This is a genomic window from Psychrobacter sp. Ps6 (assembly GCF_022129235.1).
Taxonomy (GTDB): domain Bacteria; phylum Pseudomonadota; class Gammaproteobacteria; order Pseudomonadales; family Moraxellaceae; genus Psychrobacter.
In genome coordinates this window covers 1-42,199 of sequence record NZ_JADQAI010000014.1, presented here as the reverse complement: position 1 = coordinate 42,199, position 42,199 = coordinate 1, and the positions used below count along the sequence as shown (strand labels likewise).

The following is a 42,199-nucleotide window of genomic DNA, read 5'->3' as shown; positions in this document are numbered from 1 at the left end:
AATGGTGGTACAGACACGGCCACTGAGACCATCACCGTCACACCAGTGAACGATGATCCAGTAGCGGTAGATGACGCGTACACCGTAGCCGAAGACGGTAGCGTGGTATTAACACCGCTCACGACGGGTATCGCCGACAGCGACTTGGATGGCGACACGCTCAGTATCAGCAGCATCAATGGTACCGATCTGACGCCAGGGGTGGCACAAAGCATTGTCGTACCAAACGGGGTGGTGAACATCACTGATCAAGGGGTTATCAGCTTTACGCCTGATGCCAACTTTAATGGTCAGGTTCAGTTTGACTACACCATCACTGATGGCAATGGTGGTACAGACACGGCCACTGAGACCATCACCGTCACACCAGTGAACGATGCACCTGTGGCTATGGCAACTTCAACTCGAGTCTCTGAAGAAGGTCTTGTTTCTAGAGGAGGTATTGTTGATACAATAGGAAGTGTTGACACTACGAACAATGCGACCTCAACAGGTGAGATTACATTCACTGATATTGATAACGTATCTATTGCTGACTTCAACATTGAGTTGACAGGACCAAGCGGTATCACTGTTCAGGGCAATGCGGTTACATGGACATGGAATGATGCTACAGATACTTTAACTGGCCAGGCGGTATTGGCTGCAGGTGAGCCAGCGACTGATGTGATGACGATAGAAGTCAATGATATTACAGCTAATGGCTCTGACTTTGTTGCATCTTATGATGTAACGCTATTGCACGCTATCGATCATCCAACAAACAATATTGAGGACGAGCTCGATGTGACATTCGGCGTAGTTGTCAATGATGGTAGTAATGATTCATTAACTGCTGATCTGGTAGTTACTGTTGAAGATGATCGCCCTTTGTTGGCTGAAGGACCTATCGACGTCAGCTTGAATACTGTTAGTTCGAATTTATCCATTATTTTCGATAGATCAGGTAGTATGAATACACCTGTAACGACTGGTGTTACTCGTTTAGATATTGCTAAAGCAGCGGTGATTAACTTGATTGATGGTTATGCTGAGTTTGGCGATACGATGGTACAGATATCACTATTCTCATCTACAGGTATAACCCAAAACTCATGGATGACGGTTGACGCTGCAAAAACATATATCAATAGTGTTTCGAGTGATGGAGGTGTTACCAACTACGATGCAGCTCTTAATACTGGTATTGAAGGTTTTAATAGGCCTGGTAAGCTCGTTGGAGCTCAAAATTATTCTTATTTCTTGACTGATGGTAATCCGAATGCAGCACAAGGCGGTGTCAGTTCGCTGTCGGGTACTCCCACGCAAGTTGACCCTAACGATTTCGGCATCCAATCGGTGGAAGAAGCTACTTGGACAAATTTTTTAACAGCTAACAATATTAAGTCTTATGCCTATGCATTTGGGCCAGAGATAGAAGTATCGCTTAGCAGCATATTACCCGTTGCTTACGACGGACAGCAAGGATTGGATAATAATGGCCTTGCAGATATAGTTAGAAATATAGGTGAGTTGAGCAATGTCTTACTTGATTCGCTGAGGGATCGCCAACCTGAAGTGAGCAGAGATTTAATTAGAGGAAACCTCTTATCAGACACTGTATCTGAGTACGGGTACGGAGCAGATGGTGGTAACGTATTAACTATTACTATAGATAGCACTACGTATACATATAATGCTACTGACGGCAACATGACCGTACAAGGTGATGACCGCTCCACTTATGATCAAGCAACAACGACAGTAACTATCAATACGCTTACTGGAGGTGTTATATCATTGAATTTTGAAACGGGTATTTTTGAGTACCAAGCTAGGGTTACAGATATTGGTTACCAAGAAAATATTGCCTTTTCAGTAAAAGATGACGATGGCGATATTGTGTCCGCTACACAGGTATTAAATATTACTCGTAATGCTGATAATGACTATCTAGTAGGAACTAACCAAGCTGAAACGCTAAGCGGTGGTATAGGAGATGATACCTTAATCGGTTTGAGCGGTGCAGATACTTTATTAGGTGGTGATGGGAACGATATTTTAGTATTTGATGCAGATGATGTGTTAATTGATGGTGGTCAAGGTATCGATACTTTAATTATTAATGACATAAATACTGTATCAGGTGCTAATTTAAGTAATGTGACTAATATTGAAAGTATCAATATGACCAATAACACCGCTCAAACCCTAAGCTTGGGACTGAGTGATGTGATTAGTATCACTGATAACAACAATGAGCTATTCATCAAAGGCGATAGTACAGACACGGTTAATATATCAGGTATGACCAAATCAGCTACATCTGATCAAGTTGGTTATGATTTATATCAAGATGGTGTTAATTCTGCCAAGCTATATGTACAAACTGCGATTGATGATAATGTTATCTAGCACGAAGAATGATGAAAAAAGTTCTCTTAAAATGAACTAATAGCTAAAGTCTTGTGTCGTTTAATTGTCTTAGAACAAAGCTCTGTTTAGTACAGAGCTTTGTTTTTTATTTCAGCTAAATTTTCTTATTACTATAATGATCTACACCATAAATACTGACTTGGAAAACTTGCGTTAAGCAGCCTAAATCAATGGCTGTTTAGCGAGCGAAAACTATATCTTGTGAATCTAAAAAAACAGTCTAAACCTCATCATAAATTAGATGCTGATAATATCTTGCTCGTGATTCCTTTAGAGATCAGGGATGATAGATATAGTTGTAGAATTGATGGCAACGATGATGTATTGACTCGCTATGTGTCTTACGTTCCTGACGACCTCAGTCTCATATTTTTACATGCTTTAGGCAATACTGATATAAACAAGCGTAAAATACAGCAGTTTGAGACGATTATAAAAGGATTGAACAATACGTTTGAACTTACTTGCCGCGATCCGCAGAAAATCCATTTATCGCATCTGATTAAATATGCCAATTTTCACTGGCGTCAATGGCCTGATAGCGCTATTGATGGGGCTGGTAGTTTAGTTATGCAAGGACAGCTTAAAAGCACGTCATTGCCTACAGAGTAGTTACTCACTTATAACCAGGAAGACATTCAAAATACTCAATCCGCTATTAGTTGACAACAGCTATTTGTTCAAAGCATATCATCGAATGATAGTCCTAAATCTAGTAATAGCTACCCCGCTTTTAGTAAAAACATCATTCAGCTCTTTCAAGAGAGCTTGAAAGGAACTTGGGTATCTGCCAAAGAAAAAATTAATCACCTAAAAAATGACTTCTCTCAGCCTAATGCCATACGTCTGCTCGGTTGGGTACTGTCTCTATTAGAAAGCAATCAAACCAATCTGAACTCAGTCAATAAATACGTTGGTTGTATTGGACGTGAATGGCTTATGTTGACGATGGATGAAGAATTAGAGGAATGGGGTACCAATGATTATGAAGAAATATATGAGCAAATTATCTTAAGTAAAGTCAAAGATGCTCGTAAAAAAGATGTTTTACAGAAAGACCCGATCGATGATCGAGATGATATTGAGCTTGATGATGACGATATAAAGAATGGTAAAGATAATGATTTAGTTGATCCAGTAGCTAGTCTAGCGCAGGTGCTAGACGAAAGTAACGACTCAAAAAATGAGGGTCAACAATCCACCAGCTTAGATAAGCTCAAAAACACCCAATCTTATACCTATGGGCGATTACGCACTTTTCATCGATATCAGATGGAGTATTTCGATGCTCCTGACGTGGTTTTTGCATGGGGAGAAAATAAGCAGGTCGTCAAAGCGAGTATGGTATCCCCTCGAATATACAACGCCATGCATAGCGCACTACAAGTATCTGAGTTAAACAAGAGTCAAAAGCTGTTATACCAGACGATATTGATTCTAGCGTATCGTACTGGCATGCGTATTAATGAGATTGCAGGTATAAAACTCAAGAACGTAAAAGGTAACTCGGATATTAGTGTTTTGTTGACGCCAAACCCTTATCTACGTCTAAAAAGTAGCAGTGCTAAAAGAAGATCGTATGCCTTTATTTTCAGGATCCGATGCAAATCACCCACTTATCCAGCAGAATACTAAAGATGAGATGATACATCGCTCTATTTTTATTGATGCCAGATATGATGCTGTCATTAGCTTCATAAGAGAGGTAGATAAACTTAAACCTGAGCTACGTGAAAAAGAATTGACCTATGCTGTCAAATCTGTAGACATGGACTTGGGAGATTTTAGTTACGCAGCCTGACGATAAAAGTCAAACCACACCTGTCTTGGCGTTTTATAGCCCAAATCCTTTTGGATTCTAGTTTCACTGCGAGCATAGCTCTTGCCTTGCGTCGCTGCAAAGCAGTCCTTTGCTGATCGCTCCTCATTATACTCAAGCTCAATATATTTAATGATGTCATTGATAGCTTCGAATCTCATTTTATAATCCTGATGATACACTAACTCATTTTTCAATATGCCCCAGAAACTCTCTATCGGAGCATTATCAAAGCAATTACCACGTCTGGACATTGAGCCCTTAAATTTATGCTTCTTAATGATCTTATGATAGTCATAACTACAGTACTGACTGCCTCTATCAGAATGCACAATCAGCCTTTGGTTGGGTCGTTTATTCTTGATGGCCATATTAAGTGAACGGCAAACTAAATCTGCTGTCATACGCTTGTGGATAGCATAGCCGACCAGCTCTTTAGTGTAGAGGTCTTCAACACCTGCTAAGTATAGCCAACCCTCATCTGTCCATATGTAAGTGATGTCACTAACCCAAGCTTCGTTAGGACGACTGGTATCAAATTTTTGATCGAGCAGGTTTGGATAGATAAACTTTTTATGGTTTGAGTTGGTGGTAACTTTAAAACGCTTGTGACGACGGCAAACAATGCCGTATTCTTCTTTAATGCGTCTTACCATGTATTGACTGATATGATGGCCTTGCTCTGTAAGATGAGCATGCAATCGCTCACAGCCATAGCGCTGCTTAGTTTCATCGTGAGCCACGCGAACCCGCAGCTCACACTGGTTGCGGTGGATCTGCTGATTACTAACACCACGATTTATCCAGTTATAATAGCTTGATGGCTTGACATCTAATACGTGACACATACAGGTGATGCTAAATATCTTCTGGTTATCCTTGATAAAGACGTACTTCATCAACTGTCACTGCGGGCATAACCCTACGTCTTGCGTCACTAAAACAGTCTACTAGACTGTTTCTTAACGTTCCTCATTGACGAAGTACGCCGTGGCCTTTTTTAGAATATCTCGCTCTTCCTGAGCAACTTTGAGATCACGTTTAAGACGTTTATTCTCTTCTAGTATAGCTATGAGCTCAGGATCATATTCTTTAGTACCAATCAGCTGGCCTTTATCAGCTTTGTTTTGCCAGTTAGATAATGTCTGCATGGCGATGCCAAGCTGCTTTGCAGTCGCTGAAACATTGCCATTATTATCTGCTATCTTTTTAACGGCTTCAGCTTTGAATGCTCCACTATAGGTTCTGATTTTCTTAGTCATGATAAACTCCTCATTGAGTCGTTAGTTTACCAAGTTTGGGTCTACAGTTTTTTCAGCATAGCTCATCTATGAAGAAGATGAAGTTTGTGAGGAAGGGGGTTCAAAAGAAAGTTAGAATGCTTGCTAAGATTGTTGTTCGAAGTGTCTTGAAAATCATCAAGCTTAGCGCTGATAAATATTCTACTTGTCCCAATTTTTTCAAATATTAGGTGGTGGTCATCACTGTTTAAACGACAATTCATCTTAGGTGTTATAAAACCAAAATGCATTTCAGAAAAATTAGACCTCTAAGAAACACGTTTTTTGCTGAATTGAGGTTGGGTTCAAAAATTAGCATAGGGCCAAATTTACTAGGTTAGGTGTCATGATGATTTTTGAACCAAAAATAGCTAGGTTGTGGTCAGATACGCATACGCAGTTTTAGGGCAGGGCACGGTTTGGGCACCGCACCGAAAATGAGCTTTTTGATTGAGTAGTTAGACTTAACTATATTCAAAAAGATATTTCGATAAATCTTCTACAAACCCCGAAAATTAGACAAAAAAAAGCCTCACTGTTAAGTGAGGCTTTTTAAGTATTTGGAGCGGGAAAAGAGATTCGAACTCTCGACCCCAACCTTGGCAAGGTTATGCTCTACCACTGAGCTATTCCCGCTAATTATCAATTAACTATCGTCAGTTGATGAAGGCGTATTATACGCAGTTTTTTTTATGTGTCAACACCTATGACAAAAAAAGTTAAAGTTATTAAAATAGGCATGTCTTCTATCTACAAATGTATGTTATAACGGTTCATTATAATATGTATTCCAAAAGCTTTGCATACATAAATAAGCTGGGATGCACATTATGATTTAATCATATTCACAATTATCAACACTTACGAAGATAAGTTATAAGGATAAAAAATGAGTCAACAGTATACCATCGCTGATTATTTGTTTGATCGTGTCGCAGAAGCGGGTGCCTCTGAGATATTCGGCGTACCGGGCGATTTTAACTTAACCTTTTTGGACAATGTCTTGGCCTCTGATAAGCTGCGCTGGGTGGGCAATACCAATGAGCTAAATGCTGGCTATGCGGCCGATGGTTATGCACGCGAGCGTGGGTTTGCTGCTATGGTGACGACCTTTGGTGTAGGCGAACTATCAGCGATTAATGCAACGGCAGGTTCTTTTGCCGAGTACGCGCCTGTATTGCATATCGTAGGTGCACCAAGTACAGCTTTGCAAGATTCAAAACGCCGTATTCATCATTCGCTTGGCGATGGCGTATTTAATCATTTTATTAAGATGGTTGAGCCCGTGACGGTAGCACGAGCGCAGCTTACTCCTGAAAACGCCGCCTCAGAAATTGATAGAGTCATTCGCTTGATTCTCAAAAAGCATCGTCCAGGTTATCTGCTGCTCTCACCAGACGTTGCGCGTCAGCCTATTTATCCGCCAACGACCAAGCTGGTTGATAGCCAAGAAGACATCACCAGTCAAGCGGCACTAGCAGATTTCAAGCAAGCGCTAACAGAGTTTTTGCCAAACAAAACCACGACGCTCATGGCAGATTTGATGGTGCATCGTTTGGGGTTGCAGTCACAGCTCAAAGCACTGATTGCCGATACAGACATTCCTTATACCACGCTATCGTGGGGAAAAACGCTGCTTGATGAAAATAGCGAGCGCTGGGCAGGCACTTATGCAGGTGTGGCTTCGCGTCCCATTGTCAAAGACGCGGTAGAAAACTGCGAATGTCTGATCAAAGTAGGGGTGCAATATACTGACACTACTACCGCAGGGTTTAGCCAAGATATCAATGAAGATGTGGTCGTAGATTTACATTATGAGCGTGCTTCTATCAGTGGTAAGAATTTTGCACCGATTGCGCTAAAAGATGCGTTGCAAGCCCTGCATGAAGTGATGACCTCTGGCATTAATATCGTACCAAAACCTTTCTGTGAAGAAATTAAGCCGCACGAACAAAAAGGTAAAGACAGTGAGGCTATCCGCCAAGATGACCTATGGCATATCATTGCTGATTGCTTAGATCGTAATAACCTAGTGTTCTCTGAGCAAGGAACAGCATACTTTGGCATCAGTGATGTGCGTCTGCCAGAAGGCGTGACCTCATATGGGCAACCGATGTGGGGCTCAATTGGCTATACATTACCAGCCAGCTTAGGCGCTGCGATTGCCTCACCAGATAAGCGCAGTGTTTTATTGATTGGTGATGGTTCAGCACTGCTTACTATCCAAGAATTGGCGGTCATGATTCAAGAGCGTATTAATCCAGTCATCGTCCTAATCAATAACGATGGTTATACGGTGGAGCGCGCCATTCATGGCGAAAATCAATACTACAACGATATTCCTAAATGCGATTGGCAGATCATGCCAAAAGCGTTTGGCGCCACCGAAGCAAACAGTGTATTGCTCAAAGCAGAAACAGCAGGCGAGCTAAAAGCGGCTTTAAACAAAGCTGCCGCGACTACCGATAAGCTAGTAATGATAGAGGTCATCGCCGACAAGCATGATATCCCGCCACTGTTGGCCGATATCAGTGCCGCGCTGAAGCCAAAAGGTGATTAAGTAATACACTTACAGCATTCATAATTAGTGTTGATAACCCCATTTAACATCATTGTTAGATGGGGTTTTTTCATGTGCTTCTGTGATAACTATCAACTAAGCCAATATTTCTCTTATGTCCGTTCATAGACTTTAGTATGATGGCAGATTGGGTTGTGTTCCGCCCGTCATACTCAATAGGAGAGTGATCCATCATGATCTGGCTAAAAATGCTCATTGGCGCTTTGATGGTATTGGCAATTCAATTATTTGCACAAACGCGATTTTTTTATCTGGCGGCGCTTGCACCTCTTTTCCCCACGTTTACGCTCATCAGTCACTTCATTGTTGGTACTGAGCGCAGTCCTACTGATTTAAGGGTTGCCTTGATATTTAGTATGCTGGGCGTTATACCACATTTGATTTATACCTTGGTGGTATTTTTTAGCATCAGTTATATGAGCTTATATAAAGCACTGTTGTTAGGCGTTGTCGCTTGGCTGATTGCAGCGGCAATTTTGGTATTAGCATGGCAGTATATTCAGACGTAGAGTTTTATGATAGAGAGCACTCTGTGAGAATAGGTGTGCTCGATAAGATAGAGGAGGTGTAGATAGGCAAGCAGAAGGCTCATGATCTAGGGCTGTCTAGCAGTGATGTTTGCTCACAGTGGGATAACGCAAATATTTTGGCAATCGATTACTATTACGCGTCACCACATATTAATATAACAATGATAAAAACAGGGCTTTAAAAAATGGATACCTTGAATATCCTATACCTCGTAGGGGCAGTACTTATTTTCGCTAGTATTATGGCGAGTACATTATCAGCGCGTTTGGGTGTGCCCTTGCTATTGCTGTTTTTGATCGTCGGTATGTTGGCAGGCGAGCAGGGTATCTTGGGTATTGAGTTTTCTCAATATGGGCTGGCCAATTTTGTGGGTCAAGCCGCGCTGGCTTGTATCCTATTAGATGGTGGTTTACGCACGTCTTTTAAGTCGTTTCGGGTCGGTTTAAAACCTGCGATTACTTTGGCTACTTGGGGCGTGTTGGTCACGGTACTGGTGCTCGGGGTATTCGTTACTTGGTTGCTCGATGTCGACTGGCGTTTTGGCCTGTTGATGGCTGCGATTGTGGGCTCAACCGATGCGGCCGCTGTATTCTCTCTACTACGTAATGGCGGGGTCAAGCTCAACGACCGCGTCCAAGCCACGCTTGAATTAGAATCTGGTGCCAACGATCCCTTAGCCATTTTATTAGTAACGGGTTTGATTGCCCTAAACGTCGACCCTGCTGGTCAGACAGCATTTGGCTTTTTGGTATTACTGTTCCAACAGCTCAGTTTTGGATTAGGGATGGGCTTACTCTTTGGTTATTTGCTATCTCGGCTGTTGCCCAAGATACATCTGGCAGAGGGCATGTACGCCATTTTGATACTTTCCGCTGGCTTAGCCGTATTTGCTGCAACCAATTTGGTTGGCGGTAGTGGGTTTTTGGCGGTGTATCTGACAGGGGTGCTGATAGGTAATCATAAAGTACGATCAACCGAGCATGTCATGCGCGTGATGGACAGCTTCGCTTGGCTGTCGCAAGCAGTATTGTTTGTGGTATTGGGTCTACTGGTCACCCCATCAAATGTCCTTAATGTCTGGTATTATTCGGTGGCGATAGCGTTCTTTATGATCTTTGTTGCCCGTCCTATCGCGGTCTATACCAGCGTCAAACCATTTAAATTTAAAGACCGAGAGATTGGGTTTATCTCTTGGGTTGGTTTGCGCGGTGCCGTGCCTATTACCCTTGCCATTTTGCCCGTCATGGCGGGGATAGATAACGCCTTTATGCTGTTTGATATTGCATTTGGCGTTGTGGTATTGTCGTTGATACTGCAAGGCACGACCATTCCTACCATGGCAAACTTATTCAAGGTACGTATTCCGACCAATAAAGATCCTAAAGAAGAACATGAGGTTTGGGTGTCAGATAAAGCGAGCATTACTTTGTATGAGTTTGAGGCGCAATCAGGTGCATTTGCTATTGGCCGTCATCCTATGGGAATCTCAAAAGGCATTAGCCCTGATGAAATCAGCGTATTTGCGTTGGTACGGGGACAACAAATTGTCGTCGTCGATGAGAGTACGAAAATAAAATTTGGTGATAGCGTCTGGTACGCCATGCGAGGTAATTATGCCAGTAAAATTGCCAAAATTTTTAATGATACAACGTTAGATCGTAAGGCTATCGATGATTTTTATGGTGAATGGCTGCTGTCACCCAGTGTCAAACTTGGAGATTTGCCATTTTTTTCAGAAGCCATGGTCGCCAAACCTTTGGTAAAAACGCTGAAAACGACCGAAGCAGACAGTACCAAAGATATGTGGGAGCAGACGGTCGCTGAGTATGTGACCTCACATTTAGGTACCGCACCCGTTTCAGGCGATACAGTTGTGGTGAACGATGAGTGGTCACTGGTTATCAAAGAAGTAGGCGAAAAAGGTAAGCTTAGAAGCATTGGTCTCAAGCATCAACAACCGTCCGTAGCAGTGCAGTGATATTCGTATTTTCTTTATAGTAAGTTCATCATCTTATTTAAAAAGTCGGCCGCTTGTTTAGGTTGATTTTCTCGATATGCCCAGTGATGCTCGACGTCGTAGCTTGCTTCATTGGGTAGGAGTATTTTCATCAATCCCATACCCTCGTAACGTCTCGCCAAATCACGCGGTAAGTACCCCACATGGTGGCCGGCAAGGATAAGCTGCGCAGTTGCCTCCATGTGATAAGTGGTGGCACTTAGGGTTTTTGGTCGGATATGATTGATATGATGCTCGACCACATAGCCCCTTTTTATCCACGGATAATTCTGCTCTAAATCCTCAAAAGTCAATCCTTCTGAGTTATAAAATAGCTTATGCTCGCGTCCGCAGCAGACTACTTGCTTTTCAACAAATGCTGGCTTAAAAGTGAGTAATGGCGGAAAGCTACCAAAATAACCCACACCAATGTCACTCTCGTTGCTAACGAGCTTTTCTAGCATGCTCTCAGGGCTTTGTACATCGATAGAAAAGTGTATTAAAGGGTTTTCTCGGTAGCTGCTAGCAAGACGTTGTCTAAGCGCATCGTAAAAAAACTTGGGCATCTGATCAATCAAGCAAAGCCTAATATGCCCGCCGTGTACTGAGTCTAATTGCTTAATATAGTGCAGCTGATGTTGAAAACTCGCGACCGATTCGGTAAAGCCCAGACATGCCTCATAGACAGCCGCGCCATCCTCTGTCAGCTTAAAACCTGCTCGACCGCGATGGCAGAGTGTCATGCCCAAGCGGTCTTCTAAGTGAGTCAAATGTCCACTAATCACCGAGGTCGTGACATTCAAACGTGACTGAGCAGCAGTCACGCCTTGACACTCCACGATAGCCATAAAGCTACGTAACGTTTTTATGTCTATTTTTATCAGCTCATCTAATATCATACCCGGTCCCTTACTTTCGCAATAACGTGCTATCGCAACAAATTACTGTATCAATTAAACCTACTTTATCAAGCAGTAGTGTTTCTCTTAAACTTCTGGTAATAACTGATAAAACGAGTTTACTACGAAAAATCAGAAGTTTACTTCTAAATTTTACCATGGTTCCTTCCCTTATATTTATGTATTGTCAATTGTATGTAGCAAATTGTGTATATAAATCAAATAGGGAATTAATTTATGACATTCAATCAACCATTAAGTGGCAATGATATGCCAAGATTTGGCGGTTTCGCTTCTATGATGCGTCTGCCAACGCAAGCCGATGCTGAAGGGTTAGATGTGGCGTTCGTTGGCGTACCTTTAGATATTGGTGCATCCAACCGTAGCGGTGCCAGATTGGGGCCTAGACAAATTCGTGATGAGTCAAGAATGATTCGTCCTTACAACGTGGCGACGCGTGCCGCGCCATTTGAGTCATTGCAAGTCGCTGATATCGGCGATGTACCCATCAATACGTTTAACCTGCTAAAAAGCGTCGATATCATCGAAAAATTCTATACCGATAAAATCGTCAAACATGGCGCAATTCCTTTAACGTTGGGCGGCGACCATACCATCGCACTGCCTATCCTGCGGGCACTCGCCAAAAAACATGGCCCTGTCGGTATGGTGCACATCGATGCTCACGCTGATATCAACGATGATATGTTTGGCGAAAAAATCGCCCATGGCACACCGTTCCGCCGCGCTGTCGAAGAGAACCTCATCGATGGTAATCGCGTGGTGCAGATTGGTCTGCGGGGTACAGGCTATAGCGCCGAAGAATTTGATTGGTCAACCCAGCAAGGGTTTCGCGTGGTACCGGCAGAAGAGTGCTGGTATAAGTCGCTGACGCCGCTCATGGCAGAAGTACGCGAAAAGCTAGGCGATGGCCCTGTTTATCTAAGTTTCGATATTGATGGAATTGACCCTGCATTTGCGCCTGGTACGGGGACGGCTGAGATCGGTGGTCTGACATCCACTCAAGGTATCGAAATCATTCGCGGCATGCGCGGTCTTGATGTGGTCGGTGGTGACTTGGTTGAAGTATCACCACCATATGATCCATTTGGCAACACCTCTGTACTGGCTGCGAACTTACTGTTTGAGATGCTATGTATCTTACCAGGCGTACGCTATGACGATAAGGTCAAAGCGGTTTACTAATCTCAGCCAATTATTGGCTAGGGTTGGCGCATAGAGCAGTTATCCCAATGCGGTATATCAGGGATAGCAGCCTGATGAGATGGTGACCAGTGTATTGAGTTGCTGGTATGAATATAATTCGGTTAAGGAAGACCCCAATGAGTAAATCCTCTTCATTTTTTGGTCAAGACACGCTCTCTCCAAATGAGGTTGGGCATAGTCTAGGTTCGATTGGTACATTTGCGCTTTGGTTCGGTGCCAATATCGTGGTGACGACTATCTTAACAGGCATGTTACTCGTACCTGATTTACGGTTTACTACGGCTATCACCACCGTGCTTATTGGCTCATTAATCGGGGCAATTCCGCTGCTATTGGTTGGTCTAATGGGGCAGCGCACAGGTTTGCCTTCGATGGCACTGACGCGCCGTGCTTATGGCCCAGTTGGTAGTCAGTTGATTTCGTTAGTGAATATGGGTGTGCTGATTGCATGGAGTTGTATTCAAGCGCTGCTGGCTGGTATGAGTCTTGATTACGCGATTGAAGCTACTACAGGCTATAGCAACCTGCCGCTGTTTGTGATTTTGTGCGAGACCGTTGTGGTTCTTATCGTGTTACGTGGTCACCTCGGTATTGAGCTTGTCGAACGTTGGGCCGCATTGGCAATGGCGGCGCTTACCGTTATAGTCCTCTATCAGCTAAACCAACATTACGATGTTTCAACACTGTTTGAGATGCCCGTTGAGTCGCGTAATGGTATTACTTTAGGTATCGCCTTTGATATCGTCATTGCTACTGCGTTTTCGTGGATGTCTTCGGCTGCTGATTACAATCGCAATTGCAAATCGCCAAAAGTTGCCATATGGGGCACTTATTTTGGTTACATTGTGGCAGCCATCGTTGCCATGGGTTTAGGTGCGACTATCTCAGGGCTCTCTATCATGTACGGGCTGGAGCAGACTTATGATCCGACGCGTCTGCTTGCTGACTTTGGTTTTGGTTTGCCAGCTGCCTTGGTTATTTTCTTCTCGGTCATGACCACCAATGTCATGGCAGTCTATAGCGCAACGCTATCTTGTATGAACATCAAACCTAATATGAGCTTTTGGAAACCTGCTCTTATCATTGGTCTGGTCACTATTTTTGGCGCGCTAATTCCGGGTATCTTAGATCAGTTTCAAAATTTCCTACTGATCGTAGGCGCGCTATTTATCCCCGCATTCTCCGTTATGATTGTCGATTATTACCTTGTTAGTAAAGAAGGCTATACCGCAAAACTGCTTGATGCGACGCATCAATTGGGACGTCCTACTGCAAAGATTGCGATTGCAGCTTACGTGATTGGCGCAGCTCTAGCAGCTTACTGGACTCTGATCGCGCCGCCGTCGTTCGGTGCATCATTACCCGTATTTATCATCACGGGCGGTCTCTACTGGTTAGGTGCGACGGTGTTTACCCGTCAGAGTGATGCTGTCACTCCAGCTCAAGAGGAGCCATCGTTATGAAACTGATGATCGCTCAAACCAATCCTTTATGGGCTGAACCAGTCGCCAACCTAGAGGCGTTAGAGTCGCTCTGCCGTCTCGCAGCAGAAGCAAAAGTAGATCTGATTGCACTGCCGGAGTTGGCTTTCACAGGCTACAACATATTTGAGCGCCTTGATGATTTAGCGGAAGCGATCGATGGCCCCATTGTCACTGAGGTGGCGAGACTTGCTAGTCAGTACAATTTACATGTGTTATTTGGGCTTGCTGAACGCCGATCCCATGGTGAGCTGAGTAACGTTGCCATATTAATAGATGACAACGGCAAGCATCTTGCGACTTATGATAAGCGTTACTTATGGGATCGCGAACATCAGTTTTTTACAGCAGGTAAAAAGTCCTGCATCGTCGATACGCGATTTGGCAAATTGGGTTTGATGATTTGTTATGACAATGAGTTCCCAGAAGTGGCAAGGGAGCTGGCGCAAGCAGGGGCACAAATCATCCTGTCACCGACGGCCAATATGCTACCAAATTCAGAGCGTCAGGTGCTCCAAATACGCGCTCGCGCCATGGACAATCAATGCTTTGTCGCTTGTATCAATCGTTCGGGTGAGGAAGATAATCTTCAGTACTGTGGCAATAGCATCGTTGCTGGCCCCGATGGTGAGGTACTCGGCAGACTTGGTGTAGCGGCTGGCACGATGATCGTTGATATCGATCTTGCCCGTATTGATGAAAGCCGTACGCACCAAGATTATCTCAAAGATTTACAAATTTCTGATGGAGCTGACTTATGAGCGAACAATTATTAGCGCGTATCAAGCCAAAGAACTGGTATCGCACTACCGCGCATAGCGATGGTATTACGCTCATTGATGAGCCGTGGATCAAGCCGTTTTTTCGCTGCAATCTGTGGCACGTGCGCGGCAGCCAGCGCGATTTATTAGTCGATTTCGGATTAGGGGCAGTACCGCTGCGTCGTCACGTGGCTCTGCTTGCTGATCGCGATATCGTTGGCGTTGCCAGTCATACCCATTTTGATCACATTGGCGCTGCGAGCGAGTTTGACTGCTGTCACGTCCATTCTGCTGAAGCCCATATTCTCGCTGAACCAGACAATGCTCGTACGTTGGCAGATATGTTCGTCAATGATGAGATGTTTGACGCGCTACCGCCCGAGCCTTACGCTCATTGCGGCTACAAAATCGCAGCACCTGCCAAAATTATGCCATTAGAAGATGGTGACATGATTGACTTGGGTAATCGTCAATTTGAAGTGATTCATACGCCAGGCCACTCACCAGGCGGCATTGCCTTGTGGGAAGCTGCTAGCGAAACGCTGATCTCGGGCGATCTTATCTATGACGGTCCATTGATCGAAGATACATGGCATAGTGACATGACTGACTATGCTAAGAGTATGCGCCGTCTCAATGCGTTGCCTGTACGTGTCGTCCATGGCGGTCATTTCCCCAGTTTTTCAGGCGAGCGTCTGCACGTGATAATTGATGACTGGTTACGCCATCATAATTTGTGATTGATCGCATTTAGCTAGAATCTAAAAAAAATGGCTATTCAACATAAATAGCTACTAAAAAAATAACGACGCTAAATAAAATACCTAACCCAACACTGATTAAAATTTTTAGGATGATTACCCCATGACCCAATTGACCCAAACGCCTTCTATATCATTTGATGCCTCGCCTCTGACCTGTGGTGAGTTGCTCGTCCAGTGGCTAGAATACTATGGAGTAGAGACGGTTTTTGGCATACCGGGGGTCCATACCGTAGAGCTATATCGCGGTCTACCCAATACTAGTATTCGCCATGTGACTCCGCGTCATGAGCAAGGCGCTGGGTTCATGGCTGATGGCTATTATCGTGCCTCTGGCAAGATCGGTGTGTGCTTCATCATCACAGGCCCTGGTATGACCAATATCATGACAGCGATGGCGCAGGCATTGGCTGACTCGATACCGATGTTAGTAATCTCTAGCGTCAATAAAATCAAAGATACGGGAAGTAGAGAGGGGCACTTGCATGAGCTGCATGATCAGCAAGGCATGGTCAGTAAGGTGGCGCTCGCAAGCAAAACCATCTGGCAGCCTGAGTCATTACCCAAAGTTATCGCAGAAGCGTTCGCCTTATTTAATGGTGCGCGTCCAGGGCCAGTTCATATTCAGCTGCCGATTGATGTCATCACCGCTGATGCCAGCCATGTTTCCAAACCACCTAACTTAAAAGATATGGCTAATAGCCAAGCTGACAAGAACAGCTTAATCCCACCACAAGTGATGAGACCACTGCCAAACCCTGCGCAGTTGGATCTGATTATCGAGTCATTAAAAACCGCAAAAAACCCAGTGCTGCTTTACGGCGGTGGCTGTGTCGATGTCGATCACGATGCGCAAAAACTGGCAGAGCTGATCGATGCGCCCACGTTTTTGACCATCAATGCCAAAGGGCTACTACCACCTGCTCATCCGTTGAGTTTGGGTAGTAATCAGTCGTTAGATGCAGGCCGAGCCGTAATTACAGAGGCAGATTGGGTGCTCGCCATTGGTACGGAGCTTGGCGAGACCGATTACGATGTGTTCTTTAATGGCGAGTTCAAAATCAATGGCACACTGGTGCGTATCGACTGCGATGCCCAGCAGTTACAGCGTCCGTTTCGAGCAGATATCGCGGTATTGTCTGACGCGCAGATGGCTATCAGTGGTCTATGCAGGCGTTTAGAAGGTCAGGTATTAAACGGGCAGGCATTTGATCATCAGGCATTGTCACGAGTGAACGAGGCAAAACAAGCTCTTTTAAAGGATATAACCCCAGACTTTGCGGGCCAAAATGCCTTGCTAAAACTGATTCGAGATGAAGTGGAAGGCGTCATCTTTGTTGGTGACTCAACGCAGCCTGTCTATAGTGGCAACCTTGGCTTTGAAGCATTGGCGACGCGTAAATGGTTCAACTCCTCAACAGGCTTTGGCACGCTAGGTTATGGTTTGCCTGCTGCTATTGGTGCCATGATTGGCTCGAACTTGCCTGTTGTTAGCTTAATTGGGGATGGTGGTATTCAATTTACCATAGCTGAGCTTATTTGTGCCGCCGAGCTTGAACTGCCATTGATTGTACTGCTGTGGAACAACCAAGGTTATGGCGAGATTCGTCGTTATATGGAAGAGGGCGGTCTGCCACTGATCGGCGTCAATATTAAAACGCCAAACTTTGAACCATTAGCCGCAGGGTTTGGGGCAGGGTATCGCAGAATTACGGATAAGCAGCAATTGCTAGAGGCGCTAAAAACAGACACGACAGGCAAGCAACCGATCATTTATGAGATTGATGAAGCGGATGACTTTCTCAAAGAGATGGGTGAGACGGTTACCTATTTTAGTTAACGGTACTCATAAACAATGCTCAAAGGACTATAAACGCGGGTCGCTCAAGGAAAAATGTCCATTAGAGCAAACCTCGCGATTGGTCAGATAAAAAACGGAAAAACTGGCGATCACCACCCATTAAGGAGAAGGTAAATGACGAATGCTATTGATAAATCGCAGCAGCCGATTTTAGGAAACGATGTCGATCCAAACACACCGCAGGCAGGGCAGTGGCGAGCGTCAATGTGGAAGTTTCTGCTATTTTCAGCATTGGGTATTGCGCTATTTATCATACCGTTTCAGTGGGATGGTAAGGTCACCATTTTATTGGGCGTATTGACTGATACGTTACAAGCAATATTGGGTGGTTTTGTGGTCTATATCACCATGGCGATCGTGACTATTTCCTGTCTTGGGGCACTAGCAGTCAAGGTGTTAAAACCCAATTTGGCTGAAGGCTCACTGATAAAGAATCTCTTTGATGTTGATTGGTTTTGGCTCACCACGCGTTTGTTAGGTATGGTGTTTGTTTGGATGATTTATCTGCAAGTCGGCCCTGAGTTTATTATTAATCGCAATACGGGCGGCGTCATTTTTGAAGATTTGATCCCCATTCTGATTCCGTTGTTTTTCTTTGCTATTTTATCGCTGCCATTTTTGACAGACTTTGGCCTCATGGAGTTTTTGGGCACATTAGCCAGTAAGATATTTGTCAAGCTGTTCAAACTGCCAGGACGCTCTGCCGTTGATGCGATGTCTTCTTGGTTTGGAGCCGCGTCTATCGGTTTGCTAGTCACCATGCAGCAGTATGACAAGAGTTTCTACAGTCAGCGTGAAGCAGCCATCATTGCCACCACCTTTTCAGTGACTTCCATTGCCTTTACCTATGTGGTTGCCAAAACCATTGGTGTGGACAATAACTTTGTCTATTTTTATCTGACCATTGCGCTGACTGGATTTATCGCTGCGATCATCATGCCGCGTATACCGCCACTGTCAATGAAGCCTGACACCTATCACTCAGGCAAAAGCATGCTAGACGAAGGTATTCCTGCTGGGTATACCACTTACCAATGGGCGGTCAATCGCGCCGTCACTCGCGCACACTCTATGCCAAGCTTGGGTTATGTGTTCAAACGTAGCGTGGGTAATTTGTTTGATATTTACTTTGGACTGATTCCAGTTGTCTTTGCCATCGGTACGATTGGCTTGGGCTTAGCAGAGTACACGCCTGTCTTTAATTGGCTCGCGACACCACTTGTGCCATTGCTTGAATGGTTACAGATTCCAGAGGCGGCAAAGGCTGCACCTGCCATGATTATGGGCTTTGCAGATATGTACTTGCCAGCGCTGGTCGGTAAAAGCATCGAGAGTGAAATGACACGCTTCATCGTGGGTGCCGCCTCAATTACTCAGATTATCTATATGTCTGAAGTCGGTGCGCTGATTTTGAAATCAAACATCAAACTTAATATATTAGAGCTGTTTGGGATTTTTATACTTCGTACGCTTATCAGTTTGGTGGTGATTACGTCAGTCGCGCATCTGCTTTATTAGCCATACGTTTGATATCAACAAAGCATATAACGTAAAAAAATAATGGGTTTTTCTGTCGTCAGATAAACCGATTATTTCATCAATTACGTTGTGCGTGCTATGCAAATAAATAAAATTTTATCAAAAAATATAAGGCAATTAACCATGGTGGAATTGACGAACGCTACAAGCTTAACCAGAAAAGGCGCAACACAAACGGCTCAAAGTGAAGTCGTATTAAATGCTGCCTATATCAATGGCGACTGGATTGAGATTGAAGCGCCTGAGACTGACTCTGATAACGCAAGTTTTGATCATACAAATAATCATGCCCTATATGACCCCAACTCAGGAGAGATAATTGCAACGACGCGCTTGTGTACCAGTGCTCATGTAGACATGGCGGTCAGAGCTGCCTCTGAGGCTTATAGCAGCTGGTCGCAGACTGATGTTAGCGAGCGCGCCCGTTATCTAAGCGCGATTGCAGCGTCTATGGAGCAGCAATTCGATAAGTTGGTTGGCCTGTCTGTGTTAAATAATGGTAAGCCAATTGAGGAAGCAAAGATAGATGTGGGAGACGCTATCGCTTGCTATCGTTATTATGCTAATTTGATAAGCGATCAAGCAACGTGGTCTGAGGTGTCCACGCTTGAGTCAGGTATACGCTTGCTAAAGACCTATGCGCCTGTTGGTGTTTGTGCGTTGATTACGCCTTGGAACTTTCCGATGGTGACGACGGCTTGGAAGCTAGCACCTGCGTTAGCGGCAGGTTGTACCGTGCTATTAAAACCGTCTGAGGTAACATTATTACCAGAGTTAATGCTCGGCAATATATTGTCTGAGATAGGATTGCCAAAAGGCGTGGTGAATATTTTGCCGGGTGCTGCCGAGGTAGGTGCTGTTATGACCAGTCATCCGCTGATTGATAAAGTCTCTTTTACCGGTAGTAATGTGGTCGGTGAAAAGGTCATGAGTCAAGCGGCTAAAAGCGTTAAAGACATCAGCCTAGAGCTGGGCGGCAAATCTGCCATCGTGGTATGTGCAGATGCCGATATCGACCATGCTTGTGACTTGATCATCGCCGGCATATTCACCAATGCTGGCCAAATATGCTCGGCAACTTCACGGCTAATTGTCCATCAAAGTATTGCCGAACCACTATTTGCGACCTTAAAAGCAAAAACGACAAGTCTAAAAATTGGTGATGGCTTTGATGCTGATACACAAATGGGTCCACTGGTCAGCGCGCAGCAACTAGGCCAAGTCAAAAATTACTTTGATATCGCCACGACCGAACAGCTCACATGCTTAACGGGTGGCGAGGTAATTGACGGTGCAGGTTACTTTGTATCGCCAACCATTTATACAGACGTGCCAACAACCAGCCAATTATGGATGGAAGAAGTATTTGCCCCGGTGTTGGTCAGTATAACTTTTACCGACAATGCAGAGGCCATTCGCTTAGCTAACGACAGCAAGTTTGCCTTAGCAGCAACCATTGTGAGCGCTGATGAAACAGCAGCACTTGAGATGGCACTGCAAATTCAAGCAGGTCACCTTTGGATTAACGAGCAGCAAATTGTATTGCCAGAAGCAGGCTGGGGCGGATTCAAGCAAAGCGGTATCGGACGCGAGCTGGGCGTCGATGGCTTATCCGCTTATCAAAAGAGTAAGCATGTACTGCTGGCTGATTAAATGCTTGCAGTTTTATCAGCTGTTTTAGAACCTCGTACCTAGCTGTTAATATCGTTATTGATAGTTAGCGTCATGATCGTTCTCTATTTTATGACCCAGTCTATTTTCCTGTATTCACTTTACTGAAGCGCCTATTAAGGATAAAATTGAGCAATCATTCAAATTTTATCGCCGTGCTCATTTTTATATGAGGTCACGGCTTTTTACATGGGGCATAGTATGTCACGCAGTGCACTCTATAATCGTCAAGATGCTTTGGAGCGAGCTTTACAGCTTTTTTGGCAAAAGGGCTTTCATGCCACCTCATTAAAAGACATTGAACAAGCGCTCGATATGCGTCCAGGGAGCATTTATGCCGCTTTCGGTAGTAAAGATGGCCTGTTCCAAGAGGCGCTAGAATACTACGCCCGTCTAGGACTGACCGAGCTTGAACGTGTATTAAGTCATCACCAGACACCTTTATCAGGTTTAGCTGCTTATATCAGGCAGCTGGGCGGTATTCGTGATAAAGCATTGCCAAGCCGTGCTTGTATGCTGGTCAAAAGCTTATTAGAGCTGGGCGCTCGTGAGCAGGCGGCACTAGATAAAGTTGAGATGCTACTATCAGGGATGGAGACGCGCTTTATAGAGTGCTTCAAAAAGGCGCAGCAGATAGGTGAGATAGACAGTCAACTGGATGCGGTCAGACTTGGGCGACGACTACAGGCGGAGGTCATGGGGCTGCGCGCCTTCGCACAGCGTGATGTCGAGAGCTCGACAGTACATGACCTTGCTGAAGATATGGCATCCTCTATAGAAGCACTGCGCCTCGAGCATTTAGTAAAAGCCTAGCAGTGGACTATATCTCTGTATCACTGTATCACTGTGACATCTCTAACTGCTTGAGAGTATGATAGCCGCCATGTATACGGGTAAAGATCGTAATCGCGCAAGCAGTGGCAAAGATACCAGCGAGCAGTACAAAATGCTGTGGCCAAATGCAAAAAGCGATAAATAGCGCGATGGTTTCGGTGCCTTCTGTGAGACCATTGAGATAATAAAAGCTTTTATATTTGAATTGAAGCTTATCCAGTTGAAGCTTTTCAGCGGCAATCGCGAATGCTAAAAAGCTCGAACCAGTTCCTATGAACGCTGCTAGCAATAGCGCGCCTGCAATAGCATTTTGCTCAGGATTGGCCAAAATAAACCCAAGTGGCACCGCTGCATAAAATAAAAAGTCGAGCGTAATATCCAAGTAGCCACCTGCGCTGGAGCTTTGCTGCGCATGACGTGCCAATGCGCCATCGAGACCATCAAAGAGTCGATTCACGATAATGGCTGCTAGTGCGCCATACCACAGCGCAAAGGCAATGAGTGGCAATGCTAGCATCCCAATCAAGAACCCAGTGACTGTCAGCTGATCTGCAGTGACACCGCGTTTGTGCAAGACCACAACGACAGGATTGAGTATCGGCTTGATAACAGGCGTAAGAAATTTGTCTAGCATGCGATCTGCCTTTTGTATTTCGATTTAATGTTCAAAACTATCGGTCTAAATGAATGACTTTGCCGCCTGCTGCTTCGGCATCGCTATGGTCATGTGTCACCATGATAGCAGGGAGCTTGTACGTCTGTATTTGTTCAAACACCAGCTGGCGCGTATCTTTTCTCAGCTGGGTATCAAGCTTGCTAAAGGGCTCATCAAGTAGTATGGCTTTGGGCGCGCCAAGTAAGGTTCGTAGTAGTGCCACGCGTGCTTGTTGACCACCTGATAAGCTATCAGGATGCCGATCTCCCATACCTGCTAAACCTACTTGTGCTAACGCGTGCTCTATTTTTTCGAGCCGCTGTTTCTTACCACCATTTTTATTGTCTTTTGGCATCGCAAAAGCAATATTGCCCGCCACTGTCAAATGCGAGAACAGCAGCGCATCTTGATACATCACGCCAATACCGCGCATGTGCGCTGGCAGGTGAGTGATGTCTTGATCGTTTAGCCATACCGTACCAGTTACCGTAAAATCCTTAGATAGTGACCCCGTCAGCCAGTTCAGTAAACTTGACTTGCCGCTACCAGAAGGCCCCATTACGGTAAGTATGTCGCCACCAGCGATATGCTCATCCATACTGAGTAATCGCTTGTTTTGACGAAACAACTGCAAGTCTTTTATCTGTAAAGTTGATGACATTGAGAACCCTTTATTTGCATTTTTAACGACTGGTATTTGTATGGTTGATATTTTTGGTGACCGTTTTTATTAACGATCAGACTGCTAACGAGTGCTACTTCTAAAAAATAACTTTGGCAATATCCAAGCCAGTATAAAACCAATGAGTGGCAGCACCATTTGTATGATGGCATAAACGGCACTGGTACGCCTACTGGCACCGTTCGCGAGTGTGACTGCTTCTGTCGTTATTGTGGCGATACGACCGCCGCCTACCAATAGGGTTGGTAGATACTGACCAAAGCTAATCGCCAAACCAAGTGCGATAGCAATCAAAATAGGGGCAAATAACTGCGGTAATTTGATTCGAAAGAACACCTTAATTGGTGCTGCACCTAGGCTGGCTGCCACATGGGCAAAGCGAGGATCTAGACGTCGATAGCTACTGGCAAGTGACAAAAACACATAAGGTAGGACAAATAATACATGCGCAAAGGCAACATTGAAAAATGCTGATTGGTAATTGAGCAATTGCTGCATCCACACCAAGCCAAACAAAAAAGCGATGCCTGGCACCAGTAGCGGTAAGTAAATAATCAAACTGGTCAAGTTTGATAGATGTTTCGCACGCAATTGCTCGGCTTCTAAACATAAGAGGGCAAGTACAATCGCAAACGCAGTGCTGACAAGACCGATAGTTAGGGTATTAAAAAGTGGCGTATTTATCTGTGCAAAGGCACTATTAAAATGCAGCCAGACAAGTTGCTCTGGTAGCATCGCTGGGAATCGCCAATAGCCAGCGATAGACCATAATGCCAGACCGATAAGCGAGAGCAGCATAAAACCGATGACAAATACCGTAAGAGCACCAGTGATTTTCTGCCATGCCGTATCCGCATATCGGCGTTTGCCATTTATCAAAGAAGCACTGCCGCACGCTTTGATGACTTTTTCACTGCCTAACCAAAAAGCGACCAGTCCTGCCGTCAATGCTAGCTGCAATAGTGCCCCAGCAGAGGCCTTTATACGCAAGGTCAAATCCACATCATTAAACCAATTCATGATAGAGACGGAGAGCGTGGGCGGGGTGTTAGGACCGAGTATCAATGGCATCTCGACGCTCGCACTGGCATAAGCGAGCACCGCCAATATGGGCAAACGTAAAAAAGGGTATAACAGAGGCAATACCGCCTTAAAAAAAGCAGTGATCGGGTAGTAACCGAGATTGAGTGCAACTTTATATTGCTGTCGTAGCTTTTTGCCAAGCTCAGGCTGTGCTAACGCGCCCAATGCCATTAATAACAGAAATGGGAGCTCTTTTAGCGTCAAACCCAATATGATACTGATGCCATAAGGGTCATGTGGCAATATACCGTTTGGTGCCAACGCCCAGCCGCTGAGCCACGGAGAGATGAGCCGTGCAAACATCCCAGACGGCGCAATCAAAAACCCTACCGCAATGGCGGCTGCAGCATGAGGAATGACTAAGATAGGGCTTAGTAAATGCTCAATACGTTGTAGCCAGACGCTGTTAAAAAAGGCTGCCAATATCATCAGTGCGAGAATAAAAGCAAGTAGGGTGCTGATGAGTCCAGTAGCAACGCTCAAGGCGGCCATTCTAGTGAGTCCTGGCGTTTGCCAAAGCTCAATAAACCCTTGTAAGTTGAGCGTGGTTCTATCGAGCGCAGGCACCCAGCCAAAAGCAGGCAATATCACACCGATCAAACCGCCCAGTACAGGGAGTATCAGTATCATAACCAAGAGTTTTGGACTCAAAGACACAATACGTGTAAACCAGTCTGTTTGTTCAAGGACAATAGGATGGGCGCGCGCTTGCGTCTTTGCTATTTTGTCAAAACCCTGACTCATGGGCTGACCCCGTAACGCATTTGCCAACCTTGCATAATAGCATCTACCCAGCTTGGGTGCGGCTCACTCACTATGCGTGTGATGCTGTCAAAGGGCAGAGCGCTTGGGTGTGTTTGCTTACTATCAAACAGTGCTTGCTGCTCAGGACTGAGCGTCGTCTGAACCAGTACCGTTTTGTCACCCCACACGGCAGGAGTTTGCTTGTGCGCCTGCGCCTCTGGACTCATCAAAAAGTTAGCGACCAGCTGCGCGGCTTGTGGGTGGCTTGCGTTATAGGGGATAGCGACAAAGTGCGTATTACTTAAGCTACCATCACTCATCGCATAACTGCGTATGCTTTTGGGTAGATCAAACCGCTGGACGGCGGCAGGCACTTCAGGCGCTGAGAAGGTAAAGGCCAAGCTCAGCTCAGTATCATCGACCAAACGGCGCATCTGCGCCCCTGTCTGTACAAACTGCTCGCCATCACGCCACAGCGTTGGGTGAAAGTCATCTAAAAATGCCCATAGCGGATCTAGTACGAGCGCGGTATTTTGTTCAGTGGCAGGCAGGTTCAATTGTGCTTTGGTATTCTCGCCCGTGTCAGCATCGTGCTGCTCATGAAGGATGACCAAGGCATATTTTAAAAAGCTCATACCCAAAAAGTCAGGCGGCTTTGGGTAGCTAAAGCGTCCAGGATTCTGTGCTGCCCAAGTGGTGAGTTCATTGAGGGTAGTCGGCGGTGTGTTGACAGAGAGACTGTCATAATAAAAGGTTAATGATGCCTGTCCCCAAGGGGCTTCCATACCCTCAGTTGGTACACCAAAATCATAATTGACTGTCGGATTATTGTCGGGGTCAGTCAATGAAAAATTCGGCAGTTTATTTGCCCATTGCTTGAATAACAATGAGTTTTCACTCATGATGGCAAAATTAGCGCCATTGATCCATACCAAATCAACACTGCCCTGATCGTTATTGTTGGCTGCCTTTTCCGCGAGTACACGGCTGACTGCTTCACTGGTATCGCTTAATTTGACATGAACCAAGTTAATATTATATTTATCATCAACTTGCTTGGCCGCCCACTGTAGATAAGCATTGATCTGCGGGTCACCGCCCCACGCATAAAAATAAACGTCTTGGTTCTTACCTTGCGCCTCTATCTGTTGCCATGGCGATAGCGTTTGGTCACTAGTGGCATTGTTGGTTGATGCGGTACTGGCAGAAATACCAACACAAATGCCAAGCACCATCGCATAAATACTATATTGCTTAATGCGTCTTAGCATCGGTAAAGAGGAGATAGCGTCCATTCAAGCGTCCGTTGTACTGAGATATTTTAGTTAAGCTAGTAAAAAATGGCTACCAGCTTAACTTGGCTGTTTTAGGCTTGTTCTGCAAGTCAGGAGGTTATTTATCGGTAACTGCCTAACCACGACGCCATGTGTGATATTTCTCTAACCAGTCTAATACGGTTTCAGGGGCGTGGTTGCGTTTCCATTCGCCAGCAACATATTTATTACCTTCCGCCCATGTCGGATAGGTATGAATCGTACCCAGTATTTTATTCAGTCCCAAGCCATGTTTCATCGCCAGTACAAACTCGCTCATCAAATCGCCAGCATGCTCAGCTACTATCGTCACCCCTAGGATTTTGTCTTTGCCTTTAGGGGTGATGACTTTGATAAAGCCTTTGGCGGCGCTATCAGTAATCGCACGATCTAGCTCTTTAAAGTCATAACGCGTCACTTCAAAATCAATCCCTTTGTCGATAGCTTCTTGCTCGTTCAGACCCACGCGAGCGACTTCTGGATCAATAAAAGTCGTCCATGGAATCACTCGGTAATCGACTTTGAATTTCTTAAAGTGACCAAACAAGCCATTGACGGCAGCGTACCAACCTTGATGCGACGCCACGTGCGTAAACTGATAGGGCCCAACGATATCGCCGGCTGCATAAATATTAGGATATAGCGTCTCCAGATATTCATTGGTGACCACCGTACGATCTGTTTCGATGCCTAGCGCTTCAAGTCCATAACCTTCAAGACGGGCGCTACGACCGACTGCACACAGTAGCTCATCGTACTCAAGTGCTATTTCTGGTTGCAGATTTTCTTGTAGGCCTTTTTGCTGACCACTTTGATCGTCATTACTCAGCTGCTGAACGATAATGTACTTTTTGCCATCACGGTTCTCGCAGCGTAATGCTTGGTGTGATGTCAAAACCGTGACGCCGCTGGCTTCTAGTGATTTTTGGGCAAACTTAGACACTTCCTCATCTTCTTTTTTCATAAGACGCGTGCCGCGCTCGATTTGCGTGACATTTGAGCCTAAACGCGCAAATGCTTGCGCCAGCTCAGAGCCAATAGGGCCGCCCCCAAGCACGACGAGCTTTTTGGGCGTCTCGTCAAGCGTTGCAAATTTATCCCACAAAGTATCGCTGGTGACATAACCTGTCTCTTCAATACCTGGAAGTGGCGGGATAAAGGGCCGTGCGCCAGTGGCAAGCACAATCGTGCGTGCCGTGAGCGTTTGTGTGCTGCCATCATTGAGCGCCACTTCAACCGTCCAAGGATCAATCAGTTTGGCATACCCTTTTAGGACTTCAACGCCCAGATCAGTGTAGCGCTCGACACTATCGTGCGGTGCAATCTCAGCGATAACGTCGTGTACACGCGCTATGATTTTTTTAAACGAGAACTGCGGCGCGGTGTTCTCCAAACCGTAACGCTCAGCCGTGCGCATCTGCTCTGCGACTTTTGCACTTTTGATAATGGCTTTACTCGGGACACAGCCGTAGTTCAAGCAGTCGCCGCCCATCTCGCCCGCTTCGATGAGCGTGACTTTTGCTCTGACAGTCGCTGCGATGTAACTGGTGACAAGGCCGCCAGCACCTGCGCCGATGACGATCATATTGCGGTCGAATTTTTTTGGCTTGTTATAATTTTTGTAGGCGCGGCGCTTCTTAAACATATTCAACACTCCTTTTGCGATTAAGGGGAACAAGCCCAATAACGCAAACGAGACAATCAAGTCGAACGATAAAATGCCTGATAGACTCTCAACCTGTGCCAATTGTGTTCCTGCATTGACGAAGACAAACGTACCAGCGAGCATGCCGACTTGGCTGACCCAGTAGTAAGTCCACGACTTGATGGCAGTGACGCCCATCAACAGATTAATCAAAAAGAACGGAAATATCGGTACCAGTCGAAGGGTAAATAAATAGAACGCGCCTTCTTTTTTAACGCCTTTATCGATCGCTGCCAGCCGCTCAGGGAAGCGCTGCTTGATGGTGTCGCGCAGCAGGTAACGTGACGTCAAAAAAGCAAGCGTTGCGCCGATACTGGACGCAAACGACGCAATAAGTAAGCCCTGCACCAAACCAAACAGTGCTCCTGCTGCCAACGTCAAAATAGTTGCGCCAGGTAAGGAGAGCGCAGTGACGACCACATAGAGTAAGAAGAAACCACCGATAACCAATAATGGCGACTGGGCTTTATACGCATCAAACTGCGCCATCGACCCTTTTAATCCCTCAAGCGTCAATAATTGATTGAGATCAAAATAAAAAAAACTTGCCGCTAGGATCAATATTAATAGTATTAAGGATATTCTTTTAATCATGATTTTTCCGGCTAAGTCAGAGAGCGGAGGAGAGCTTCGAGGTTGTGGCGATATGGTTGAAGCACGAGTTCTTGCGTGATCGTAAATATTATATTGAGTCTAACGGTCATTTATTTCATTGAGTAGGATTATATTGTACTGAATGTTGAGTGACTGTTCAATTAAAAGCGCTATCCATCCGATAAAGTAGAATGAGAGGCACCACGCTTAAGCGTTCTCTGTCATTAACTGCCTGATAGTTTTCATAATAAATTGTCTATTAAACCGCAGATAGCAAAACCCCCTCATAGAATGGTTGCTCTATGAAGGGGTTTTGACTGAATGCTTGTCTGAGTAGTCAGACGAGTGATTACCACATCAAATCGTCTGGAATCACATAAGCGGCGTAAGGATCATCTTCTTCTGGCGTGTCTTCAGCGGTATCGTTGGATACCACTATAAACCCTTCCATTTTTGTATCGATACGATCTGCCAGTGGGCGCGGCAGTAACGCGTAGCTGTCCTCTAAGCGTGCAATTACGACATGACCTGCTACGATTTGATCGTATAGCTTTTGAGTGATTGAGATTTTTTTCACTTTGGATGCATCGACGAATTGATAGCTAACGTCACCATCCGTATCGGCTATCTGATGCTGCTTAATCATTTGAATGATGTTAGCCTTCAGCGCCTTTTCTTCTAAAGCTTGCTGTTTTTGCTGATTGAGCTTTTGGTCTTTCTCAAGCTTTTGCGCTTGAGCCTCTGCCAACGCTTTTTTGGTCTCTAAACTCTCTGAGTCGCCAATACGCTTGGCATGCTGCGTTTGCTTGCTGATTTTTTTGGCTTTTTTACTATCGACCAATCCAGCCTTTAATAGTTGAGCCTGTAGGGCATTCTTTGCCATAATTCAATCACCTAAATAACGATACGTAAGTCTTAAATACTGAATCATAAATACTAAAAGAGCTATTGTAGCAAACTTTACTAACGCTTGTGGTTAGACAATGACTAGAGTTCATCAGGGTGTTAAGACAATATTCTTGTAAACCATATAGAATCGTAGTGCTAGTACGTTTGTGATTTTACAAAAGCGTGTACATCGCTGGATGAAGCCGACCAAATTGGGTATCATCAAATTAAGGGAGCAGTTTTTATAAAAATCTCTCAAATAATAGGCATAGCTTGGTCATATATAACAAGCTGTATAGGATTAAATAACACATCTAAGGACAGATTATGACAATATCACAGCACATTCTAGCTTGTATTGACGGCTCAGCAGTGACTGAATCGGTTTGTGACTATGCAGCATGGTATGCCAGCAAACTGAACTTGCCTGTTGGGTTGCTGCATGTCAGCGACGTCCCCGCTTCAGTCAGACGTGATCTATCAGGAGCGATAGGGATAAACAGCCGCCAGTTTTTGTTAGAAGAGTTGTCCCAGCTAGATGAGCAAAGGGCGAAGGTAGTCAATAGCTATAGCAATGCCTTAGTACAAGATGCAAAAAGCCATATCCAAGGCAGCTTTGCGGATGTCAATGTGCGCATTTATCAACGTCATGGCAAATTGCTTCCTAGTATCGAGCATTTCAAAGAAGAAAATCGCGCGATCGTCATGGGCCGCCGCGGCGAAGACCACAAAAATAGCCGCATCAATATCGGCAGCCAAATCGAAACGGTAGCTCGCGCATCGGATATTCCTATACTGATTTGCTCAGAGACTTTTAAAGAGCCTAGCTCATATATGATTGCTTTTGATGGTAGTAAGACGTCTATAAAAGCGGCGTGGATGGTGTCAAAAAGCCCTTTGTTAAAAGGTTTAAAAGGTCATATTGTGATGGTCGGCAATCATAATGATGTTGCCAAGCAAAGCATGAGTGCCGCCGCTGCTAAATTAGAAGATGCAGGCTTTGTCGTTGAGGCGCATCATTTATCTGCTTCTGATGCCGTTGATGGACTGTTAACGTTTCAAGTCGACAACGATATTGACATCATGGTGGTCGGTGCTTACGGACACTCTAAATGGCAGCAGTTGTTCCTTGGTAGTACGACGACAGAGATCATCGCGAGCACATTGTCTCCCGTGATTCTGGTACGTTGATGGATACATTAATAAGTTGTTCTTGATCGCTTGTTTTTCGATAAAGTGACGCTAAATTAAGGTCGTGTGTTTTTCGCCACGTTAGCGAACAACGTACCAATCTTAATAGTTCAATTTTCAATATTCGCCATCATGATTGGTTATCGATATTTTAGATAACCAATCTATATCTCATAACGGCTCACGCGCTGACGCCACTCATTCTATCTTTGGAACCCCTTATGCGTATCAATGCAGATTTTTCACGTCGTGCCTCGCTAGCACCTGAAGACCACGGGTGGGTCAAATCACCACAGAATGGCGTGGAGCGAGTGATGCTTGACCGCATAGGAGAGGAGAAGGCGCGTGCGACCAGTCTTGTCCGTTACGCACCGAACTCTTATTTTCCGTACCATCTGCATCCGGGCGGTGAAGAAATTCTAGTATTATCAGGGACTTTTTCTGCAGACGATACCCATTATCCGGCAGGTTGGTATTTACGTAACCCACCAGCATCCGGTCATAGGCCTTATAGTGATGAAGGCACAGTTATTTTTGTCAAGCTGCGGCAGATGTCACCTGATGAGTTAAATCATGTGGCTATCGATACTCACGATGGTACCAATTGGCAGCGACAAGGTGACCGTGACGTTTGTTCTCTGTTCTCAGATGGTGTCGAGCAGGTGAGCTTGCAACGTATAGAGGCAGGCGAGTTGTTATTCAATGAGCCAATCCCTAATGGCGCAGAGCTATTAGTCATTGCAGGCGAGCTGGTAGATGATAACCGAGTCTATCAGCGTTGGGGATGGTTGCGTCTGCCTGCAGGTGAGTACGCGCAAATCATAGCAGGACGAGAGGGCGCAACGATATATCTGAAAACAGGGCATCTAAGCCAGATAATTGGTTTGGAAATAAATGAAGCTTAAATAAAACTTGTGGAAAGTGCTGTATCAACAGTCTGAGTGATCCATAAACGTAATATCTAACACATCAATCTTTCATATTTGATGTGTTAGATGCGCTATAGGCAGTATCTTGAATATAGTCAAACTTCTATAAAAGAGTGACAGCGTTAACCTCACTTGAATTATCACATATACATCTGCGCTCGGTTGCCTTGTCTCTCTTTTAATCTGAATCAACTATAGCTACTTTACGTATTGATAGTTTTATATCGATAGACCCTCTTAGACTCTTTCCTACGTGAGATTTCAAACCTTCCTTCAACACCTCATAGATAGCCTTTCTTTAAGGCAGCTCTTCTTTCATTTCATTCCAACATAGCCAGTGACTACTGAGCGAAAATATCTGAAATAAGATAGGTCTTCCTGTAGCTCATATAAGCGTCTCATTCATCCAGCACCTCATACTACTAAGTGCTATCAAGTAGTGCTGAGGACGTGTACTGAACGCTTGCCACTACATTAAATCGGTAGTAGCGACAATGCATAAACTATCAGACAAAATTTGATTAAAAATGAAGATTATTGCTGATTTATAAAGCGTTTAAGGACGTGAAGTAGGTGAGTGTTGGCTGGAATTTAGGATTTTAGTCTAATTATGTTGGTCTAATAAAGTGATATGAAATGTATATAAAAACAGTATTTTTAAGAGAAAAAATTAGATTTCACCATAGATATACGATATGAGTGTATCTCGTAGATCTTAATAATGCAAAATAAAATTTTTAATTAATGTGTATATCGGATAATTAATTATTCAATATAAATTGAAGTTACCTTTGAGTTTTAATGATTTTTAATTACTCTTAATCTATTAATATTTCAAACGTTAATAATGAAGAGGGTTAGTGATTGTATAGATGGTCTTATAGCTTTCTGTTTGCCAGAATTTGTGCTGAATACTGAAGTAATTAGACTTATATAATCATGAGAGAAGATAGGCTGAATTGGTCATATTTGTAATAATTATAGGTAATTATGGTTATACCTAATCATTTTTATATAGGTTTACACTGATATACACAGTGGTTTATTTGTATTTTGACTTAAGGGTTATGAGGTTTTATTGTAAATACATATACATGTTTTACATAAAGGAACATTTTTTACAAATTGATAAATGTATTAATGTTGACCTATAAAATAAGCATACTATTATTAGAATACAAGGTGCATAGAAAATAGTTAATTGTAAAAAGATAAAGTTTTTTTTGCCAACCTGTATTTTTATAAAAATAATTAGGAATATAGGTTAGTAAAAGAATTTTAATGAGTTGGATTCCTATCGATTGGAGGTCGATTATTATGATCAGCATAACTGCACTATTATCGGCTAGGATGGCCATTTTAGTAGGTAGCCGGACTATGGTAGCTGATCGAATATTGTCTGTCTATAATACTTATTCCCTAACAAAATTAGTCATCAGAAAAGTGATTGGTAATACTGCTTTTTACATCAAAAATTACCCGCACATCTCTCAGATAAAAACAAAATTGCAAGCCTATCTATATTTAGTAAAGCCTCGTCCAGTAAAGCCTCTTACTATTCAGCAAGTGATAGTTGATCAGCAGATGTCTTCAAGATATATGACTCATTACATCGTCCGTCCCCTCTGTCATATGGCTATTATTTTGCAAAAGCAAACATATTGCCGAATAGCCAAAAGTCACAAACTAAATTTTTTGTTAGTTTCACAAAAATATCGTTGAAGATATCTTCGGGATGTAGAGATACGTGTAAAAAAATTCAGTCACTGCGAACAAAAATGAAGGATACAAACAAATTCACTCATAATTCTAGATCGGAAATTATTTTAGAATTCATTAATCAAGGATGATGTTATGAAAACTATAACCGTTAAAGCCAATAATCAGGTCGGAACAGTTGCTGAACATACTGTGGTTACGCAGAACAATATTCCGATAGTGATACGAGCTGCTGATAAAACGAATTACGAGCTTCTTGATACAGCGTCTGGGCGTGCACCAAAAAATATTATTACCAAACGCATAGATAAAAACCTTCATATTTCATTTGAGAATAATAGTGAAAACGCTGACCTTATCATTGAAGGGTTTTATGATGATATCGATAGTGCGCTGATAGGTATGGCGGATAACGGTAATTATTACTATTACCTTCCCGATACAGGTGATGTGACAGATTATGTGACTGAATTACAGGTAGGCGAAGTGCAGGGTCAATCATTGGGCGGAGACGGATATGCAAGTCCTTGGTGGCTAGGGGCGACAGAATCTGAAGGTTTTGCAGCTCTACCATGGTTGTTGGGTTTAGCAGGCGTTGGTGTGGCGGCAGCGGCTTTCTCTAGTAGTGGTGATGATAGTGACGCCGATGCTGATGCCGACGCCGACGCTGACGCTGACGCTGACGCTGATGCTGATGCCGACGCTGATGCCGATGCCGATGCCGATGCCGATGCTGATGCCGATGCCGATGCCGATGCTGATGCCGATGCCGATGCTGATGCCGACGCTGATGCCGATGCTGATGCTGATGCTGATGCTGATGCCGATGCTGATGCCGATGCTGATGCCGATGCTGATGCCGATGCTGATGCCGACGCTGACGCTGACGCTGACGCTGACGCTGACGCTGATGCTGATGCTGATGCTGATGCTGACGCTGACGCTGATGCTGATGCTGATGCTGATGCTGACGCTGATGCTGATGCCGACGCTGATGCCGATGCCGACGCTGATGCCGACGCTGACGCTGATGCTGATGCCGATGCCGATGCCGATGCCGATGCTGATGCTGACGCTGATGCCGATGCCGATGCCCCCGTCATCAATGCAGTCACAGGCGATGACATCATCAATGCGGTTGAAGCAGGTGCTGGGTTTAACGTGACTGGCACTGGTACCGCAGGTGACATCATCACCTTAACCAATGAAGCAGGTGCTCAGATTGGCAATCCTGTGACCGTTGATGGTGATGGCAACTGGAGCGTGGCTGTGAGCCCAGCAGAGGTCACTGTCATGGGCGAAGGGGATGAAACACTAACAGCCACTGCCACGGACGCCGCTGGTAATTTACCAAGCGCCAGCAGCACGGTTGATATTGTCGTAGACACCATTGCACCGACGGCACCAACTGACGTCCCTGTGGTCACTGACAACGTTGCCAATGACGGCAGTGGCGATGAACTTACTCCAGCAGAAACCGTCACTAATGGTGGCCTGACTAACGACAACACCCCAGGCGTTGTTGTACCTGCCGAGCAAGTGGCTAATGGCACCCCGCAACTGGTGGTTGATGGCAACGTCGTACCTTCGGCCTCTACGCCTAATGGTGATGGCGGCGTGACCTTAACGCCAACCATGCCATTGACTGACGGCCCTCATACACTCAGTTACAACCTTATTGATGAGGCAGGTAACGTGAGTGAGGATTCGCCAGTTACTAACGTGACGGTTGATACTACTACTATCGTTGCTCAAGATGACTCAGCCGATATAGATTTAGGTGAGTTGCAAGCCACTAATATTCCACCAGTAACTGACAATAACGTCACCGTACTTGGTATCGCTGAAGGAAATGGAGTTGCCCAAAGAAGTAGTTTTGTGCAAAGGAGTAGTTTCGTTACAAGAAGCGATATCACCGCAAGGGATGTAGACTCAGATGGTATTCTTGGCTTTACTGTAAGTGATGGCGCGATTGGTACAGTTAGTATCGATGTCCAACAAGTAGCGCTAGTTGCAGTAGCAGATGCCGTCAATATAGAAGTCTACAATAGCAATGGCGATCGTGTTTATGTCGGTACTACTGGTGGTGAACCACTAATAGGTGATGTAGTCGGTTTAGAGGTACTAGGCATTACTGACAACGACACATTGACAGCGACTGTATCTAGTTTAGAGCCAGGAGACTATACGGTAATAGTGCGCAAAAGCGATAGTGCATTAACTACTTTAGTAGAAGATGTGGAATTGGCAGACTTAAGCGACTCAGGCATCGTTTTAGGTCCAGATAACCAAGCGGCTGTCTTAAATGCGGTAGAGGCCTCGCTAAATGCTGACACAGTTGGTTTGGGCACCACAGTGAAAGGTATTCTTACCACTGCTTTAGGTGTAACAAATGAGCTAAGCATCGATGAATTGGTGACTTTGCTTCAAGACAATACCGTATTAAACAATTTACTTGGTGGCGTAGTTGATCCAGTACTAGATGCTATTGCAGGTGCATTACTTAGCAATACTCTAACGTTGTTAGAAACAACCAATGTGACGACTATACTAACGGAATATAATTTCGATTCAAATGCAATCCTCATAGGTAATGTCATTAATCCTGATGGGTTAGCAGAAGATGAGTTGGGTGAAGATATAGTCACTGCTAATACTAAGCTGACTGATATCAATAGTGAAAATACTTTATTAGAGCCGACTTCTGAAATTGTTGACGGTCTCAACGTATTTACCATACAGGGTCAGTACGGTATTTTAATCATCAATGAGCTTGGTAACTACATTTACAGGGCCAATGGTGACTACGCATCGTCAGGTAAAACAGAAGTATTTGAATATACTATCTCTAACGGTGCAGCAGGTAACAGTGACACCGCACAACTAGTGATTAATATCAGCTCTACTGCTCCTAGTACGCCAACATCAGTGGCTACTGTCACTGATAACGTGGCCAATGATGGTAGCGGTGACGTACTGAACCCTGCAGAAATCATTGCCGATAATGGGTTCACAAATGACAATACACCAAGCCTTGAGGTTGCTGCTGGTGTGCTTAGTGACGGTGAAACACTGCAGTTAGTGATAAATGGTATCGTAGTTGATGCAGTGATCACTGAAAACGCCGACGGCAGCTATACTTTAACGCCGCAAACGCCTTTAGATGATGCTGAGTATGAGCTAAGCTACAACATCAAAGATGCTGTCGACAATGTGAGCGGTAACGCACCTGCTGTGACAGTCACAGTAGATACAACCTCACCAGCAGCTGTGGACAATCAATCCACGCTAAATGTAAATGTCACGCCTATCATCACCACGCAAACGACACAAACAAAAAATGTAGGGGGACTTCTAGATCTTAGTGTACTGTCAGATACGATAGATGTGAGTGTGCTTGGTAGCAACAGCGGGCTCACTTTTGTGGTACCCAATAACGCGACTGAGCAAGTCACCATAGACGGCTCCGGCTATGCGACCTTAAGCTTATCAGCGCTCACGGCTCTCTTAAATCTTGGAGATATTGATTTTGATCTTTTAGTATATAGAGTTGAAGATGGTAGTACCGATGCCGTGTTGGTATACGAAGAAACAGACTGGTTAATTGGATCAGGCGGTTTTTTAAGCGCTTCATGGAGTGCCGATAATTTGGTATTACCAGAGTTTGAAGGTGGTGGTACCTATTACGTGACCTTGGGTAACAGCAGTGGTCTTTTAAGCGCTAACTTGTTAAGTAATTTAACTATCAGCACAGTGTTCGATGAGGTTACCAATTATAGCCCAGTTGGAGGTGTCGATGGTTCGGTAGCGGGTAACGTTATCACTGACTTGGGGGCTGACGGTGCTGATACCGCGGCTACTGGTACTGTAGTATCAGCAGTCGATGGCTTAGCAGTGACTGACGGCACAGAAATAGTAGGTAGCTATGGCACGTTGACCATTAATTCGGATGGTAGTTACAACTATGCAGCCAATGCTACGTTTACAGGTACTTATGGTGATATAGATAGCTTTGAGTATACGATTACGGCGCCAAATGGTGAGTCATCTTCTGCAAACCTAGAGATTACGATCGACTATGATTCTGAGGGCGGGGCATCTGCAGGTCGCGTAAGTGCCAGTAGCTTCACACTTGCGGATGATGCAACTTCTATCGATATTCCTGATACTTTATTATCTGTCTCAGACGAGGGGCTTGATATTCTAAGCTTTGAGGGCGCAGATCAAGTCATTAGTCTAGCTGACATGATGCAGCCTGATATTATTGATATTATTGATATTAGTGGTATCGGCGCTAATACTTTGAACGTAGCCGCTAAAGATGTCAATTCTGCTATTTATGTTAAAGGTGATAGCGATGATACGATCAACCTAGAAGGCGATAGTTGGTCTAATCTTGCACAGACTACCTCAGCAGGTGAGACATATGATGTATGGCAATCAGGTAGTGACACCTCTACACAGATCTATATTGATACTGATATCGCCAATGTTATCTAATACTGACTAGTCGAATTCCAATTTTAAAACGCTTCCGAAATAGAGGCGTTTTTTACAATTTCTAACTAAATTTTTAAGATATAGTGAATAAATTTGAAGAATATAGTCTTAATATAAGTGCTGTATGTTTATAGTTAAAATATGACAAAATGCAAGATGCTATAGGACAATAAAACATGGACGAACATATACGCTCGACCCTCTTAATGAACCATTTAGAAAAAAATCTACCAGCCATTTATGATAACTGGGTACAAACACACCTTACGAAGCTGAATAACGAAACAGAAAGTCGTTCAAATGGTATAGTGTTGGATAATTTGGCTAATACTTTTATATTGTCGGTATCTGATAGTCATAAAAAAGCCAAAGTAGTCACTTTCGTTATTGATGATTTAATAAAACTAGACAAAATAGATTGCATTAGCAATTTCTCTAACTTTGAAAAAATACTGCCTGAGATAATCGCAAAAATTAAGAAACTATCATCTAAGTTTGATGCTCCTATTGCTTGGCTAAGGTTAGAGTGGCTCACTCAAGCTACGCTTACGAATTGGTCAAGTTTCCAAAAAAATATAAAAAAGTTCAAGCGTAACTATTACCGATCAGGCATTGCGTTTGAAGGGGTGCGTGAGCCATGGTTATTGCTCACCGAAATGGAGCTGAATGCCAATGCATGCCTTTATATGGGCAATACAGTTTCTCATGCAGGGGTTAATACTAACAACCTGAATGTGTATCTAAAAGCACGCCATGGCAGTAGCCAAATTCCAGATTTTAGCAATGATTTACCCGTTATTAGTTTTAATACGGCGGGTGTATTTATCGATCAGAATACAGGTGAGTGCCATCACCTTGATATACAGCCACGCTTTAAAGGTCACCGCAAGTTGTTGCCATTATCGGCAGATACGACTCGGCCTATTATTGAGCAGGCCGCGCATTACCTTGCAAAGCAGGTCACGCCATCAGGCAAATATGTGTATGGATACTTTCCTTGTTTTGGCCGCACGATAGATACTTATAATAGTCTGCGCCATGCCAGTAGCACTTATGCACTGATAGAAGGCTATGAAGCTTGTCATAGTTTTGACGCCTATCGTAACGATGAGGCTGAGCTTGCTTTGGCTAATATGAAAGTTAGTATTGATAATGCCATGAGCTACCTGATCGATAAGCTTATTCAGACCTATGATGACAAAGCATATGTGATTGATACTGGCGGAGAGGTTAAGTTAGGTGCAAATGCCGTTGCGATATTAGCAATCGTTAAATATCTGCAGTTCTTTAGAGACACACCAAAAGCAGATAATTATCATGCGTTGGCAGAGCAATTAGCGCTAGGCATCATCGCAATGCAACAAGACGATGGCAGCTTTGTGCATGTCTTACATAGCAAAGATTTAACGCTAAAAGCGAAAAACCGAATCATTTATTATGATGGTGAGGCGGCATTTGCAATGATGCGTTTATATGGTTTGACCAAAGATACGCGTTGGCTTGACTGTGTCACTCGTGCTTTTGATTACTTTATAGAAGCCAAGCACCATGAGGCACACGATCACTGGTTATCATACTGCTCAAATGAGTTGATCATTTACAAACCTGAAAAAAAATACTTTCAGTTTGCGGTCGATAATATTAGAGGCTATACCGATTTTATCAAAAACCGTATCACTACTTTTCCGACATTGCTTGAGCTATCTATGGCTTTTCATAAAATGCTATTAAAACTAGATGAACATCCTGAATTTTATGCTGTGTTGGCGGGTTTTGATGTTCAAGGGTTTTATCAGGCATTACATGCGCGTGCCAATTATCTTATGAATGGTTTTTTCTTTCCAGAAATGGCCATGTTTTATAAATCCCCGCAAACCATTCTGCATGGATTTTTTATCCGTCATCACTCGTTTAGAGTGCGAATTGATGATGTAGAGCATTATTTATCAGGTCTTATTGGTTACTTTGATTTTTTAAAAACGGCTAATTACCCAAAGCTAGCCGCAAAGAAGTATCAACCAACTCATAATGTAATCCACCCAGGTGACGAAGACAAAAATCAGCCAGTAGAATCAGATAGTCAGCATTTGAAACAACCTGTGTTAGCGGCCAATTCGCTCGTCCTCGCCACTAAGGGTAAGTGGCTAGTCACACCGCCAGTAGATTGGTCTGCAACAGGATTATGTGTTTGGTCACCCAGTTTTGAGTCAGGTCAGTTAATCGTGGCTCGAGGAAAAAATATGGCGGTGGGTTATTTGTCTGAAAAGTCGATTGAGTCTTTAGTGAAAAAAGGCGCTTCTGCCATTATCACTGATGACGTTATAGCATACAAAAATTCAAGTATCCCTGTGCTGTACGTGCGCGATATACGTCAAGCAACTATTGCGATTGGACGATATGCTCGGCAAGTCTTTGATGGTCAAGTGATTGGTGTTACTGGTAGTGCTGGGAAGACCACAACAGTGCATATGCTGGCACATGTACTGAATGGTTTCGGCGGTGCGAGCTACACTCAATCTAGTGCAAATCTACCAGTGGGTATTGCATGGAATTTGGCTTCTATGCCTCAGTCTATAAGTCATTGGGTACTAGAGATGGCGATTGGCTCTATGTCTGCCAATACCAATTTAGTCCGCCCTGATATAGCGCTCATTACCAATATTGCTCCTGCACATCTTGAATATCATCATAATGTTGAGACTATTGCTCTCAAAAAATCACGTATTTTTGAAGGTATGGCGCCAGGTTCTCTCGCCATTGTTTGCCGAGATATCGAACAGTATGATTTTATTGAGCGTTTGGCAACCACGTGGGGTATTCATGTCGTCAGCTATGGTGAACATGATGATGCAACAATTAAGCTACTCAGTTACCATCAAAAAGAAGCACAAGCACAGATAGCAGTTGATGGTCAGACTTATATGCTGAATCTACAGGCCCGTGGTCAGCACATGGTGCTAAATGCGATGGCTATTTTGGCCGTGGTCAACCATAACAATTTACCTATCCGTGAGGCCATTAATCGATTAGAAAATTTTAAAGCCGTGGCTGGGCGAGGGCAAGTACTTGAAACGACTTATAAAAACCGACCAATCACACTTTATGATGAAGCTTACAATGCCAACCCATTATCCATGCAGGCAGCACTCGAAACCTTTGAGCGGTTGCAGGCACCTACCCATCAAAAAGTATTGATTTTGGGTGATATGTTAGAGCTAGGTGGTGACAGTAGTAGGTACCATTTACAGTTAGCTCCTATCATTGAGAATATGAATTTCAGAGCTTTGATTTTAGTCGGTAGTCAAAGCAAAGTATTGCTTGATAAGCTTAAAAGTCTAGATATAACACTTCATCACTTTGAAAACGTACAAGCCGCAAGCTTGAAAATACATGAGTTTATTGAAGATTATGACCATGTTTTTATTAAAGCCTCTAATGGCATAAGACTCAATAAACTATTCAGAGAAGGTAAAAAACCTATTGTCTATCGGCAAGAGTTAGCAGTAGTTGAAACAAAAGATACTGCTATTCTAGAGGATTTGAATACGGACGCTGCCATACTGGTTGAGAGCTTTACATTGAAAAATAATGAGATAGCCAATCAGCGTCTTATCATAGAAAACAAGTCAGCAATACCAAAAATGATGGCATCATTGGCTAAATTAATGACCGTTATGTTGGTCTGGGATAAAGTGATGCAGGATAGAATCGATCCTGTTACAACTACGGTAGAGATACCTGTCAGTTTATTAAGGGGTAGTAGTCAGTACTATCAGTTTTATAAAAAGGGCGAAAAAATATTCTTATCAACTCTTATTAAGTCTGCTTTAATCGCAAGCTCTAACGAAGCAGCATTTGCTTTAGCATGTTGGCATTCTGGTGATGAGCAAAATTTCGTCTCACAAATGGTTCGTAAGTCACAATTTCTTGGTCTCACCAATACTCGGTGGACTAGCTGCTCAGGCCTTGAAAGAAAGGCTCATACGACAGCTCAAGACATGAGCAAGCTAGCTAAAACATTTATCAGCCAATATGGGGCGATAGCTTCTTACTGTTCTTTCAAGTATTTTGAATACAATGGTAAGAAGGTTTTTAATACCAACAAGCTTATGCACTCTCATCCGAATGTTCTAGGATTGAAGACAGGTAACTTGGTTGGTATAGGTTCGAACTTAATAAACTATTGGATAGATGGTGATGTGCATTATCTAAGTGTTGTGCTAGAGGCTGAGAGTCGAGAGGTATGCTATGGGCTGTCTGAGAAAATCATGAATAGCTTTGCTTAAATTTAGTTATTTGTATTATGTAATATAAATTTGATAACAACTGATATCTGAATATGAGGTTTAATAAAGTCACGTAATCTTAGTTAGCTTGATTGGTATTGTCATTTTGATCGTATGGGCGTTGTTTGCCAAGATTGATCAGGTTACTCGGCTAGGTGGTGTGGTTAAACCGGGCAAGGTAATTATGCAGATTCTGCCAACGAGTAGTGACTTAGTCATCGATGCTAAGATCAGTCCTGCTGATATTGCCTATG

At 44.0% G+C, this 42,199-nt stretch carries 25 protein-coding genes, 1 tRNA gene and 1 pseudogene; 18 read left to right on the top strand and 9 right to left on the bottom strand.

Going from position 1 to position 42,199, the window contains the following annotated elements; translation table 11 throughout:
* The 3 genes from I3255_RS12770 to I3255_RS12760 form a co-directional block, all read left to right on the top strand.
* Positions 1 to 2,394: Ig-like domain-containing protein (locus tag I3255_RS12770; RefSeq protein WP_238039159.1), on the top strand; the 2,394-nt coding region annotated here is incomplete at its 5' end.
* 222 nt (positions 2,395 to 2,616) lie between these two features.
* The gene (locus I3255_RS12765) at positions 2,617 to 3,027 is read left to right on the top strand and encodes a hypothetical protein (RefSeq protein WP_238039158.1); all 411 of its coding nucleotides are present in this window, start codon (positions 2,617 to 2,619) and stop codon (positions 3,025 to 3,027) included.
* A 156-nt stretch (positions 3,028 to 3,183) separates the two neighbouring features.
* Positions 3,184 to 4,050: a hypothetical protein gene (locus I3255_RS12760; protein WP_238039157.1), complete on the top strand. Its 867-nt coding sequence runs from the start codon at positions 3,184 to 3,186 to the stop codon at positions 4,048 to 4,050.
* A 153-nt stretch (positions 4,051 to 4,203) separates the two neighbouring features.
* Here I3255_RS12760 and I3255_RS12755 read toward each other — a convergent pair.
* A pseudogene (locus I3255_RS12755) lies at positions 4,204 to 5,496 on the bottom strand (IS3 family transposase).
* A gap of 579 nt (positions 5,497 to 6,075) precedes the next feature.
* A tRNA-Gly gene (locus I3255_RS12750) sits at positions 6,076 to 6,150 on the bottom strand.
* A gap of 253 nt (positions 6,151 to 6,403) precedes the next feature.
* Here I3255_RS12750 and I3255_RS12745 point away from each other — a divergent pair.
* The 3 genes from I3255_RS12745 (at position 6,404) to I3255_RS12735 (ending at position 10,604) form a co-directional block, all read left to right on the top strand.
* Positions 6,404 to 8,074, top strand: a complete 1,671-nt coding sequence (locus I3255_RS12745; protein WP_238039156.1) for a thiamine pyrophosphate-binding protein — start codon at positions 6,404 to 6,406, stop codon at positions 8,072 to 8,074.
* Positions 8,075 to 8,268: 194 nt separating this feature from the next.
* Complete coding sequence (locus I3255_RS12740) at positions 8,269 to 8,604, top strand: GlpM family protein (protein ID WP_238039155.1); 336 nt, start codon at positions 8,269 to 8,271, stop codon at positions 8,602 to 8,604.
* A gap of 206 nt (positions 8,605 to 8,810) precedes the next feature.
* A complete protein-coding gene (locus I3255_RS12735; RefSeq protein ID WP_238039154.1) occupies positions 8,811 to 10,604 on the top strand; it encodes a potassium/proton antiporter in 1,794 nt (597 codons plus the stop codon).
* Positions 10,605 to 10,618: 14 nt separating this feature from the next.
* Here I3255_RS12735 and I3255_RS12730 read toward each other — a convergent pair whose 3' ends face one another.
* The gene (locus tag I3255_RS12730) at positions 10,619 to 11,521 is read right to left on the bottom strand and encodes a LysR family transcriptional regulator (protein WP_238039153.1); all 903 of its coding nucleotides are present in this window, start codon (positions 11,519 to 11,521) and stop codon (positions 10,619 to 10,621) included.
* 237 nt (positions 11,522 to 11,758) lie between these two features.
* On the opposite strand from I3255_RS12730, the gene speB reads away from it, so the two are divergent.
* The 8 genes from speB (at position 11,759) to I3255_RS12690 (ending at position 21,635) form a co-directional block, all read left to right on the top strand.
* Positions 11,759 to 12,727: an agmatinase gene (speB, locus tag I3255_RS12725; RefSeq protein WP_101205270.1), complete on the top strand. Its 969-nt coding sequence runs from the start codon at positions 11,759 to 11,761 to the stop codon at positions 12,725 to 12,727.
* A gap of 137 nt (positions 12,728 to 12,864) precedes the next feature.
* Positions 12,865 to 14,211 carry a cytosine permease gene (locus I3255_RS12720; RefSeq protein WP_238039152.1) on the top strand — a complete coding sequence of 449 codons (1,347 nt, stop codon included), beginning with the start codon at positions 12,865 to 12,867 and terminating at the stop codon, positions 14,209 to 14,211.
* Positions 14,208 to 14,990 carry a carbon-nitrogen hydrolase family protein gene (locus I3255_RS12715; RefSeq protein ID WP_238039151.1) on the top strand — a complete coding sequence of 261 codons (783 nt, stop codon included), beginning with the start codon at positions 14,208 to 14,210 and terminating at the stop codon, positions 14,988 to 14,990. Before I3255_RS12720 ends, I3255_RS12715 begins: the two co-directional genes overlap by 4 nt.
* Positions 14,987 to 15,730 carry an MBL fold metallo-hydrolase gene (locus I3255_RS12710; protein ID WP_238039150.1) on the top strand — a complete coding sequence of 248 codons (744 nt, stop codon included), beginning with the start codon at positions 14,987 to 14,989 and terminating at the stop codon, positions 15,728 to 15,730. Before I3255_RS12715 ends, I3255_RS12710 begins: the two co-directional genes overlap by 4 nt.
* Before the next feature lie 124 nt (positions 15,731 to 15,854).
* A complete protein-coding gene (locus I3255_RS12705) occupies positions 15,855 to 17,591 on the top strand; it encodes a 5-guanidino-2-oxopentanoate decarboxylase (protein WP_238039149.1) in 1,737 nt (578 codons plus the stop codon).
* A gap of 135 nt (positions 17,592 to 17,726) precedes the next feature.
* Entirely contained in the window at positions 17,727 to 19,130 is a 1,404-nt protein-coding gene (locus tag I3255_RS12700; protein ID WP_238039148.1) for a YjiH family protein, read from the top strand.
* Positions 19,131 to 19,274: 144 nt separating this feature from the next.
* On the top strand, positions 19,275 to 20,804 hold the full coding sequence (locus I3255_RS12695) for an aldehyde dehydrogenase family protein (RefSeq protein WP_238039147.1): 1,530 nt from the start codon (positions 19,275 to 19,277) through the stop codon (positions 20,802 to 20,804).
* A 219-nt stretch (positions 20,805 to 21,023) separates the two neighbouring features.
* The gene (locus I3255_RS12690; protein WP_238039146.1) at positions 21,024 to 21,635 is read left to right on the top strand and encodes a TetR/AcrR family transcriptional regulator; all 612 of its coding nucleotides are present in this window, start codon (positions 21,024 to 21,026) and stop codon (positions 21,633 to 21,635) included.
* Positions 21,636 to 21,663: 28 nt separating this feature from the next.
* On the opposite strand, the gene I3255_RS12685 is transcribed toward I3255_RS12690, so the two are convergent.
* From I3255_RS12685 to I3255_RS12660, 6 genes are all read right to left on the bottom strand, one after another.
* Positions 21,664 to 22,290: a CDP-alcohol phosphatidyltransferase family protein gene (locus I3255_RS12685; protein WP_238039145.1), complete on the bottom strand. Its 627-nt coding sequence runs from the start codon at positions 22,288 to 22,290 to the stop codon at positions 21,664 to 21,666.
* A gap of 37 nt (positions 22,291 to 22,327) precedes the next feature.
* The gene (locus I3255_RS12680) at positions 22,328 to 22,972 is read right to left on the bottom strand and encodes an ATP-binding cassette domain-containing protein (RefSeq protein WP_238039144.1); all 645 of its coding nucleotides are present in this window, start codon (positions 22,970 to 22,972) and stop codon (positions 22,328 to 22,330) included.
* Positions 22,973 to 23,056: 84 nt separating this feature from the next.
* Positions 23,057 to 24,820 carry an ABC transporter permease subunit gene (locus I3255_RS12675; protein ID WP_238039143.1) on the bottom strand — a complete coding sequence of 588 codons (1,764 nt, stop codon included), beginning with the start codon at positions 24,818 to 24,820 and terminating at the stop codon, positions 23,057 to 23,059.
* On the bottom strand, positions 24,817 to 26,115 hold the full coding sequence (locus I3255_RS12670; protein ID WP_238039142.1) for an ABC transporter substrate-binding protein: 1,299 nt from the start codon (positions 26,113 to 26,115) through the stop codon (positions 24,817 to 24,819). The genes I3255_RS12675 and I3255_RS12670 overlap by 4 nt, the downstream gene beginning before the upstream one ends.
* A gap of 115 nt (positions 26,116 to 26,230) precedes the next feature.
* Positions 26,231 to 28,432, bottom strand: coding sequence for a bifunctional TVP38/TMEM64 family protein/FAD-dependent oxidoreductase (locus I3255_RS12665; RefSeq protein ID WP_238039141.1), 2,202 nt, complete (start codon positions 28,430 to 28,432; stop codon positions 26,231 to 26,233).
* A gap of 349 nt (positions 28,433 to 28,781) precedes the next feature.
* Complete coding sequence (locus I3255_RS12660; RefSeq protein WP_238039140.1) at positions 28,782 to 29,315, bottom strand: DUF2058 domain-containing protein; 534 nt, start codon at positions 29,313 to 29,315, stop codon at positions 28,782 to 28,784.
* A 332-nt stretch (positions 29,316 to 29,647) separates the two neighbouring features.
* On the opposite strand from I3255_RS12660, the gene I3255_RS12655 reads away from it, so the two are divergent.
* The 4 genes from I3255_RS12655 to I3255_RS12640 all read left to right on the top strand — a co-directional run bounded on the left by I3255_RS12655 (position 29,648) and on the right by I3255_RS12640 (position 41,945).
* Entirely contained in the window at positions 29,648 to 30,511 is an 864-nt protein-coding gene (locus tag I3255_RS12655) for a universal stress protein (RefSeq protein ID WP_238039139.1), read from the top strand.
* A 221-nt stretch (positions 30,512 to 30,732) separates the two neighbouring features.
* Positions 30,733 to 31,416 carry a cupin domain-containing protein gene (locus tag I3255_RS12650; protein ID WP_238039138.1) on the top strand — a complete coding sequence of 228 codons (684 nt, stop codon included), beginning with the start codon at positions 30,733 to 30,735 and terminating at the stop codon, positions 31,414 to 31,416.
* A 1,878-nt stretch (positions 31,417 to 33,294) separates the two neighbouring features.
* Positions 33,295 to 37,659: an Ig-like domain-containing protein gene (locus I3255_RS12645; protein ID WP_238039137.1), complete on the top strand. Its 4,365-nt coding sequence runs from the start codon at positions 33,295 to 33,297 to the stop codon at positions 37,657 to 37,659.
* Positions 37,660 to 37,835: 176 nt separating this feature from the next.
* Positions 37,836 to 41,945, top strand: a complete 4,110-nt coding sequence (locus tag I3255_RS12640; RefSeq protein ID WP_238039136.1) for a Mur ligase family protein — start codon at positions 37,836 to 37,838, stop codon at positions 41,943 to 41,945.
* The last annotated feature ends 254 nt before the right edge of the window (positions 41,946 to 42,199 follow it).

What these genes read in the sequence shown, in the direction of transcription:
- I3255_RS12710 (WP_238039150.1), top strand. Translation starts at nt 14,987, where the DNA reads ATGAGCGAACAATTATTAGCGCGTATCAAGCCAAAGAACTGGTATCGC.
- I3255_RS12680 (WP_238039144.1), bottom strand. Translation starts at nt 22,972, where the DNA reads ATGTCATCAACTTTACAGATAAAAGACTTGCAGTTGTTTCGTCAAAAC.
- I3255_RS12740 (WP_238039155.1), top strand. Translation starts at nt 8,269, where the DNA reads ATGATCTGGCTAAAAATGCTCATTGGCGCTTTGATGGTATTGGCAATT.
- I3255_RS12665 (WP_238039141.1), bottom strand. Translation starts at nt 28,432, where the DNA reads ATGATTAAAAGAATATCCTTAATACTATTAATATTGATCCTAGCGGCA.
- I3255_RS12745 (WP_238039156.1), top strand. Translation starts at nt 6,404, where the DNA reads ATGAGTCAACAGTATACCATCGCTGATTATTTGTTTGATCGTGTCGCA.
- I3255_RS12705 (WP_238039149.1), top strand. Translation starts at nt 15,855, where the DNA reads ATGACCCAATTGACCCAAACGCCTTCTATATCATTTGATGCCTCGCCT.
- I3255_RS12640 (WP_238039136.1), top strand. Translation starts at nt 37,836, where the DNA reads ATGGACGAACATATACGCTCGACCCTCTTAATGAACCATTTAGAAAAA.
- I3255_RS12645 (WP_238039137.1), top strand. Translation starts at nt 33,295, where the DNA reads ATGAAAACTATAACCGTTAAAGCCAATAATCAGGTCGGAACAGTTGCT.
- speB (WP_101205270.1), top strand. Translation starts at nt 11,759, where the DNA reads ATGACATTCAATCAACCATTAAGTGGCAATGATATGCCAAGATTTGGC.
- I3255_RS12735 (WP_238039154.1), top strand. Translation starts at nt 8,811, where the DNA reads ATGGATACCTTGAATATCCTATACCTCGTAGGGGCAGTACTTATTTTC.
- I3255_RS12650 (WP_238039138.1), top strand. Translation starts at nt 30,733, where the DNA reads ATGCGTATCAATGCAGATTTTTCACGTCGTGCCTCGCTAGCACCTGAA.
- I3255_RS12685 (WP_238039145.1), bottom strand. Translation starts at nt 22,290, where the DNA reads ATGCTAGACAAATTTCTTACGCCTGTTATCAAGCCGATACTCAATCCT.
- I3255_RS12660 (WP_238039140.1), bottom strand. Translation starts at nt 29,315, where the DNA reads ATGGCAAAGAATGCCCTACAGGCTCAACTATTAAAGGCTGGATTGGTC.
- I3255_RS12730 (WP_238039153.1), bottom strand. Translation starts at nt 11,521, where the DNA reads ATGATATTAGATGAGCTGATAAAAATAGACATAAAAACGTTACGTAGC.
- I3255_RS12655 (WP_238039139.1), top strand. Translation starts at nt 29,648, where the DNA reads ATGACAATATCACAGCACATTCTAGCTTGTATTGACGGCTCAGCAGTG.
- I3255_RS12720 (WP_238039152.1), top strand. Translation starts at nt 12,865, where the DNA reads ATGAGTAAATCCTCTTCATTTTTTGGTCAAGACACGCTCTCTCCAAAT.
- I3255_RS12715 (WP_238039151.1), top strand. Translation starts at nt 14,208, where the DNA reads ATGAAACTGATGATCGCTCAAACCAATCCTTTATGGGCTGAACCAGTC.
- I3255_RS12700 (WP_238039148.1), top strand. Translation starts at nt 17,727, where the DNA reads ATGACGAATGCTATTGATAAATCGCAGCAGCCGATTTTAGGAAACGAT.
- I3255_RS12670 (WP_238039142.1), bottom strand. Translation starts at nt 26,115, where the DNA reads ATGGACGCTATCTCCTCTTTACCGATGCTAAGACGCATTAAGCAATAT.
- I3255_RS12695 (WP_238039147.1), top strand. Translation starts at nt 19,275, where the DNA reads ATGGTGGAATTGACGAACGCTACAAGCTTAACCAGAAAAGGCGCAACA.
- I3255_RS12675 (WP_238039143.1), bottom strand. Translation starts at nt 24,820, where the DNA reads ATGAGTCAGGGTTTTGACAAAATAGCAAAGACGCAAGCGCGCGCCCAT.
- I3255_RS12690 (WP_238039146.1), top strand. Translation starts at nt 21,024, where the DNA reads ATGTCACGCAGTGCACTCTATAATCGTCAAGATGCTTTGGAGCGAGCT.